This window comes from Nocardiopsis valliformis DSM 45023 (genome assembly GCF_000340985.1).
Lineage (GTDB): Bacteria > Actinomycetota > Actinomycetes > Streptosporangiales > Streptosporangiaceae > Nocardiopsis > Nocardiopsis exhalans.
The window spans coordinates 114622-171660 of record NZ_ANAZ01000015.1; the positions used below are offsets into that span (position 1 = coordinate 114622).

Below are 57039 nucleotides of genomic sequence, written 5' to 3' on the forward strand. Positions count from 1 at the left end.
TGACGATGAATCGCAGCACCTTCGCCGCCTTTCGCCAGTGGTGGGAACGATGGACGCGAAGCGTCCCCGCCGGGGTGTGGCGGGATGAACGGATGGTCCTTCGGGGGTTCCCCGAGGGGCGCGGCGGGGTTCCGTGGGGGGACGGGGCCGCCGTGGGGAGGGGAGTGACCGTGCGGGGCCGTCATACAGGGCCCGCCGTGCGAGGGCCCGACCGGTCAGGACCGGCCGGGCCCGGTGAACACAGCTCTCGGGTCAGGGAGAGGAGGTTCTGCCTGCTGCCCTACTTCCAGGAGGCCTCGGCGAAGTTCTCCTGGGTCAGCGGGCTGACGTTCGGCGGGTTGACGTCCCCGGAGAACGCGATGGAGGGCGGGGAGCTGGAGATGGGCAGCCCGGGCAGGACGTCCATCACCATCTCGTTGAGCTCCTGGTAACCGGCGACGCGCTCTTCCTCGTCGGGGTTACCGCTCACCTCTTCCATCTTGTCGAAGAGCTCCTGGTCGTCCAGGCCCCAGGCGCTGCTCGGCCCGGCGAACCAGGTGCCGATGAAGTTGTAGGCGTCGTTGTAGTCACCGGTCCAGCCGAGCAGGTAGAGCGGGCAGTTGCCGCTGTCGGTCTGGTTGATGTACTCGGCCCACTCATAGCTCGTGGCCTCAACGGTCACGCCGGCTTCCTGGAGGTCCTCGGTGATGACGTCGAAGATGTCCTTGGGAGCGGGCATGTACGGGCGGGTCACCTCGGTCGGGTAACAGAACTCGATCTCGAGGTCCTCGTAACCCGCGTCGGCGAGCTTCTCCTGGGCGAGCTCGGAGTCGTACTCGAACTCGCGCACATTGGGGGACCAGCCGTCGAGGGTGTCCGGGTGGAACTGCGTGGCGACCTCGCCGCCCTCGGGCAGGATGGTGTCCACGATGCGCTGGCGGTTGACCGCGTGTGCGAGGGCCTCACGGACCTCCAGGTCGGCCAGGGCCTCGTGGTCCTGCTGGTAGGCCAGGTAGAGGACGTTGAACACGTCGCGGGTGGGCACCTCGAAGCCCGCGTCCTGGAGCGGGGCGACGTCGGCGGGGGCGACCAGGTCGTACCCGTGGATGTCGTTGGCCTCCAGGGCCTGGCGGCGGGCGTTCTCGTCCGGGATGGCCCGGATGATCATCGTCTCGAAGCCCGCCGGGTCTCCCCAGTAACCGTCGAAGCGGTTGAAGGTGATCTCGCTCTGGTCCTGGTTCCATTCCTCCACCGTGAACGGACCGGTACCGGCGACCGTCCCCGGGACCTGGCTGTACTCGGGCAGGGTGGGGTTGCCCTCCTCACCGCCGATCTCCTGGCCCTCCATGGCCTCCAGGCTGCTGGGGCTCATGATGCCGAAGGCCGCGAGGCTGAAACCGCCCGGGTAGAGGGAGGAGTACTCGCTGACCTCGATGACGACGGTGAGTTCGTCCTCGGCGTCACAGGAGACGAAACGCGGCTCCGGCGGGGCGTGGTCCTCGTCGTTCTCCGCGAATCCGCCGAAGATCTTCTGCCAGTAATAGGAGTTGTTGGAGCTCTGGTAGGCACCGGTCAGATTGAACCAGCGGTCGAAATTGGCGCAGACCGCTTCGGCGTTCAGTTCGTCGCCGTCGTGGAACTCCACGCCGTCGCGGAGGCCGAAGGTCCAGACGGTACCGTCCTCGGACTGGTCCCAGGTCTCGGCCAGTCCGCCGATGATTTCGGAACCGCCGGATTCGTGCTCCAGAAGGGTTTCGAAAACCTGGCGGCTGTAACGGAAGGTCTCTCCGTCAGTCGCGAGGAAGGGGTCGAGCGATGCGATGTCACCGGCCGAGGCGAAGACGAACGGCTGCTCGTCGCCGCCGCCTGCGCCGCCTCGGTCGCTCTCCGCACAGGCTGTCGCCACCAGAGTGAGCGACGCCGCTACGGCCACGAGGCCGAGCGGCTTTCGGGAAGACTTCGTGAACATGGTCCACCTCAGTGATGGGGGACGGGGGGTTTGAGGCCCTGAACGATGCTCGGACCCTAAACCGGCCCGGGACCGCCTGGGAAGATAGACGGCTGGGTATTAATACAACCGTTTCAGATCTGTGCCGTGATCCATAGGCGTGTTTTTGGTCCGCATGTGTTTAACTGAGCACCACCTCCCCCTGAGTCACCCACGCCCCACTCCGGTGACATTGGGTATTCACACGAGCACAATTCCAAAGCCCATCGTCAGATCATGGGATGAATTAACGTATTGGCCATAATGTCCGCTTTCTGTTTCCCTCCGGAAAACGGGGCCCGGGCGCCGGCCGGGTCCCGTTCGTCCTATGATCTGCGGATGGACACTCCCCTTGACGACGCGGACCTCACCGCGTTCCTCGAAGGCCAGGACAGCACCTGGCTGGCCGAGCAGCTGATGCTCATCGCCGACGAGGACCCCATCACCCGCATCCGACTGAGCGCCGCGGCCGGAGCGGAGAGCGCAGTGGAGGAGGCCCGAGGTGCCGTACTGGCCCGGGTCACGGGCCACTCACCGCAGGAGGCAGCAGAGGACCCCGACGACGGGGATCCGCTGCACCGCGCGCTCGACCTGCTGGACGACCTCCTCGACTACGGCTTCGAGGACGAGGTCGGCGACATCGCCGACGAGGCGCGCGAGGTCTACACGGTCCGCCACGGCGAGGACGACAGCGAGCACCTGGCCCGCCTGCACGTCCTGGCCGACGGCGAGGAGGAGGACTGACCGGCGCCCCTGAGGCTTGAGAGACGAAAGGGCCCGGTGGCACCGAGGAGTTCCTCAGCGCCACCGGGCCCTCGGTTACCGACCCCAGAAGGCCTACAGTTCGCACCAGCGGCGCACGTTGGTGCTCCACAGCGCGATGTTGACGATGATGGCGAAGAACGACACGAACAGCCCGAACAGCAGCATCTGTGTGTCTGCCAGCCTGGCCGACATGTGCAGCGCGGACACGGCCGCACCGAGGGCGACCAGCGCCCCGAACTGGGCCGAGCGCCACAGCACGTGACCGGCGCGCCGCACCGGCAGCGCCAGCACGGCCATCCCGAAGGCGGTCAGCCCGGACACGACCAGCAGGATCCACAGGTCGGTCACGACCGGACTGGGCGCGCCCGCCTCCAGCATCGTCCAGGTCTGGTAGCCCAGCACGACGTACGCGACGGCGGTGACGAACATCAGTACACAGGTCTGCCGAACGTCCTGCGGGGGCCGCACGCCCGCACGGCGCGCGGCGAGAAGGCTCTGCCGAGGGGGCGGGACCACGTTGAAGGGCCGAACGGCGGAGGATATAGGGGACGTTTGGGAGTCTTGCATGACGAACAGGGTCGCGTGCCCGGGCGCACTACACAAGTGGAGCCCACACTCCCACACACACGGTCGCCAAACCATCACCAAAAGCCACGAAAACCCCGAATCGGGGCTGAGCGGCTCAGGTCTGGACCGCTCAGGTCTGGACCGCTCAGGTCTGGGCGGAGCTCAGCTGCCCGGACACGTACGCCAGCGCCTCGGCGTTGAGCGCGTCCAGGTCGCCGCGCACGTCGAGCTCCAGCCCCGCCTCGTCCGGGTCGAGCCGCTGGAGGGTCTCCAGCTGCGACCGCAGGAGCGCGGGTGGCATGAAGTGGTCCTCACGGGCGGCGATCCGCCCCCAGATCACCTCCGAGGGCCCGTGCATGTGCAGGAAGTGCACGTCGGGAGCCCCGGAGCGCAGCACGTCCCGGTAGGTGCGCTTGAGCGCCGAGCAGGCCATCACCGTCGACTCCCCCAGCGCCTCGTGGGCGCCGATCCAGTCGGCCAGTTCGCGCAGCCAGGGCCAGCGGTCCCCGTCGGTCAGCGGAACCCCGGCCGACATCTTCGTGATGTTGGCCTCGGGATGGAAGGCGTCAGCCTCCGCGAAGGGGAGCTCCAACCGGTCAGCGATGCGCTCGGCGACACTGGTCTTACCGCTGCCAGATACGCCCATGAAGACAAAGTGCATGGTCTCTCCGATATCTTGGCCCGCCGCCCGACCGCGACGCCGCCACCAATAGTGGTATCAATCAATCGGGCTAGGCTTCAGCCTGACCCCCGACCGGTTCCGGTCGTCATACGAGGAATCCTGGAAACTGCGAGGGACGAGATGGCCACCGAGCACCGAACGCTGCACAACCGGGTGCTGGCGGTACTCGGCCCGGCGATCGCCGCCGGGGACTACACCCCCGGCCACGCCTTCACGCTCCAGGGCCTGGAGCAGGACTTCGGCGTGTCCCGAACGGTCGCCCGCGAGGCGGTGCGCGTCCTGGAGTCGATGCGGCTGGTCGTGAGCCGTCCCAGGACCGGGATCCGGGTCCGGCCCCAGCGGGACTGGAGTGTGTTCGACCCCCAGCTCATCCGCTGGCGCCTGGCCGGTTCGGGCCGGATGGACCAGCTGCGCTCCCTCAACGAGCTCCGCGCCGCCGTGGAGCCGGGCGCCGCCGCTCTGGCGGCCGAGCGCGGCCCCGACGACGAGCGGGCCCAGCTGGTGGTGGTGGCCGAGCAGATGACCCTGACCGGCCAGGCCGGTGAGCTCACCACCTTCATGGAGCTCGACATCACCTTCCACCGCCGCATCCTGGAGCTGTCGGGCAACGAGATGCTGTCCGGCCTGGCCGAGGTGGTCACCGAGGTGCTGGTCGGCCGCACCTCCTACGACCTGATGCCGCACAACCCCCGTCCGGAGGCGCTGCGCCTGCACACGGCGGTGGCGCAGGCCATCCGGGACGGTCTGCCCGACGTGGCGGAGGCGGCGATGCGGTCCATCGTCACCGAGGTCGCGGACGCGCTCCGCAAAGACGGTACGGAGCCCGTCCGCTGACTCGGCTACCGGCGGCCCGCCCACCGGCCCGGCCGAACGCGTGCCCTACAGGACCAGGTAGAGGCCGAAGGCGAACCCGAAGCCGATGAAGCCGATGAGGGTCTCCATGACCGTCCAGGTCTTCAGCGTGGTCTTGACGTCCATCCCCAGGAAACGGCCGACCAGCCAGAACCCGGAGTCGTTGACGTGCGAGAGCGCGGTGGCGCCGGAGGCGATCGCGATCACGATCAGCGCGAGGTCGATGGAGCTGAGCCCGGAGGTGGCCTGCACCGCCGGGGCGATCAGGCCCGCCGCGGTAGTGATGGCGACCGTGGCCGACCCCTGGGCGACGCGCAGGGCCAGCGCGATGATGAACGCCGCGACGATGACCGGCATGCCCGTGCCCTCCAGGCTCCCGGCGAGGGCGTCGCCGATGCCGCTGGCCCGCAGGACGCCGCCGAACATACCGCCCGCGCCGGTGATCAGGATGATGCCGCAGACGGGGCCGAGCGCGCCGCCAACGATCTCCTCGACCCGCTGGCGGGTGAAGCGGCCGTTGCTGAGCACCACCATCGCGTAGAGCACGGTGATGAGCAGCGCGATGGGGGTGGCGCCGACGAGCTGGAGGGCCTGGACCCAGAACAGGTCCTCGGAAACGGTTCCGGTCGCGGTGAGGGTACCGGTTCCGGTGTTGGCGAAGATGAGCAGCATCGGCAGGAGCAGGATGCTGAGCACGGTGAGCAGGTGCGGCGGGTTCTCGTGCTTGACGTCGCCGTTGCCCATGATGTCGTCCGGGACGGGGAGCTCGAAGCGCTTGCCCGCCCACAGGCCGTAGAGGTAGCTGGCCAGGTACCAGGTGGGGATGGCCAGGACTGCGCCGACCAGCAGGGTCAGCCCCATGTCCGCGCCGATCTCCACGGCGGCGGTGACCGGTCCGGGGTGCGGCGGCACGAAGGCGTGCATGACCGCGAAGGCGCCGGCGGTGGGCAGCGCGTACGTGAGCACGGAACCGCCCACGCGGCGGGCGACGCTGAAGACGATCGGCAGCATCACGACGAGGCCAACGTCGAAGAAGATCGGGAAGCCGAAGAGCAGTGAGGCCACGCCGAGGGCCAGCGGGGCGCGCTTCTCACCGAACAGCTTGATCAGCGCACCGGCCAGGACGGCGGCACCGCCGGTGACCTCCAACATCCGGCCGATCATCACGCCCAGGCCCACCAGTAGGGCGACGTTGGCGAGGGTGCCGCCGAAGCCGTCCAGCAGGGTGGGCACGACCCCGTCCACCGGAATCCCCGCGGCCAGCGCGGTGAGCACGCTGACCAGGACCAGTGCGATGAACGCGTGCAACTTGAAGCGGATGATCAGGAACAGCAGGAGCGCGATGGCACCCGCCGCGATCCCGAGAAGGGGACCCGTGCCGTAGACGGGTTCGAAGTTCTCCACGACGGAGCCTTCCAGTGGACGGGACAGTGGTGCTTGGCCGTGGCTGAACACGCCCTTGACCTGCTCTTGAGCCAAGCTGAGTGAATGGTAATACCATTTGTGAGCCCGTGTGAACACGAGGTTTCGATTTTGTGAGAGAGACCCAGGTCACAGGCCTGAAATCCGTCGAAGTGCCCCCGGCTGCCACCCTCCGGTCAACCATCCGGGCAAGATGCCACCTGGCCGGACAGGCCGGTATTTTCACGGCACTCATGAATAAAACCGGAGGCTGATGGGGCCGCTGTGCAGAAGCCGGTGGCCGAAAATTGACACCCCGCCAGCCGAGACCCCAACCTCATGCCATGAGCGCTGATCCCGCCCCCTCCCTCCACCTCGCCGTCTACGACGGAATGGCCGACTGGCAGTACGGGCATGCGATCGCGCAGGTGAGATCTGGGCTAGGGCCGCACGGGGCGGGGAGCCTCGGGGTCGTCACCGTGGGGCTGACCGGTGCGCCGGTGACCACGATGGGCGGGGTGACGGTCCTGCCCGACCTCACGCTGCCCCAGCTCAAGCCCTCGGCCAGCGCGATGCTCGTCCTGCCCGGCTCCCCCGACTGGGACTGGGCGCCCGAGACGATGGCGCCGCTGGCCTCGGCGGCGGGCATCTTCCTCGACGCCGGGGTGCCGGTGGCCGCGATCTGCGGGGCCACCGCCGGGCTAGCCAGGGAAGGGCTGCTCGACCACCGGGACCACACCAGCTCCGCACCGGGCTACCTTCTGGGCACCGGGTACGCGGGCGGGCACCGGTACCGGTCCGAGTTGGCGGTCACCGACGACGACCTCATCACGGCCGGGGCCACCGCGCCGGTCGAGTTCGCCCGGGAGATCCTGGCCAAGCTCGACGTCCTCAGCCCGCGCGCCCTGCAGGCCTGGTATCGGCTGCACGCCCTGCACGACGAGGACGCCTACCTGATCCTCATGGAGGAGACCTGAGGGGAGGGCAGGGGAAGGAGACCTGCCCCGAGGCGGTCCGAACCACGCCGAGTATCGTCATGGCAGCGTTCCCAACGGAGGAGAAACCTTGATCGACCTGCGCTCGGACACCCTGACCCGCCCCACCCCCGACATGCGCCGGGCCATGGCCGAGGCCGAGGTCGGCGACGACGTGTTCGGCGAGGACCCGACCGTGCGGGCGCTGGAGGAGGAGACCGCGGCCCTGCTCGGGCGCGAGGCCGCGCTCTACGTCCCCTCCGGGCACATGGCCAACCAGCTCGGGCTGTACGTGTCCACGCGCAGCGGCGAGGAGGTGTGGGCGCACGAAAACCACCACCTCATCGGCGACGAGCAGGGCGCCGCGGTGGTGCTCTCCCGGGTACTGCCGCGGCTGTACTCGGGCGACCCCTTCCCCGCGCAGGAGCTTCTGGACACCTGGATCTCGGGGCTCGGCGACGTCCACCGCGCCGACCCGGCCCTGTTGTGGCTGGAGAACACCTTCAGCGGCCGGGTGGTCCCGCTGACTGAGCAGCGGCGGGTGACGGATTTCGCGCACACGCACGGGTTGAAGGCCCACCTGGACGGCGCCCGACTGTGGAACGCCGCCACCCACCTGGAGGTCTCCCCCGCCGCGGTGGCCGCGGGCTTCGACACGGTGTCGGTCTGCTTCTCCAAGGGCCTGGGCGCGCCGGTGGGTTCGGCGCTGGCCGGTGACACCGACACGATCCGGCGGGCCCGGCGCGGCCGCAAGCTGCTGGGCGCGGGCATGCGGCAGGCGGGGATCATCGCGGCGGGCGCCCTGCACGCGCTGCGCCACCACCGGGAGCGGGTCGTGGAGGACCACGAGCGCGCGGCCCGGTTGGCCGGACTACTGGAGGGCCTGCCGGGGCTGTCCGTGCGGGCGCAGACCAACATGGTGCTGATCCGGACCCCTGAGGGACGGGCCGCGGAGTACCTGGAGGCCTTCGCCGCCCAGGGCGTGCGGGCACTCGGCGGCGGTTCCCGGGTCCGGTTGGTGCTGCGCCTGGAAATCACCGACAGCGACGTCGAGGACGCCGCGAAGGCGATCACCCGGGCCGCGGCCGAACTCTGATCCGCCCATGACCTCGCCCGACCGCAGGTCAGCGCGGGTGCCCGTCAGTACACTTGGCCGATCTCGCGCAACGAAGGGGCACCGGCAGGTGTTGCGCATCACATCGCGTAGTAGCATCTGGCGTATGACATTGTCGTACTAGAGAGTGGTAGCACCGCAATGCCGGGAAGAATCCAGTCCATCGAACGCGCCGCCGCGATCCTCCGGCTCCTGGCCAGTGGCGCCCGCGGACTGAGCCTGGCGGAGGTCTCCCGCTCCCTGGAGCTGCCCAAGGGGACAGCCCTGGGCATCCTGCGCACGCTCCAGCACGTCGGTTTCGTGGAGCAGGACCCCGAGTCGGGCCGGTACCGCCTGGGCGGCGGGATGCTCAGTCTGGGCACCCGTTACCTGGACGGCAACGAGCTGCGCACCCGTGCGCTGAACTGGGCGGACACCCTCGCCTCACGCAGCGGGGAGAGCGTGCGCATCGGCACCCTGCACAAGCACCAGGTCCTGGTGGTACACCACGTCTTCCGCCCGGACTCCAGCCGGCAGACCCTGGACGTGGGCACCCTGCTGCCGCTGCACGCGACCGCCCTGGGCAAAGCCCTGATGGCCTTCGACCCGCTGGCCGTCCCTGAGGAGGTCGCCTCGGTGGAGACCGACTCCCCGGTGGAGCTCACCGCCTTCACCCGACACACCGTCACGTCCATGGCGGCGCTGGAGGGCCAGCTGACCGAGATCCGCGACAGCGGCTGGGGCTGGGAGGCGGAGGAGCTGGTCGAGGGCGAGGTGTCCATCGCCGCCCCCATCCGCGACCGGCGCAACGTCACCGTCGGCGCCATCGGAGTGCGCGGCGCCATCGAGCGCCTGCGCGGCGAGGACGGAAAGCCCGACATGGAACAGGTTTCCTACGTCCGCGACGCCGCCCGCGCGATCTCCCGGGAGCTGGGCGTCACGCCCTACTAGGGCCCTGCCAAAGCCGATCCGGGGTCACCACCGACAACCCTGCGGACCCCGTCCGGCACTCACATACCGTCACAGATCCCCGCCCCTTCCCCAAGGCGACGTCCACTTCGTACCACTTCGCTGCCATCAGCGGAGTGGTGCTTTCCGTGTCCGGGCCTGTCCTGGGACAGTGACCGCCCCAAGCTGGTGACCCACGCAACACGATTGCGTCACACGGCCTTGACATGGGAAGGAAAGACGGTTGAAACTATCGCCTAATCATACGTCAATGTCGTACGTCGTTCGGTGACTATCGCCGATCACACCGTTTCCCACCCCGTTCCGCACCCGTCCACCTTGAAGGCGAGCACCGATGAGTCAGCAGTACGTCGCCGCGATCGACCAGGGCACCACGTCGAGCCGCTGCATCCTCTTCGACCAGGACGGACGCATCGTCTCGGTCGACCAACGAGAGCACCGTCAGATCTTCCCGAAGCCGGGGTGGGTTGAGCACGACGCCCTGGAGATCTGGACCAACGTCGAGGCCGTGGTCCAGGAGTCCCTGCAGAAGAGCGACATCACGCCGGACCAGATCGCCGCCATCGGCATCACCAACCAGCGCGAGACCACCCTGCTCTGGGACAAGGAGACCGGCGAGCCGGTCTACAACGCCATCGTCTGGCAGGACACCCGCACCGACGACATCGTCCGCGAGCTCGGCACCCAGGAGGGCCAGGACAGGTTCCGACCCAAGTGCGGCCTGCCCCTGGCCACCTACTTCTCCGGTCCCAAGATCCGCTGGCTACTCGACAACGTCGAGGGCGTCCGCGAGCGCGCCGAGCGCGGCGAGCTGCTGTTCGGCACCATGGACACCTGGCTCATCTGGAAGCTGACCGGCCGACACGTCACGGACGTGACCAACGCCAGTCGCACCATGCTGATGAACCTGGCCACCCTGGACTGGGACACCGAGATCCTGGAGGCCATGCAGATCCCGGCCAGCCTGCTGCCGGAGATCCGCTCCTCCTCCGAGGTCTACGGCGAGTCCACCGGCTACCTGGCGGGCACCCCCGTGGCCGCCTCCCTGGGCGACCAGCACGCCGCCCTGTTCGGCCAGACCTGCTTCGACCCGGGCGACGTCAAGGGCACCTACGGCACCGGCACCTTCCTGGTGATGAACACCGGCACCGAGCCCGTGACCTCCAACAACGGCCTGCTCACCACGCTGGGCTACAAGATCGGCGACGCCCCCGCCGTATACGCGCTCGAAGGCTCCATCGCGGTCACCGGCTCCCTGGTCCAGTGGCTGCGCGACAACCTGGGCCTGATCTCCACCGCGCCCGAGATCGAGACGCTCGCGCGCACCGTGGACGACAACGGCGGCTGCTACATCGTCCCGGCCTTCTCCGGCCTGTTCGCCCCGCACTGGGACAGCGACGCCCGCGGCGTGATCGCCGGCCTGACCGGCTACGTCAACAAGGGCCACATCGCCCGCGCCGTCCTGGAGGCCTCGGCCTGGCAGACCCGCGAGGTCGTCGACGCTATGAACGCCGACTCCCAGATCGACCTCACCACCCTGAAGGTGGACGGCGGCATGACCGCGGACAACCTGCTCATGCAGATCCTGTCCGACGTGCTCGACGCCGAGGTCGTGCGACCGATGGTCGCCGAGACCACGTGCCTGGGCGCGGCCTACGCGGCGGGGCTCGCGGTGGGCTACTGGCCCGACATCGAGACCCTGCGCGCCAACTGGCACAAGGCCGCCGAGTGGAACCCGAAGATGGCCTCCGAGGTCCGCGAGCGCGAGTACCACAACTGGAACAAGGCCGTGCAGCGCACCCGCTCCTGGGTGGAGCACGAGGACAACAAGTAACGAGACGACCGCGCCCCGGGGGCACTAGTGCCACCTGGGACCCCCGGGGCGCGGATCCGGGGGCACCGAGCGGTGCCCCCGCCCATCCATCCTGTGACGGGTGCGTCCGATTATGCCCGCAACGGGCAAGGCGCCGCCCCGTGACCCGGCTGCCCCCCTCACGGGGCGGAGGTCCTCATGCAAGATTTCTCGGTGTACCTGGCGGAGTTCATCGGTACCGCCATCCTGATCCTCCTCGGCGGCGGTGTCGTCGCCGGCGTCGTACTCGCCAAGTCCAAGGCCCTCGCCGGGGGCTGGATCGTGGTGACGCTCGGCTGGGGTATGGCGGTCGCCATGGCCGTCTACGTCGTCGGCACCACCTCCGGCGCCCACATCAACCCGGCGGTCACGCTCGGCCTGGCCAGCATCGGCGAGTTCAGCTGGGCCCTGGTGCCCGGCTACATCGCCGCCCAGCTCCTCGGCGCCTTCACCGGTGCCTGCCTGGTCTTCCTGGCCTACTCCGCGCACTGGAAGCACACCGACGACGCGGACGCCAAGCTCGCCGTCTTCAGCACCTCACCGGCGGTGCGCAACCCGGTCGCCAACCTCACCACCGAGGTCATCGGCACCGCGATGCTGGTGCTGGGCATCCTCGGCATCGGCGCCAACTCCGGCCACGTCTCGATCGGTGACGCCGACCTGTCCGGCCTGTTCAGCACCGGTCTGGCCCCGCTGCTGGTCGGTCTCCTGGTGCTCGGCATCGGCCTGTCGCTCGGTGGTCCCACCGGGTACGCCATCAACCCGGCCCGTGACCTGGGCCCGCGCATCGCGCACGCGCTGCTGCCGATCCCGGGCAAGGGCTCCTCCGACTGGGGCTATGCGTGGATCCCGGTGGTCGGACCGATCGTGGGCGGCGTGATCGGCGCCTGGATCTGGAACCTGACCGGCTTCGGCGGCTAGCCGCGGCACCGCCGGTATTCGGTATTCGCTGAGGGCGCCCGGAACGGTCCGGGCGCCCTCCGGTGTTCCCGCCGTCCTGCACCGCGGCTCACTGCGACGTCACCGCGGCTCACCGGCCGAGGTGGATCTCCTCCAGGTAGTCGAGGGTCTCCCCCGGTCGCAGCGCCACCAGCCCCAGGTGGTTGAGCAGGTTCCGGTAGCGGGCCACGTCGTCCGGCTCCTCCAGGTAGATGCCGTCGGTGGCGGTCTCCAGGAAGACCACGGTCGGGTCGATGACATCGGGGAACTCCAGGATCACGCAGGAGCCGCCGCTGCCGGGGTTGACCCGATCCGCCCTGGTCATCTGCACGGTGACATTGGGGCGCTGGGCCATCTCCAGGAGGTGCTTGACCTGACTGCGCCGGACCTCGGGGTGGTCGTGCAGGCGCAGCAGGGAACCCTCGTCGAAGATCGCGTACAGCTCCGGCGGGTCCCGGTCCTCCAGGATGCGCTGTCTGGTCATCCGGGCGTCGACGGCCCGGCGGATCTCCTGCGGGCTGGCCAAGCAGGCCTGCGCGACGACCCGCATGTACTCGGGGATCTGGAGCAGCCCGGGCACCAGGAGGGGTTGCCAGGTCGTGATGGATCTGGCCTCGGCCTCGAAGCCGACGAACCGGGCCGCGAGGACGTCGCGGTAACGGGTCCACCAGCCGCGTTCGAGGGACTGGCGGCACAGGTCCAGGATCTCGTCGAACTCTCCGCCCGGGGGCACCCCACAGGCCTCCAGGATCGCCCGAACCTCCGGGAGGCTGGGGCGCTTCTTCACCCCGGACTCGATGTTCGAATACGTGGACTTGGACAGGCCCGCTTCCGCCGCGGCCTCTTCGCTGGTCTTACGGGCGGCGAGCCGGACCCGCCGGAGCTCGGCGGAGAGCCGGCGCCGCCGGATCGTGGGTGAGTACCTATTGGCCATGATGCGGTTCATCGTAGGACCGGCGGCGCCTCCCCAGTGGGACAACCGGAGAACCCGAAGTCCAGGCATTTCTCCTGTTCAGGGAAGCTGGAAGTCCACTTCAGGATCCCCGGATTCCAGCTTTTACCTTGCACACGAGGCTTCTGGCCACGCTCCCAAACAGTGCGACAATGCCGAACTTCAACCACATCAAGCGACATCGTGAACCCCCTGGGTCACATGAGAGCTCCCACGCGCCACCCAGGACCCACCTGGGTCAAGGGAACAGCGCCAATGCCGACTCCGATCTTCACCATCGTTCGGCATTGTCGTATTATGCGTACGACACCCACCTGAAACGTGGAGCCCGTTCAGGTACGTGCGGAATCACCCCCCTCTCCAACGGACGGAGCACCAGCCATGACCGCCAGCACCCACCGAAGCGACGCCCCCGCGGTGCGCGCGCACACGCGCGAAGAACTCGCCCGGGGCACCTTCGACCTCCTCGTCATCGGCGGCGGGATCCTCGGCACCTCCGTCGCCTGGACCGCGACCCAGGCCGGCCTGCGAGTGGCCATGGTCGACGCCGGCGACTTCGCCGGAGCCACCTCCAGTGCCTCCTCCAAGCTCGTGCACGGCGGTCTGCGCTACCTCCAGACCGGCAACGTGCGCTTGGTCGCGGAGAACCACAAGGAGCGGCGCTCGCTCGCCTCCGACGTGGCTCCGCACCTGGTCAACCACCGCCCCTTCCTGGTGCCGATCTACTCCGGGGGGCCGCACGGCGCCGCCAAGATGGGCGCGGGCGTCTTCCTCTACTCCGCGCTGTCCGCCTTCGGCGACGGCATGGGCCGCCTGCTCTCGCCGCTCCAGGCCAAGCGCCTGGCGCCCGGGCTGCGTACCGAGGGCCTGAAGTCCGTCGCCGCCTACAGCGACCACCAGATGAACGACAGCCGGATGGCGGTCATGACGGTGCGCGCCGCCGCGGACGCCGGGGCCGTGGTTCTCAACCACGCCGAGGTCCTGGGGCTGCGCACCACCCGGGGCAGGGTGACCGGTGCCGACCTGCGCGACCGCGTGAACGGTGAGGACTTCGGGATCGACGCGCGGCTGGTCCTCAACGCGACCGGCCCCTGGGTAGACCACCTGCGCCGCCTGGAGGACCCGGCCGCGGCGCCCAGCGTGCGCCTGTCCAAGGGCGCCCACCTGGTGCTGCGCACCCCGGACCCGTGGCGGGCCGCGCTCACCATCCCGGTGGACAAGTACCGGGTCTCCTTCGCCATCCCCTGGGAGGGGCACCTGCTCCTGGGCACCACGGACGAGGCCTTCGAGGGCGACCCCGCGGACGTGGGCGTGGTGCCCTCCGACGTCGACCAGATCCTGGGCGAGGCGGCGCTGGGCATCGACGCCCCCTACCTGGACCGCGACCGCATGACCTACTCGTTCGCGGGGCTGCGGGTGCTGCCGGGCGGCCCCGGGGACACCAGCTCGGCCAAGCGGGAGACCGTGGTCAGCCAGGGGCGCGGCGGAATGCTCTCGGTGGCCGGGGGCAAGTGGACGACCTACCGGCACATCGGCCGGGCCGTCCTGGAGGAGCTGCGCAAGGTGTCGGCGGTCCCGCTGTCGGAGGACATGGCCGACCCGTTGCGGACCGTGCCGCTGCCCGGTCTGGCCAGCCCGGACGCGGTCACCCAGCGCCTAATCATCGACCGCGAGCCGGGCACCCGCCTGGACCCGCTGGTCGCCCGGCACCTGGCCTCTCATTACGGCAGCCTGGCCATGGACCTCGCCGCGATGGTGCGCGCCGAGCCGGAGCTGGGCGAGCGCATCCACCCGGACGGCCCGGACATCTGGGCCCAGGTGGTCTTCGCCCGCGACCGCGAGTGGGCGGTGACCGTGGACGACGCACTGCGGCGCCGGACCACCGTCACCGTGCGCGGCCTGGACACCGCCGAGGTGCGTGAGCGCACCAAGGCCCTCCTGGAGGCCTGAGCCGCACACAAGGGAGCCCCGGGACCGTTGTTGACGGTCCCGGGGCTCCGGTGTTTCCAGGGCTCGGGCCCCGAGCCAGAGGCTCTCGGGCAGCGGCCCCGGACATGCGAACGCCCCCGGAGAGTCAGGCTCTCCGGGGGCGTTCCGCGACATTCACACCCCCGGAGGGGCGACATCGCAACGTCTGGCGGTCTTAGATCGCGACGACGTTCTCGGCCTGGGGGCCGCGGGTACCGGCGACGATCTCGAACTCCACGCGCTGGTTCTCTTCCAGGTTACGGAAGCCCGAACCCTGGATGGCGCTGTAGTGAACGAAGGCGTCGGGGCCACCGTCGTCGGGGGAGATGAAGCCGAAGCCCTTCTCGCCGTTGAACCACTTCACAGTTCCCTGAGCCATGTTTTCTCCTTCAGCTCGGTGTACACGGACGCATACTCACACGCCCGAAAATTGCCGCGAGCCGACTCCATGAGAAACCGCCCGCCGGTCACAAACTCCGCGGGCAAGACACCAACTGCGAAATTCAACGACTAACAATCTCTAATGAACGTACCACAGCCGAGCCAGCTGGTGATGGATTTCGGTGTGGCAACCCGCACGGCCCGCCGGGGAATACCGACGGGCCGGGCGGGGAACACGTGTGACGCGCGTGACAGCCACCGGAGTGTCACGGAACCGTCATCTCTAGTTTGCGAGGGAGTCGTTGACGCACTTCAGCACGGGTGGCGCCGTGACCGCCTCCGGGTCGAGCCCGGCACCGCCCGGCACCGTGAAGGTGTGGGACTCCCCCGGCAGCAGGGTCACCAGGGCGCTGTCCGCGCTCACCCCGGGGTCGAGCCGGTCCACGTTCAGGACCAGATCCCGCAAGAGCACACGCGCCCGGACGCTCACCCGCAAATCGGCACCGTCCACCCGCGTTTCCACGTCGAATTCGGGTTTTCGGTAGTCGAGTTCATGATCACGGGAGAAGAACCACCAGGCCCGCTCCCCCGCGCCGTCGGCGGTCAGCACCTCACGGGCGGGGTCCTGGGCCCGTGCGACCCCCTCGGGCACCGGGATCCGCAGTGCGCCGCGGGGCGCCACCCGGACCGGATGCGCCGAGGCCGCCAGGGCGCGGCCGGTGTCGAAGTCGCGGCGCACCACCGTCACCTCGGTGGACCACTCCTGATCGGTGTCGTTGCCCAGGACCACCGCCAGTCCACCACCGGAGACCGGCTGGACGGTAGCCACCCGGTCCGCGTACACGCGGCGCAGCGCGTACCACAGGGGCTTGCGCAGCCCTGCCCCGTCCACCGCAGCCCACGAGGTGACCGGCCAGCAGTCATTGATCTGCCACATGACCGTGCCGGTGCAGTACGGCCAGGTGGAGCGGAAGTGCTCGATACCCACGGTCAGGGCGCGCGCCTGGTTGACCTGGGTGAGGTAGTGCCAGTCGTCGTAGGACCAGTCGCGGTCGCCGAAGTGCGCGGCCAGTCCGCGGGCCAGCTTGCCGTTTCCGTCGATCGCCTTCTGGTGGTGCAGCACGCCGGGCGAGGTCGAGGTGAGCGGGGCGTCCGTCACCGAACCCCGCAGGGTGGAGTGAGCGGGCGGCGCCTGGTAGCCGAACTCGGCGGCGAACCGGGGCCGGTGGTCGCGGTAGACGGTGTAGTCGACCTCGTTCCACACGTCCCACAGGTGCATGGTGCCGTGGGTCGCCTCGTTGGGGTGGACGCCCTCCGCCTCGGAGTAGGGGCTGCCCGGCCAGTAGGGGCGGGTGGGGTCGAGTTCGGCGACCACGCGCGGCAGCACGTCCAGGTAGTACCCGGCGCCCCAGGCCCGGCCGTCGAGCTGTTCCTTCCAGCCCCAGTCCTCGTGCCCCCAGATGTTCTCGTTGTTGCCGCACCACACAGCGAGGCTGGGGTGCGGGGCCAGCCGCACGACCGCGTCGCGCGCCTCGGCCTCGACCTCGGTGGCCAGCGGCTCGTCCTCGGGGTAGGCGGCGCAGGCGAAGAGGAAGTCCTGCCAGACGAGCATCCCGCGTTCGGAGCAGAGTTCGTAGAAGTCCTCGGACTCGTAGATCCCGCCGCCCCAGACCCGCAGCAGGTTGATCCCGGCCTCGGCGGCCTGGTCGATCCGCTCCCGGTAGCGGCCGCGGCCGATCCTGCTGGGGAAGGTGTCGTCGGGGATCCAGTTAGCGCCCTTGACCAGGACGTCGCGGCCGTTGACGCGCAGGGCGAAGGCGGCCCCGTGCTGGTCGGGCGCGCTGTGCACGGCCACGTTCCGGAACCCGATCCGGCGCGTCCAGGTGTCGAGGGTGCTCTGATCCGCACCGGGTTCGGCGGCGGACAGCTCCACGGTGAGGTCGTGCAGCGGCTGGTCGCCGTGACCGCGCGGCCACCACAGCCCGGGGTCGGCGACCACCAGTTCCAGGGCGGCCTCCGTCTCGCCCGCGGGCACGGCGACGGTGGTGGTCTCCCCCGCCACCGTCGCGGTCAGGGTGAGGGGAACGTCCGTCCCGGGCCCGGTCCGCTCCACCGCCACCCGCACGCCGACCCGGCCCAGCGAGCCGTCCTCGGAGACCGACACCAGCGGCCGGACCGAGGCCAGCCGCGCCGTGGACCAGGCGTGCAGCCGGATCGGCCGCCAGATCCCGGAGGTCACCAGGGTCGGGCCCCAGTCCCAGCCGAAGTTGCAGGCCATCTTGCGGATGTACTGGTACGGCTCGTCGTAGGCGCCGGGGCGGACGCCCATCCGCTCCCGGTTGGCCTCCGCGTACCGGTACGGCGAGGCGAACTCCACCTCCAGGGCGGGGCCTGTGCCCTCAACCCCGGAGGTCTCGGCCAAGGCCTCGGTGATGTCGAACCGGTACGAGCGGTGCATGTTGGCCGTGCGGCCGACCTCCCGCCCGCCGACCCGGACGGCGGCCACCGTGTCCAGGCCGTCACAGACCAGGTCCACGCGTTCGGCGGTGCCGCCTGTCTCCTGCGACTCCTCGGCCAGGGAGCGCGTGTACTTCCAGTCCGTGCGTCCGATCCAGGCCAGCCGGTTCTCGTTGTCGTCGAGGTAGGGGTCCTCGACCAGTCCCCGGTCGAGCAGGTCCGTGTGGACGCAGCCCGGCACGGTGGCGGGGACCTCGCCGACCGCGGCGGCCGGATCCGACAGGGCGCCCCCATGGGGTACCGCCGTGAGGGTCCAGCCGTCGTGCAGATCGAGCCAGGAGGTCATGTGCGCTCCCTTTCTGATGCTTCTCATGGTGTTCGGGGCGGGTCCGGCCCCGGGTCAGCCCTGGTCGATGCCGACGAAGTGCCCCTCTTCGGCCTCGATGAGCGGAGCGGAGTCGTCGTCGCCGGTGACGGTGGGCAGCTCCACGTCCTCGGGCGGGTTGGCCGCGAGCTCCGCGTCCACCTCCGCCCAGGTGCGGTGCATCTGGGGCACGCACGAGAGCAGGTGGCGGCTGTAGGGGTGAAGAGGGTTGTCGAACACCGTGCGGGTGGGCCCCATCTCGGCGATGGCGCCCTTGCGCAGGATCACGGACCGGTCGCTCACGTAGTTGCCCAGGGAGAGGTCGTGGGTCACGAAGATGATGCCCAGGCCCCGTTCCTTGAGGTCGCCGAGCAGGTTGAGCACGTCGATGCGGGTGGAGGCGTCCAGCATGCTGATGATCTCGTCCGCCACCAGCAGCCTGATGTCGAGCAGCAGCGCACGTGCGATGAGCAATCGCTGGAGCTGCCCGCCGCTGAGCTGGTGGGGGTACTTGCCCAGCACGTTCTCCGGGTCCAGGCGGACCGTGCCGACCGCGTCCAGGACCTTGCGCTTCCAGTCCGCGTCGGACATCCCGGGAAAGTAGGAGGAGCGGATCATCTCGAAGACGCGGTCGGCCTTGAAGATCGGGTTGAAGGAGCTGAACGGGTCCTGGAAGACCCCCTGCACCTTGCGGTAGTACTCCTTCTTCGCCGAGAACCCGCGGATCCGCGAGACGTCCTCGCCCTCGAAACGGATGGTGCCCGAGCTGATCCTGGTCAGCCCCAGCACCATCTTCCCGATCGTGCTCTTGCCGCTGCCGCTCTCGCCGATCAGCGAGACCACCTCGCCGGGCTCGACGGTCAGACTGACGTCGCGCACGGCGCGAAGTTTCGCGCCGCCGAACGCGCCCACCCGGTACACCTTGTGCACGTGGCTCAGTTCCAGCACGGCGCTACCTCCCCGTCTTCCAGCAGGCGGCCCAGTGGCCGGGTTCGATCTCCACCAGCGGCGGCGTCTCGGAGCACTCCTCCGAGGCAATGGGGCAGCGGTCCTTGAACCGGCAGCCCGTGGGCGGTTTCAGCAGTCCCGGCGGGGTGCCCGGGATTCCCTCCAGGCGCGTGTCCGCCGTGGTCGTGCCGACCTCGGGCAGCGCCCCGATGAGCATCTTGGTGTAGGGGTGCTGCGGGTCGTTGATGATCGTGCTCGCCGGAGCCTTCTCGGCGATCCGGCCCGCGTACATCACCATGACCGTGTCGGCCATCTGGTAGACGAGCGAGATGTCGTGGGTCACGAAGATCATGCTCTTGACGTAGCCGCGGTCCCGGAACTCCACCATGGACTCGACCACCGAGCGCTGGGTCGACACGTCCAGGGCCGAGGTCGCCTCGTCCGCGATGAGCAGGGACGGGTTGAGCAGGGTCGCCATGACCATGACCACCCGCTGCTTCATCCCGCCGGAGAGCTCGATCGGGAACCGGTTGAGCACGTCGGGGTCGAGCCCGACCAGCTCCAGCCTGCGGTTGAGCTCCTCGGCGATCGTGTTCGGGCGCACTCCGCGCGCGCGCAGCAGCTCGTTGATCATCCGCCCGATCTTGCGGGTGGGGTTGAGCGCGCTCATCGCGTACTGAGGGATGAGCGAGATCTCGTGGTAGCGGAACGGGTTCATCGCGCGGTCGTCGGCGATGGGCACGTCCTTGCCGTCCAGCTCGATCGTGCCGTCCACGTGCCGCATACGGCCGTCCAGCCTGATCAGGCTCTTGCCGAGGGTGCTCTTACCGCAGCCGGACTCCCCGGCCAGGCCCATGATCTCCCCGTCGGCGAGGTCGAAGTTCACCCCGTCGAGGGCGTGGACGTCCCCGCGCAGGGTCTGGTAGTAGACCTTCAGGTCCTTGACGCGCAGGGTCATCACAGCTCCCGCAGCTTGGGGTTGAAGACCTCGTCCAACCCGACGTTGAGGATGTACATCGAACCCACCAGGAGGGTGATCCCGGCACCTGGCGGGATGAACCACCACCACATGCCGAGTTGCAGGGCGCTCCACTGGACGGCGCTCTCCAACATGAGGCCGAGGGAGACCCCGCTCACGGGACCGAGGCCGATGAAGTCGAGCCCGGCAGCGATGAGGATCGCCCCGCCGAAGAGCAGGATGAAGGACATCACCAGGTAGGAGCTCATGTTCGGAGCGATCTCGGTGGTGATGATCTTCGCGGTGCGGCGACCGCTCAGCCGGGCCAGGTCCACGTAGTCGCGGGTGGCCAGGGACAGCGCCTGGGAACGGACCGCGCGTGCGGCCCAGGGCCAGGAGGTCAGGCCGATGAACAGGGCCTGCACGAAGATGCCGCGCACGTCCAGGTAGGCGACGGCGACGATCAGCACGACCAGGGTGGGCAGGACGAGCACCACATTGGTGAACATGTTGAGGAGCTCGTCGACGAGGCCGCCCTTGTATCCGGCGAGGAACCCGACCGCCGTTCCCACCACGAAGGCGATGCCGCCGCCGAGCGCGCCGACCAGGAAGGTCGAACGCAGCCCGTAGACGAACTGTGCCCAGATGTCCTGTCCGAAGGAGGTGGTGCCCATCCAGTACTCGGAGTTGGGCGGCTGGCTCTTGGGGCCGACGTAGACATTCGGTCCGTGGTCGATGAACAGCGGCCCGATCAGGCCGGTGAGCAGGAGCGCGAGCACGATGCCCGTACCGATGAGGAGCTTGGGGTTGCGCCGGGCGAAGTGCAGGGTCTCGGAGACCCTGCGCTCGGCGACCGGCTCGGGGGCGGCTCCGGAATCAGCCGCTCCCGGGGCTCCGGGAACATTGGTCATGACGCGCCTCCCGTCATCTGCACACGCGTGCGCGGGTCGACCAGGACGTAGATGATGTCGATGATGAAGTTGGCGATCAGCACTCCGACCACCACGAACAGGAAGATGCCCTGCAGCAGGAAGAAGTCGTTGTTCCTCAGGGCGTTGAGGATCAGGGTCCCCAGGCCGGGGTAGTTGAAGACGATCTCGGTGAGGAGCGCTCCGGCGATGATGGTGCCCAGCTGCACGGCCAGGCCGGTGATCTGCGGCAGCATCGCGTTGCGGAAGGCGTAGCGGCGGATCAGCCGGCGCGGGGCGCCGAGGGCCTGGAGGTAGTTCGAGTAGTCCGCTTCCAGCTCGTAGATGATCATGTTGCGCATCCCGATCGCCCAACCGCCCAGGGCGACCAGGAACAGGGAGAGGAACGGGAGGAACCAGTGGGTGAGCAGGTTCGAGACGAACACCCACGACCATGACGGCGTGAGCGCGAAACTGTAGCCTCCGGCCGTCGGGAAGAAGCCGCCCACCACACCGAACGCCCAGGCCAGCAGCAGGGCGATCCACATGTAGGGGGTCGCGGTCAGGATGTAGCCGAGCGGCAGCACGGTGTTGTCGAGGACCTTGCTGCGTGCCGCGAAGGCGCCGAAGCGGTTGCCGATGATCCAGCTCAGGATGATGGCGGGCAGCAGCAGCCCCAGGGTGAACGGGAGGCTGCGGAGGATGATGTCGGTCACCGGCTCCGGGTAGAGCCAGACGCTGATGCCGAGGTCACCGCGGAACAGGCCCGCCCAGAAGGCGAAGTACTGCTGGTGGAGCGGGGTGTCGAGGCCGAAGACCTCGTTGTAGTAGGTGGTCATGCGTTCCAGGGCTTCGGGGTCGGAGACCGAGGCCCTGTTGAGCATGCTGCGAACGGGGTCGCCGGGCATGAACCGCGGGATCATCCAGTTGATGGTGACCGCGACCACGAAGGTGATGCCGTAGATCCCGAGTTTGCGGCCCATGTAACGCCACATGGGGTTCCTCCAGATGTGGGGCGCGAGGTGGAGCGCTCCCATGCCGGGAGCGCTCCACGGGTGCGCGTTATTCGGCCAGTTCGATCTCGGCGAGAGTGCGGATGGCTCCGAGCTCGAACCATCCGTCCCACATCGTGGCGTAACCGGCGGTGCCCTGTTCGCTGGGCCAGTTCGTCCAGGTGGAGTTGGTCTGCTGCGACCAGAGGCCGTTGTACCAGAGCGGGATGGCGGGAAGCTCGGCCAGCTGGATCTCCTGGATCTGCGAGGTGACCTCCGCCGCGGCCGCCACGTCATCGGCCGGGACGGCGGCGAGCTCCTCGACCAGGGCCCAGGCCTCCTCGTTCTCGTAGCGGCCGAAGTTGACCGTGGTCTGCTGGTCGCGGAGCGGCAGCTGGAACAGGTAGTCGTAGTACGTCCACGGGGTGTTGCTCAGCTGGCGCTCGTTGTTGACGAGCATGTCGAAGTCGCCGTCGTTGCGGTTGTTGACCAGCAGGTCGAAGTCGGGGAAGTCCGCCTCGACGTTGATCCCGACCTCCTGGGCGTTCTCCGCGATGACCCGGGCGGCCTCCATCCAGTCGGTCCAGCCGGAGGGCACCTGGAGGGTCAGCGAGATCGGCTCGCCGTCCGGGGTGTCGACGAAGCCGTCCCCGTCCTGGTCGGTGTAGCCCGCTTCCTCCAGCAGGGCGACCGCTTCGTCCGGGTTGTAGGAGTAACCGTTCTCGGAGACCAGCTCGTGGTCGATGTAGTCGTCCCACTGGGGGAGCAGGCCGGTGGGGTTGGCGCCCTCGACCAGGTTGGAGTAGGGGCCGTCGATAATCGTCTCCATGTCGATGGAGTGCGCGAGCGCCTTGCGGAACTCGGCGTCGCCCATCGGCTCCTGCTCGTGGTTGAGCACCAGCCAGGCGGTGTTGGCGGACTGCATGTAGGGCGGTTCGTCGTAGAAGCTGGTGATGGCCTGCCCGTCGATCATCTGGTCGATGCCGGGCAGGAAGTTGTTCGAGAGGTCGACCTCGTTGTTGCTGATCATGTTCATCGTCACCTCGTTGGAGGCGTTGACGATGTCGACGATGTAGGTGGGCTGCATCTCCAGCCCCAGGGCCTCGGTGCCCCACCAGTCGTCGTTGCGCTTCCAGACCATGCGGTCGTCGGCGTGCGTCTCATAGAGGTAGGGACCGCTGCCGACCGGGTCGCTGTTGGGGTCGTCGCTGAGGCCTGCCTGGTCCTTGTCGGCCCAGATGTGGTCCGGAACGATCGGGGTGCTGTAGGCCCAGTTCATCCACTCCTGGGGACGGCTGTCCGAGAAGTTCACCGTGACCTCCAGGTCACCGGTGGCCTCGACGCTCTCGATGAAGTTCCAGATGTTGCTGTAGGAGATGTCCATCTGGCCGAGCTCAATGGTGGTCACCACGTCCTGGGCGACGATCGGTTCACCGTCGGTCCAGCTCATCCCGTCGCGCAGGGTGATGACGTGGGTGTCCTCGTCGGGCCACTCGTCGCCCTCGGCGAGCCAGGGAACGTACTCGTTCGCCTCGGGGTCGTAGTGGAAGAGCGGCTCGTAGGCCAGCCCGAAGGTCCCCACGGCGTACTGGCCGCGCATGACCGGGTTCCAGTTGACCGGCGGGCCCCAAGCGGTGCCCGTGGTGTACAGCGTCTCGGCCCGGGGGTAACCCTCGGAACCGCCGCCCTCTCCGCCCTCGCCCGAGCAGGCACTGGCCACCATCACCAGTGCTGCCAGAGCAGCGGGAAGCCTCAGAGATCTCATCTCGACTCCTCCTTTCACCCGGTCGGCCCCTCATATGGGGGAAGCCGATCCTGTCGCGGAAGGCTGGGAGCGCTCCCAATCGGGGGGAGCGAAGGGCCGTTGCTGAACCGGGTAAGTGAGGTACACAACAACACGGACCGACGAACCACGTCAATCCCCGACACTTCGCTGTTATCCCCTTGTAACAGCCACGATGGCCTGGTGTCGCCCGAAAGCCCGTTGGTGAACCGGTTCTGTACCGGCGTGCGGACCCAGAGTGCTCAGACCGTCAGGGGGCCGGTACTCCCCCGGGGCCGCAGCTCCCCCGCCAAGGTCTCCTCGCTCTCGACCTGCTGCCCCGCGAGGACCGCGTTCAGCATCGACGCCACCCGGCGCCCGTGGGACACCACGTCACGGCTGACCGCGGTGAGCGAGGGGCGCACCATCTGGCAGAGCGCGGAGTCGTCCCATGCCACGATGGACAGCTGGGAGGGCACCTCGATACCCATCTCCGCCGCGACTCCGAGTCCGGCCAGCGCCATCAGGTCGTTGTCGTAGACCAGAGCCGTGGGAGGCTCGGCCTCGGCGAGCAGACGCCTGGTCGTCCGGCTCCCCGCCTCCCCCGTGTAGTCGGCGTGGACCGTGCGCGCCTGGAGCAGCCCGGACCGTTCGGCCGCCTGGCGGAAGGCCTCCGTACGGCTGTGGGTGTGCACGAAGTCCTCGGGTCCGGCCACCCGCACGATCCGCCGGTGCCCCATCGCGGCGAGGTAGTGCACCACTTCGCGCATCGGCACCCCGTCGTCCGTGTACAGGCACGGAAGTCCGCCAGCGCCCTCCGGCCCGCCCAGGAGCACGGCGGGCAGCGGCAGGACCCCCATCGCTTCGGGGCGGGGGTCGGATACCCGCAGGTCCACCATGACCACCCCGTCCACCCGGCGCTCGGCGGCCCAGCGGCGGTAGACCGCCAGCTCCGCCTCGACGTCCTCGGCGACCTGGAGCATCAGGTCGACCCCCTGGGCGGACAGCTCGGTCTCGACCCCCGAGACCAGCTGCATGAAGAACGGTTCGATCCCCAGCGAGCGCGCCGGGCGGTCGACGACCATGCCGATCGCGCCCACCCGACCGCCGGGGGCGAGTGCGCGGGCGGGGTTGCTCGGCGCCCAGCCCAGGTCGTTCGCGATGGTCAGGATGCGCTCGCGAGTGGACTCCGAGACGCCGGGGCGGCCGTTGAGAGCGTAGGAAACCGCCCCCTTGGACACCCCGGCCGCCTTGGCGATGTCCATGATCGTCGGGCGCCGCATCAAAGACCCCAAGCCGTCTCCCAGTAATTAAAGACTGAACCGGTTCAGTCATCGGGAGTGGATTGTAACCCACCGGCTTTGGCCCGAGCTCACGGCTTTCGCCGGGCACGGCAAACGAGGCGGATACGTCCAACCCCGGCGCCCGGGTTCAGCGTGTCGGGCGCTGGCAGCCGGGGCACCAGTACAGGGTGCGCCCGGACAGCTCCGCAGCCGAGATCGGCGAGGAGCACACCCGGCAGGGATCGCCGGTGCGGTAGCAGACGTAGAGGGTGTCCGGCCGGGGCACCGGACGGGCTTCGGGGTCGGGGCGGTCCTCGGGGCGGGTGGTGATGATGTAGCCGTCCCGCACCCCGTCCTGAAGCAGCCCGGTGAGGTCGGCCCACAGGGCGTCCCACCGCTCCCGGGTGAGTTCGCGGCCCGGGGTCATCGGGTCGAGACCGGCCCGAAAGAGGGATTCGGCGCGGTAGATGTTGCCAATGCCCGCGATCACGTCCTGGCGCATCAGGAGCACCGCGAGGCTGCTGCGCGAGCGGCTCACCGTCCGCCAGGCCCGCTCCGGATCGGCGTCGGGACGCAGCGGGTCCGGGCCCAGCCGGTCCTGGACGGCGCGTTTGTCCTCCTCGGTGATGACCTCGCAGGCGGAGGCACCGCGCAGGTCGGCCCAGCCCGAGGAGTTGACCAGGCGCACGCGGACGGCCCCCACCGGGTCGGGCGGCAGGACGAAACCGTCGGGGTCGCGCCGCAGGTCGAGGCGGTCGGCGCCCTCGGTGCGGGGCGCGCCCAGGTGGCGTTCGCCGTCGGCGTCCCCGAAGGACCAGGCCCCGTACAGACCCAGGTGGACGCGGAGCCACTCGCCGGAGTCGAAGCCGAGGAACAGGTGCTTGCCGTGGGCCTCGCTCTCGGCCAGGACCCGCCCGTCGATCCGGGCCGCGCCCTCGGCGAAGCGCCCCTGGGGGCTCCAGGCCCGTACGGCGCCGCCCCCGAAAGTCTTGTCGAAGTGCGCCGCCAACCGGTGCAGTGTGTGGCCCTCAGGCACCCGTGTCCCCTTCTGTGGGCATGTGTCCTCAGCGCATCCAGGATAGGGCGCGCCCGGGACCCGACCGGCTGGGTTTCGAGGACCGGGCTCCGGTGACGGTTCGGCCCGGGGCGGGCTCAGCAGGCGGAGAGGATCTCCTCCACGAGCGCCTTGGGGTCGGCCAGGCAACGCCAGGCGGGGACCACCACCACGAGGTCCTCGGTGGCCTGGTTGAGGGCATCGCCCCTGGTCAGCAGGCGGCGCAGAGCGGGGCCGTCCGGTTCGCGGTCGAGCAGCAGCACCACGCGCCGGGCGCCGTAGCTGACCAACAGGTCCGCGGTCCACCCGTTGATCCGCCGCCCCGCGTCCACGTTGGTCCCGGCCTCGCGCAGGGCCTCCGCCAGGGCGACGCTCGCCGGGTCCGTCCCGGCGCGGGTGCGCGCGGCGAGCAGGTCGCCGAGCGGGTCGTCCCCGCCGGACCAGTGGGCCCGGTCCCCCACCACCACGAGGCGCCCACGGGTCCGGGTGAGGATCGCGGACCACAGGTGGCTCATCCGGCGTACCCGCCGTTCCGCGATGGCCGGGGCCCCGGCGGCGAGCATCGCGGAGAGCACGGTGACGTCGGCGGCGTCGGTGTCGGAGGCCAGTATCTCCGGGCCGCCGATCCGGACCCGGCGGCGCAGGTGGCGCTGGCGCAGCAGTCGGCGCAACAGGGCCACCTGGGGCTGCATCGGGGCGATGATCGCGAGCTCGTGGCCCGCGGGCAGTTCCTGGTCGAGTTCACCCACGACCACCGCCACCCGGTAGGCCTCGTCGCGGTTGATGTAGGAGGAACCGGGCGCGGCCTCGCACTCCCCGCCGACGTCGCGCCATTCGAAGGCGGGCGGGTCGGTGGGCTCGGGCCGGGTCAGCACCCCGAGCCGGCCGCCGTAGCAGTGCCGGGAGGCGGTCTCGGCCAGGTCCTCGGGCGCGCCGTCGTGCTCGTCCAGCCAGAGCATGGGCGGGGCGGCCGCCTGCGCCGCCCGCAGCGCCGAACCCGAGCCGTGCCGCAGCGCGCGGGTGTCCAGATGTTCCGCGGCCAGTCCGGCGGTGGCCAGGGCCCGGCGCTCTTCCTCGGGTTCCAGGACGGTGCCCGGCCCGGGGTGGGCGGGGTCGCCCGCCACCACCGCGCGACCGGCCCGGTAGAGCACCGGCAGTAGTTCACTGACCCGCGTCTGCTCGGCGCCCACCACGATGACCAGGTCGTACAGACCGGCCTGCGGCGGCAGAGCGCGGGCCTGGTCGGTACGGCACGCCCACACGGGCAGGGTGTCCAGGAGGCCCGCCAGCCCGGGCCAGCCCCCGCCGTGGTGCCAGTTGAGCGTCTCGACCCGGTTCTCGATGGCGGCGCGGCCGCGCCACAGACGGGGTTCGGTGACCGCGGTCAGGCAGGCGGCGCTGGCTCTGCGGTGGGCGGCCAGGGCGTCGGCGAGCTCGGTGGTGAGTTCGTTGAGCGGGGCGCACCGGGTGCGTCGGTCCACTCCCTCGCGCCAGTCGCTCTCCAGCCGGGCGACGGAGCAGAGCTGCTTCAGCCCTTCGGGGTCGGTGGCCACCCCCAGTTCGCGGCGGATCGCGGCCCGGTGCTGGAAGCCGCCGAGCCCGCCCGCGGCGGCGCGTTCGGCACGGTGCAGCCAGTACTCGGGGCCGCCCTGTTCGGGGGTGAAGAGGCTGTCGGGCGCCCAACCGCGGGCGATGCTGCGACCGCGTTCTTCAGCCAGGTGGGCTAGGACGTGGCCGCCCGAGGCCATCGTGTCCATGGCGGACCAGACCTGGCGGACCCGGTTCCAGGCCGCGATCAGCTCGGTGCGATGGCAGGTTCCCCCCTCACTGGCAGGTGAGGAGCTCCCGGCGGGCAGGGCGCCGCCCGGCTGGGCCAGGAGCCGGGTGAGCAGGCGCAGTTCGGCGGCACGCTGGCCGGGTCCGCCCGCCCGGACGACGGGGTGCCCCGGGGCGATGTCGGCTCTGGCCAAGACGGTGTCCAGGTCGGCCTCGGTACGGCCGCACACCAGGATCCGCTGGCCGCTGGCCACAGCGGTGCGGATGAGGGCGTCGACGAGGTCGTGGATGCCGCTGCCGGGAGGCGTGGCGACCACGGTGAGCTGTTCGCGCATGGCGGCGTACAGGACCTCGTACTGGGCCTGGCTGAGGGCGGTGGTCGAGACGGGCACCGGCGCGGGGTTGGGGTCCGGGGTCAGGGCCGTGCGCCGCTGGGCCCGGGCGCTGCGGCGCATGATGCCACGGCCGGTCTGGGGTTCGGCGGGTCCGGCGCCCGTGCCGCCCGGGGTGGCGCGGTGGGCGGCGTTGCCGAGCAGGGCCTCCAGGGCGGTGCCCGGGATGGCGTCGGGGTCGAGGCCGTCGCGGTCCGTGGGGTCGAGGTCGGCCAGGATCCCCTCGATGCTGCCGGGGTCGGGTTCCTCGGCGCCGCCGGTGTTTCCGAAACCACCGAGGTCGCCCGGGCCGCCGGGGCCGGCCCGGAAGAGCACGGCGGTGTTGTGCGCCCCGGTGGTGACCAGGTGGGGCTGGCCGCGGGTACCGAGCGGAGCGATGTCGTCGACCCGTTCGATTTCCAGCCGGGTGAGCAGGGTGCGTACTTTGGCAGCGAGGTCGGCGATGGCGGCGGGCCGGTGGATGGTGTCGGGGGCGCCGGTGCGCAGGCGGGTACGCAGCTCGAAGAGGTCTTCAGGGTCGGTGATGCCGAGCCGGGCCAGCAGCGCGGTGTTGACGTCGGGTTGGCCCACGGCACGGACCAGCGGGGTGTCACCGCCGGGGCGGCCGTCACCGCCCGCGGCCTCGGCGGGCGACCCCGTGTCGTCCACGACGTGCACGTCCACGGTGAGCAGCGGTAGGGCCACCCGGTCTTCGCCCTCGCCGAGGATCACCAGGGGGTAGCCGTAGCGCAGCGCCTGGCCGTGGCGTCCGGCCAGGCGCAGCACCCGGGCGGTCTCCGGGTGCAGGGGGAGGGTGTCCCGGGCCCCGCTGAACAGCAGTTCGGGGCCGGCCGGCAGGCAGGCACAGGTGTCGGAGCCCAGGTGCTCGGCGCGCACCACGTGGGTGTGCACGGCCTCGCGGCGCAGACAGGCCCGCAGGTAGGCCAGGAAGGAGCGGACCTCGCCCCGGTCCACCGGGGGCTTCCAGCGCAGGGAGGCGGCGGCGAACCCGGCCGCCAGCCCCGACCGCTCTGCCACCAGACCGACCGGGGACGGATAGGGCCCGGTGCCACCGATCTCCTCGCCGTCCTGTAATGACCTCACGACGCCCCCTGACCACCTGATCTTTTGTGATCAGACGATTACTCCCTGCTATCAAGGTCCATTGTGGTGCATTTTTCACCCGCCCGCCCTGGGAACGCCGAAACCCGTCGCCACTTTCACGATGTGTGACGACGGGCCGGGGCTGAGCGGACAGGGGATGGGGGACCGGGGTCAGTCCTTGCGTCCGCCGACCACCCCGCGCAGCCACACGGCGATCAGCTCCACCACCATGACCACCCCGAAGACCATCAGGGTGATGAGGGTGACCACCCCGAACTCCAGGACCCGGGCGGCGTTGAGCAGCTCGTAGCCGATGCCGCCCGCGCCCACGATGCCGAGGATGGTCGCCGAGCGGATGTTGACGTCCAGCTGGTACATGCTGTGACCGACGAAGGAGGGCAGCGCCTGCGGCAGCGTCGCACCGAAGAACACCTGGACCCGGCTGGCGCCGGTGGCCTGGAGCGCTCGTTCGGGGCCGGGGTCGACCTCCTCCACCGAGTCGGCGACCAGCTTTCCGAGCAGGCCGACGACACCGATGGCCAGGGCGAGGGTGCCCGCCACCGGGCCGAGCCCGATCATCACCACGAAGATGATCGCCAGGATGAGTTCGGGGATGCTGCGGACGAACACGATGAACATCCGGCAGAGCTGGCCGACCCGGTGGTGGGGGGCCACGTTGCGCGCGGCGAGCACGCCCACCGGCAGCGCCAGCACCATACCGAGCAGGGTGGCGGCGAAAGCGATCTGCACGGTGACGATCAGGCCCGCGACGAGCCGTTCGCCGATCCCGCCGGTCTCCGGCGGCCAGAACATCGCCAGGACGCCCAGCGGGCCGCGGTTGGAGTCGATGAAGCCGTTGAAGTCCAGCACCGCGTAGCCGACCGAACCTCCCAGCACCGCGAGGGTGACCAGTACGTAGAAGGTCCGGCGGATCCGCTCCGCGGTCCAGGGCGGGCTGATCCGGCCGGTGGCCAGCGCGGCGGCCGAGGCGGCGCGCGGGTCTACCGAGGTGCGCCGGGCGGCGGCCGCCTTCGCACCGGAGCCGTCACCGGAGCCGGCGCTGGAAGCGGTGCTGGCGCGTGCACGCATCCGCGCCACCAGACCGCTGAGCCCACTCACCCGCTGCTCGGTGTGCGGCAGCAGGGCGCGGCGCACCGCGACGGACAGCAGCTCGATCCCCACGCACAGCAGCAGCACGATGAGCGCCAGGGCCATGCCCCGCTGGTAGTCGAGGCGGCCCAGGGCGTGCGCCAGGTCCTGCCCGATCCCGGCCACGCCGACGAACCCGAGGATCACCGAGATCCGCAGGTTGATGTCGAGCCGGTGCATGGCGGTGGCCACGAAGGCGGGCAGCACCTGGGGCAGCACCCCGCCGGTGAGCTCCTGGAGGCGGCCGGCGCCCGCGGCCCGCAGCGCCTGGCGCGGGCCCTCGTCGATCTGCTCGATGGCGTCGGCGTAGAGCTTGCCGACCATGCCGACCGAGTGCAGGCCCATGGCCAGGACACCGGTGACGGCGCCGAAGCCGAAGAGCCGGAAGAACAAGATGGCCAGCACGACGTCGGGGATGGCGCGGGCGACCACGATCAGGGACCGGGAGATCAGCCGCGCGGGCCTTCCAGGGGTGGTGTTGCCCGCCGCCCAGATCGCCAGCGGGATGCTCAGCGCCACGGACAGCAGGGTCGCGGCGATGACGATGGCCAAAGTGGTGGCCAGCGGCCCGGCCAGTTCACCGAAGCCGGGGAAGTCCAGTGGCAGGGTCCGGGAGAGGAAGTCGGCGGCGTTGTCCACGCTGGAGACCAGGGTGGCGACGTTGATCCGCAGGTCGATGATCGACCACACGCCCACCCCGATCAGGGCGAGCACGGTGATCAGGGCGGCGACCCCGCTCGGCCGGGGCAGCGGGAGCGTGCGCGGCCGTTCGGCGGGGGCGACCGGGCTCCCGGGTCCGGCGGTGCCCGCGGGCGGCGGGGGGTCGGCGGGGGCGGGTGGTGTGGCGGCAGGGGACGCGGCGGTGGGTTCGGTCATCATGTGTGTTTCCCCGTCAACCGACCGTCACGGGGTCGGCGGAACCAACCCGGGCGTAGATGGCCATCGCCTCGTCGCGATCCAGCTCAGTGACCGGGCTGTCCATGACCACCTGTCCGGTGCGCAGGCCGACGATCCGGTCGCCCCAGGACAGCGCCAGGTCCACCTGGTGCAGGCTGCACAGCACGGTGAGCTTCTCCTCGGCGGCGACCTCGCGGATCAGCTCCATGACCTGGTGCGCCGATTCAGGGTCCAGGGAGGCGACCGGCTCGTCGGCCAGGAGGACCTCGGGGCGCTGGAGCATGGCCCGGGCGATGGCGACCCGCTGCTGCTGACCGCCGGAGAGGGTGTCCGCCCGCTGGAAGGCGCGGTCGGCCAGGCCGACCCGGTCGAGTTGGGCCAGGGCCTCCTCGCGGATCGCCCGCGGGTACGTGGGCAGCCCCAGGCGCGGCCCGCGCACGCGGCCCAGCGCTCCGGTGCACACGTTCTCCAGCACGGTCAGCGAGCCCACCAGGTGGAACTGCTGGAAGACGAAGCCGATCCGGCGGCGCAGCGCGCGCAGCTCGCCACCACGGGCGGAGGGCACGTCCACGCCCAGGACCTCGACCCCGCCGCTGGTCGGCATCTGGAGGCCGTCGACGTGGCGGAGCAGAGTGGACTTGCCCGATCCGGACAGGCCCAGCAGGACGAGCACTTCGCCGGTGTGGGCGGTCACCGACACCTCGTCCAGGGCGACAGTGTCACCGAAGCGTTTGGTCACGTTCTCGAAACGGACGGCGGGCACGGGCCCGGACCGGGAAGGGGATGCGGCGTCCACGCGGCTCCTCGAGGTGGGATCGGACAGTTCGGGGCGGAGGGCGGGGCGGGGGGCGAAGGGGTGGGGGCGCCCAGGCCGGTGGGCGCCCCCGGAGACTGCTGAGAGTGGTCAGCTGTCGGAGCATTGCGCGGCCTGGGTGGCCTCGCAGACGATGTCGAGCGCGTCGTAGAAGTCGTCCGGAACTGCTTCCCAACCCCAGATCCGCTCATCGGTGAGGTCGCAGTCGCCCTCTTCGCAGTAGCCGTTGGCGACGAGGTAGTCCTGGTTGCCCTTCTCCTGCAAGGCCGTCATCACCGTGTCGAAGAGCTCCTGGTCGAGACCGTCGTAGACGGTGATCGGGGAGCTGGTGATGGTCTCGGACTCCCAGACCACGCGCAGGTCGCCCTCCTCGATGGAGCCGTTGTCGACGAGGGTCTCGTCCACCATCGAGTCGAAGGCGAAGCCCGCCTCGCACTCGCCCGCGGCGGTCGCGATGGCCGAGGCATCGTGGCCGCCCGCGAAGGTCTCGTCCCAGTCACCCTCCTCGATCCCGGCCTCCAGGAGCCCGGCCAGCGGGTACAGGTAGCCGGAGGCGGAGTTCGGGTCGACGAAGCACAGGTGCTTGCCGGCGAAGTCCTCGATGCTCTCGATGTCGGAGTCGGCCGGGACGACGCCGTAGGAGACGTAACCCGGGGGCTCGTCCTTCTCCTGCACCATGGCACCGGCGACGGTGATCTCCGAGCCGGTGTTCTTGGCGATGTAGTAGGAGAAGGGCCCGTACTGGGCGATGTGGATCTGACCGCTGCGCTGGCCCTCGATGACGGCCGCGTAGTCGGTGGCGGTCTGGAACTCCACGTCCAGGCCGGTCTCGTCCTTGAGCATCTCGATGACCGGCTCGTAGCTGTTCTCCAGCCCGGTGGCCTCCTCGGCGGGGACCGCGCCGATGATCAGGGTGTCGGGGGTGATCCCCTCCCCGCCGGCCGAGGCGTCGGCCTCGGCGGTCTCGTCGGCACTGGGCCCGCAGGCGGCCAGGAGGGCGAGTGCTGAGGCCGCGGCGGCGAAGGCGCCCGCGCGACGGCCGAATCTGGTCTGCATGGTTCGGGGGACTCCTCAACATCATCCGCCCAAGGCGGACGTCTCAGTCATCGGGACGTCTCCCACTGTGCAGACCCGCGGCTGTCGGGAACCTACGGCAAGGTGACCAGGCACCGAACAGAGAACGGCGGCTTGGTGCGCGCTCCACTGGGAGCGTGACCGGGAAGTCATCGAGGAGTCACCACACCGTGACTCACTGTGCCTCATGGGCACTGTGTGCCCCACGAGAACTGTGTGACAGGAGTGCCTTGTGACCAGAAACGGCTCTGTTGTCAGGATCGGCCCTCGCGAACGCGCAGCGCGATCCACAGTTCGGTGCGGTGGTCGGGGTCGTCCAGGTCCCCGGGCAGTAGTTCGCGGATCCGCCGCATCCGGTAGCGCAGGGTGTGCCGGTGCACGCCCAGTTGCTCGGCGGCGGCGTCCCAGCGGCCCGACGCAGCGAGGTAGGCGCGCAGCGAGGCGAGGAGTTCGGGAGCGGCGCGCTGTTCGTCGATCGGGGCGAGCAGGTCGTCGGCCAACCGCGCCCCGGCGGGGTTGTCCAGGAGGCCGAGCAGCCCGCCCGGCAGCTGGTCGAAGCGCTGGAGCGCCTCGTCGTGCTCCGCGGCGGCCGCCATGGCGCGTTCGGCCTGGGAGCGGGCCGCAGCCAGGTCCGGGTAGCCGCCCGGGGAGCTCAGGCCGACGGGACCGAGCAACACCTCGCCGAACACGCTCTCCTCGGTGCCCGCCGCGGCGAGCAGCACCGTGCGCCCCTCGTGCCGGGCCACCAGGACCCCCTCGGGCAGGGGCGTGTCCGGGTCCGCCCGCTCAGCCACGGCCACCACCACGGGCTCGGCGGGCAGAACCGCCCGCAGGTCGGCCGCACCCGGGTGCAGGGGATCGAGAGCGCCGTCGAGCAGGGCCGAGAGCACCCCCGAGCGGAATTTGGAGCCGCGGCCCGGGGCGGAGCGTTCGAGTTCGAGGGAGAGCAGGGAGACCGCGGCGTTGACCAGGGTGCGGTCGTCGGAACCGGAGACCCGCACCCCGCCCACGGCCAGGTAGCCGCGGGCCCGGCCGCCCGTGGTCAACGGCTGGACCGAGACCCGGTCTCCGGCGGAGGCGACCGAGACACTGGCTCGCGGGCCCGCACCGCGCAGCCGGGCGAGTTCGGCGGCCAGCCGGGGTGCGCGGGCCGCGGCGCCCGCGGGGGCAGCGTGCCAGGGCGTGCCGTCCGGGGACAGCAGCAGGACCCACCCGCCGAGTTCGCGGGCGAGCCGGTCCACCACCGCGGAAGCGCCGGTGAGCGCGGCGCGGGTGAGCTCGCGCTGGGCGGTGAAGGCGCGGGTCAGCCCCTCGTACTCCTCCTTAGCGAGCAGCCGGGAGACCTCCTTGCCCACCGCCATGAACGGCGTCTGGCGACCGACCTCGACCAGCGCGACGCCGAACTCCTCGGCGGCCGCACGCAGCTCCTCAGGGGTGTCGTCGAAGTTGACCGCGACGCCGAAGCCGATCCCGGCGACGTCGCGTTCGGCCAGGCGGCGCACGTAGGCGCGCAGGTCGGGGAGGCGGTCCACCCACCGGACCCCGGTGGTGAGCACCAGCTCTCCCCCGGCCAGATAAGGGGTGGGGTCGCCGAGTTCGCTGACCGCGACCCACTCCACCGGCCGGTGAGTGCGGTCCTGACCGGTGAGCAGCCGCAGGCGCAGGCTCGGCGTGCGCAGCAGGGCCCCCAGTGTCGGTGGCATCGGCGTTCCCCCGTAGTCCCCTGTAGCTTTCCCCGCCCTCTCCGCGCCCTGACGCAATGGCACAGGACACTCACTTGATTATCCACTGTGTCCATGGGTGTCCGGTTCGGCGCGGCTTAGTGTCTTGCGAGTCCGCACACCGCACCACCACGCCCACAAGGAGGCAGCCGCATGGCCGCGACCGAGGTCGTCCAGTCCCGCCGGATCGTCACCGAGATCCCCGGCCCCAAGTCCAGCGCGATCCAGAAGCGCCGTTCCTCCGCCGTCGCCCAGGGCGTGGGCAGTGTGCTGCCCGTGTACGTAGAGCGCGCGGGCGGCGGCATCGTCGAGGACATCGACGGCAACTCCCTGATCGACTTCGGTTCCGGCATCGCCGTGACCAACGTCGGCAACGCCGACCCCCGCGTGGTCGAACGCGCCGCCGAGCAGCTGGCCCGCTTCACCCACACCTGCTTCATGGTCAACCCGTACGAGGCGTACGTGGACGTGTGCGAGGCGCTCAACCGCGTCACCCCGGGCGACCACGAGAAGCGCTCCATCCTGCTGAACTCAGGTGCGGAGGCGGTCGAGAACGCCGTCAAGATCGCCCGCAGCGCCACCGGGCGCCAGGCCGTCGTGGTGTTCGACCACGCCTACCACGGCCGCACCAACCTCACCATGGGCCTGACCGCGAAGAACATGCCCTACAAGCACGGTTTCGGACCGTTCGCGGGCGAGATCCACCGCATGCCGATGGCCTACGCCTACCGCTGGCCGACCGGCCCGGACAACTGCGGCCCCGAGGCGGCGGCCGCGGCGATCGACCAGATCGTCAAGCAGGTCGGCACCGAGAACGTGGCCGCCATGGTCATCGAGCCCATCCAGGGCGAGGGCGGCTTCATCGAGCCCGCCCCCGGCTTCCTGCCCGCGCTGGTGGAGTTCTGCCGCGCCAACGGGATCGTGTTCGTCGCCGACGAGGTGCAGACCGGCTTCGCGCGCACCGGTGACATGTTCGCCTGTGACCACGAGGGCATCGTGCCGGACCTGATCACCACCGCCAAGGGCATCGCGGGCGGTCTGCCGCTGGCCGCGGTGACCGGCCGCGCCGAGCTCATGGACGCCGTGCACGGTGGCGGTCTGGGCGGCACCTACGGCGGCAACCCGGCCGCCTGCGCCGCCGCGCTGGCCGCGCTGGAGGTGATCGAGTCCGACGACCTGACCGGCCGCGCCCGCGAGATCGGCGAGCTCATGCTGGGCCGCCTGAACGCCTTCGCCGACAAGTTCGATGTGGTCGGCGACGTGCGCGGCCGCGGCGCGATGGTCGCGATCGAGCTGGTCAAGGACGGCAAGGAGCCCAACCCGGAGGCCGTGGCCCAGGTGCTGAAGCACTGCCACGCGCGCGGCCTGATCCTGCTGAGCGCGGGCACCTACGGCAACGTGATCCGGATGCTCCCGCCGCTGGTCATCGGTGACGACCTGCTCCGTGAGGGACTGGACATCCTCGAGGAGGCCCTGGCCGGGCTGTAGTCCCCCGGTCGGGAGTAGCCGCCGGTCGGCACCTGGTTCCCCGGCGGCGTCCTAGCCCACAGGACGCCGCCGGGTTTTCTCGTTCGTGACCCGCTAGCGGGTTCCCCAGGCGTAGGTCTGTTTGCGAAGCTTGAGGTAGAGGAAGGTCTCGGTGCTCTCCACGGTGTCCACCGCCCGGATCGCGGCGAGGATGTCCAGCAGGCGGGCGTCGTCCTCGGCCACTACCTCGACCATGAGGTCGAAGGAGCCCGCGGTGATCACCACGTACTCCACCCCGTCGAGTTCGGAGACGGCGTCGGCGGCGGCGTTGAGATCGCCGTTGGTGCGCACGCCGATCATCGCCTGCCGATTGAAGCCCAGGGTCATGGGATCGGTGACGCCCACCACCTGGACCAGTCCTGACTCCAGCAGGCGCTGGACGCGCTGGCGCACGGCGGCTTCGGACAGGCCGACGATCTTTCCGATGGCCGCGTAGGACAGGCGCCCGTCCTCCTGGAGGACCTCGATAATGCGCTTGGCCGTGTCGTCCAGCACCACCCCGTTGACCCTCCTGGTGGGCCCGGGGTCGAGCGGTTCGGTCACAGGGTCCTCCACCCGTATGAATCAGGAATCCATTGTCGCGCCCATTTTTTACAACGGATTCCAAAGTAACGTACCGGCGTGACAACCAGGTATCGAACAGGAAAGGCTTATTGCTGATCCCGGACCGAGTCTAGTGACAGCAGGGCCACGTGCAGTGACAGACACGTCTCCACCGACTCCAGGTCGGCGTCGAGCACGTTGGAGATCCGGCGCAGGCGCTCGTAGAAGGCGGGCCTGGACAGGTGCGCCCGACTCGCGGCCAGCGCCTTGTTGCGCCCCGCGCCGAGGTAGTGGCGCAGCATGTCGGCCAGGTCCCCGCCGTGCCGGGCGTCGTGGTCCAGCAGCGGGCCCAGCTCGCGCTCCACGTAGGTCTGCAGGCGCTCGTCGTCGCGGAACAGGTGCAGCAGCCCGCGCAGGTGCAGGTCGGGCAGCCGGTAGAAGGGGCGCCGGTCGCTCTGCTTGATCGCCACGTCACCCACCTGGCGGGCCTCGAGGAAGGAACGGCGCACCTCGCGCACGCCCTCGGCAGCCGAACCCACCGCCAGCACGGCCGCGTCCCCGACGGCGCCCCGCACCCGGTCCGCGAGCAGGTGCAGCGTGGCGTCCAGGCGCTTGCGGTCCGGCAGGGCCAGCAGGATGCCCACCCGCAGGTCGTCCAGGGACCCCACCAGGGCGGGCAGGCGCAGCTCCCGACAGGCCCGGGCGGCGCCCTCGGCGGTGTCGGAGAGCCGCGCTTGGGCGGCCAGCCCGGTCCCACTCTCGCGCAGCCTCAGGACCAGCCCGACCAGTTCGCGCCCGTTCAGGGGCACCCCGACCGCGCGCGCCCGGACCAGCGCCTCCTCGGGATCGGAGTAGGCGCGGTCGATGATGCCCGCGATGATCGTGCGGTGAGTCTGGCGCTCCAGGCTCTCCTGGTGACGCTCCAGCAGGCGGCCCAGGGCCAGGGTGGTGGCGGCGCGCTCGATGAGCATGGTCTGGCGGGCACTGGGAGTGGCCCCGGTGATGAGGATCAGCCGCCCCCAGTCCTGGCCCCGGGCGCCGACCGTGGTGACCAGCCAGCCGGTGGCGGGCGCGTGCACGGTCCGGGTGCCGGTGCGGATCGACCGTGAGCGGCTCTCCCAGGAGGTCAGCAGGGTGCCGGGGTCCTCGCCGTTGAGGTCGCAGGCCAGGACCTGGTGGGTGAGGTTCTCCAGGACGACCGGGCAGCCGGAGAGTTGGGCGACCTCGTGCAGGATCTGCCCGGCGTCGGCCCCCTCCACGGACAGCTGGGTGAAGACCGAGTGGAGTTTCTCGGAGTCGCGCAGCTCCTCCAGCTGCTCGTTGACCACTCGGATGTGCACGGCCTCGGTGATCTCCACGAAGCGCGCCTCGCGGTCGAGCAGGATGACCGGGATCTTCGCGTCGCGGGCAGCGTCGAGGAAGGCCTTGGGGAGTTCGGCGTGGTACTTGCGGCCGAGCTCGACCGCGATCCCGCTGACCCCGGCATCGGCGATGTCGTCGATGTAGCGGCGTAGGGCCTCGGGGTCGTCGGGCATGGCGATACCGGTGCTGAGCACGAGTTCACCGCCGCGCAGCAGGTGGGCGAGGTCGGTGACCTCGGCGATGTGCACCCAGCGCACAGCCACGTCAAGGTACTCGGAACCGGCCACCACGCGGGGCCGGGCCTTCTGGAGGGCGGGGAGCTGGAGGACCTCGGCAAGGGTGGGAAGCACAACCGCCAGTCTAGGACGTTCTGTCAGGTAGAGGGGCATTTTTCTTTACAGAGTGCGCGTACAGCCGAGCCTCTGAACAGTGGTTCCCCGACTCGACGCATGCTTTACATGTTGTAAATCCACCCAGCATGTTGTCAACATGGTGATCCTGGCCAAGCCCGCGGGCGCTGGGGAGACTGGGGGCATGTCGGAACTTCTCGCCCGCCACCGCGCGGTCATGCCCTCCTGGTTGCCCCTGTACTACGAGTCCCCGCTGGAGATCGTCAGCGGTAAGGGCGCCCGTGTCACGGACGCCGACGGCAACACCTACCTGGACTTCTTCACCGGCATCGTGACCAACATGCTCGGCTACGACGTCGCCGAGGTGCGCGAGGCGGTGGAGCGCCAGATCGCCAAGGGGGTCGTGCACACCTCCACGCTGTACCTCATCCGCTGCCAGGTGGAGCTGGCCGAGAAGATCGCGCGGCTGTCCGGCATCCCCGACGCCAAGGTGTTCTTCACCAACTCCGGCACCGAGGCCAACGAGACCGCCCTGCTGCTGGCCACCTACGCCCGCGGCAGCGACGAGGTGCTGGCCGTGCGCGGCAGCTACCACGGCCGCTCCTTCGGCACTGTCGCGGTGACCGGCAACAAGGCGTGGAAGAACTCCTCGCTCTCCCCACTCAACGTGCACTACCTGCACGGCACCGACCACGCCTCCCCCGCGTTCCGCAGCCTGACCGAGCAGGAGTACATCGACGTCTGCGTCGCCGACCTGCGCGAGGTCCTGGACACCACAGCGCCCAACGTGGCCTGCCTGATCGCCGAACCGGTCCAGGGCGTGGGCGGGTTCGCGATGCCGCCGGACGGGCTGTACGCCGCCTACAAGGAGGTCCTCGACGAGCACGGCATCTTGTTCGTCTCCGACGAGGTGCAGACCGGCTGGGGCCGGACCGGGACCAGCTTCTTCGGGATCGGCAACCACGGGGTCACCCCGGACGCCATGACCTTCGCCAAAGGGCTGGGCAACGGCTTCGCGGTGGGTGGCGTGGTGGCCCGCGGCGACCTGATGGACGGCCTCAAGGCGCTGGGCGTGGCCACCTTCGGCGGCAACCCGGTGTCCATGGCCGCGGCCGGGGCCACCCTCGACTACGTGCTGGAGCACGACCTCCAGGGCAACGCGCTGCGCCAGGGCGCCACCGTCACCGAGGGCCTGCGGGCACTGCGCGAACTGGACTGCGTGAAGGACGTGCGCGGCAAGGGCCTGATGTTCGCGATCGAGATGGTCGACCCGGCCACGGGAGAGCCGTCGTCACCGCTGGCCGGGAAGGTGCTGGAGGCCACCCGCGAGCGCGGGCTGCTGGTGGGCAAGGGCGGCGTGCACGGCAATGTGCTGCGCATGGCCCCGCCCCTGACCCTGTCCTCGGAGGAGGCCGCCGAGGGCCGCGACATCCTGCTGGACGCCGTGCGCGCCGTCGCCGACCAGGCCTGAGGATCACCCGGGGGAAGGCGGGCAGCACGAAACCGCCTGCTGCTGAGGTCCCCCCGATTTCCATTCAAGCCCCTGTGCCGGCGGCCCGCCAGTGCCGGTCCGTCGCCTGTGGACAACCCAGCCTGTGGACAACCCCGGCACGAAGAAGAGGAAGCACAAGCATGAACAAGCACGTCACCCACTGGGTCGGCGGCGGCGCCTACGAAGGGCCAGCCGAGCGGACCGGGGACATCTACAACCCGGCCTCCGGGCAGGTCACCGGGACGGTGGACTTCGCTGGCCCGAACGAGGTCGATGCCGCGGTGGCCGCCGCCAAGGAGGCCTTCCCCGGCTGGCGGGACACCTCGCTGTCCAGGCGCGTACAGACGCTGTTCCGGTTCCGTGAGCTGCTGCGCGCCAACAGCGACCGGCTGGCCGCAATCGTCAGCTCCGAGCACGGCAAGGTCTTCTCCGACGCCCAGGGCGAGGTGGCCCGCGGCCTGGAGGTCGTGGACTTCGCCTGCGGCATCCCCCACCTGCTCAAGGGCGGCTACTCCGAGAACGTGTCCACCGGCGTGGACTCCTACTCGATCCTGCAGCCGATCGGTGTGGTCAGTGGCATCACGCCGTTCAACTTCCCGGCGATGGTCCCGATGTGGATGTTCCCGGTGGCGATCGCCTGCGGGAACACGTTCGTGCTCAAGCCCAGCGAGAAGGACCCGTCCGCGGCGGTGCTCCTGGCCGAACTGTGGGCCGAGGCCGGGCTGCCCGACGGGGTGTTCAACGTGGTGCACGGGGACAAGGCCGCGGTGGACGCGATCCTGGAGCACCCGGACGTGGCCGCGGTGAGCTTCGTGGGCTCCACGCCGATCGCCCAGTACATCTACCGGACCGCCGCCGAGCACGGCAAGCGCGTGCAGGCCCTGGGCGGCGCCAAGAACCACATGGTGGTCTTGCCCGACGCGGACCTGGACCTGGCGGCGGACTCCGCGGTCTCGGCCGGGTTCGGCTCGGCGGGTGAGCGCTGCATGGCCATCTCCGTGGTGGCGGTGGTGGACTCGGTCGCCGACGACCTGCTGGAGCGGATCCGCGAGCGCGTCTCGCGGCTGCGGGTGGGCCCCGGGGACGACGACCGCAGCGAGATGGGTCCGCTGGTTACCCGCGAGCACCGTGACAAGGTCGCCTCATACCTGGAGTCGGGGGTGCGCGAAGGGGCGACCCTGGCGATCGACGGCCGGGTGCACCCGGTGCTCGGCGGCGCCTCGGACGGCTTCTGGCTGGGCCCCTCGGTCCTGGACCACGTGGGCCCGCAGATGTCCTGCTACCGGGAGGAGATCTTCGGTCCGGTGCTGAGCGTGGTCCGCGTGGGCGACTACGACGAGGCCGTCAAGCTCATCAACGACAACCCGTACGGCAACGGGACGGCGATCTTCACCAACGACGGCGGCGCGGCCCGGCGCTTCCAGAACGAAATCGAGGTGGGCATGGTGGGCATCAACGTTCCCATCCCGGTACCGATGGCCTACTACTCCTTCGGCGGATGGAAGCAGTCACTGTTCGGTGACTCGCACGCGCACGGCACGGAGGGTGTGCACTTCTACACCCGCACGAAGGCGGTCACCGCCCGCTGGACCGACCCGGGCAAACGGCCCGAAGGCGGCGTGGACCTGGGCTTCCCCACCAACGGCTAGCCGGAGTTCACCGAAATAACCGACGGATGTCTCTCACTGACGGTCTACGGCGGGCAACACGGAGTATCGTTGTTGCACGAAGCCCCTGACCGAGTGTGGCCGAGGGCCACGTGTGTCACGAGAGACCATCTTGGATAGACGCGCTCATTTCCCCTCCTCCCCATGGAAGCGGGCGCGTCAACGGAAGCGCTCCGGGTCCGAATGACTCCCCCTGGACCCGGAGCGCGACCGTCTCCGGCGGCCTCCACGGCCGCACGGGATCAGCTGCATCAGCTGGCTCGGCTAACGTGCCGCGATCAGCGGCCCACTCGCGGAGACTGGCTGGTGGCCGATGATCCCCGCGCACTCGTCACATCCGTACGCGTGACTGCCGTCCGGAAGCTCGCCCAGAACCCGGCGGGGCCGGGGCCACTTGGCGTGGCAGACGACGCAGGCATCCCCCATGCACTGCGCCCCGCTCAGCCGGCTCGGGTCGTAGACGTAGTTCTCGGATGTGGCGTCAGGCTTCGTGTCTGGTTCGCACATCGTGCTCGTTCCGCGCAATGTCCTTGCTCCCCCCGTGGTTTAGGACAGTCTGGCGGGCCGATAGTTACCGGCTCTTTATTGAATCAGAAGCTCTCGGCGCCTGGAAGGGTCCGGACCAATCTAAATCACTCCGTGCAGGGAAATCATAACCCTAAGTAACGAACCCTGGGAAGACCCCAGCTCAGGGTTGGTTTTTCATACGAAGCGCCGGATATGTACAGACCCTCCAGGCGCCGGACTTTAGCCCTCCGAGCGCGGGGAGACCTCGAAACGGCGCAGCGACAGAGCAGGGTTGGTGACACGCACCGCGTCCACACGCGCGGCCGAAACCTCCGCGGCGGCGACCTCGAAGGTCTGCTCCCCCAGGGACGCGAGGGCGGTGCCCATCGGGTCGACGATCATGCTGTTACCCGCACCCGTGGGCGCCGACTGCCCCGAAGCGGCCACGTAGACCGTGTTCTCGATGGCGCGCGCCCGGGCCAGCGTGCGCCAGTGGTCCTCCTTCAGCGGGCCGGGCACCCATTGGGCGGCCAGCAGCACCACGTGCGCCCCGGCCCTGGCGATCCGCCGGGTCACCTCCGGGAAGCGCAGGTCGTAACAGGTCTGGAGGCCGAAGACCACGTCGTCGACGGTGAAGGTCTCCGGGGCGTCGATCGGCCCGGGCGCGACCACGTCCGACTCCTTGACCCCGAAAGCGTCGTAGAGGTGGATCTTGCGGTAGAGCGCGAGGCGCTTTCCTTCGGGGGAGAGCGCGACCAGAGTGTTGGTGAAGTGGGTGGCGCCCTCGCCCTCGGACTCGTTGACCCCCAGCACCAGGTACACACCCTCGCGGCGGGCGGTGTCCGCGGCGTCGGTCAGGAAGGGGCCATCCAGGGGCTCGGCGGCCGCCACGTAGCGCTGATCGGTGCGCGACGCGGTGAACATCGTGTACTCGGGCAGCAGGACGACCTTCGCTCCCAGGGCGGCAGCCCGGGCGGTCAGCTCCGCCACCGAACGCTGGTTCTCGGCCTTGTCCTGACCCGGCGCGAACTGGGCGACCGCGACCTGCACCATCGAAATTTCCCCCTCATGGCCTGAGGGCCGGCCCGGCGGGCAGCCCCGAACGTGCCCCGAGTGTACGCCCGGGGCACAGCGACCCCTTGCCAGAGGACTAAACAAGTGTTTAACGTATTGAACATGAGTTCAAGGAAGAAGGTTCCTCCCGACGAGGACCTCACCGCGCGCGCCCGCATCCGGGACGCCGCCGTCGAGTGCTTCGGCGAGAAGGGGTTCGGAGTCACGGTGCGCGCGATCGCGGACCGGGCCTCGGTCTCCCCGGGGCTGGTCATCCACCACTTCGGCAGCAAGGCCAAGCTCAGGGAGACCTGCGACGAGTACGTCAGGCAGGTCATCTACGAGGCCAAGAAGGAGTCGCTGAGCCACCCCGGCGCCGACGGGATGGTCCGCTCCCTCAGGGCGGCCGACCAGTACTCCGGTCTCCTGGCCTACCTCTTCCGGGCCATGCAGGAAGGCGGGGAACTCAGCCGGCACCTGTACGAGGCGATGGTCGCCGACGTGCAGAGCTACCTGGACATCGGCGTACGCGAGGGCACCATCCGCCCCAGCCGCGACCCGGCCAAGCGGGCACGCTGGCTGGCCGCCAACGGATTCGGGTCGCTCCTGGTCCTCGTCACGATGCAGCGGGACCAGGAGAACCCCGACTTCGGCCAGGTGCTGCACGAGTGGGAGCAGGAGTACATACTCCCGGCCCTGGAGGTGTACACCGAGGGGCTGCTCGCGGACCGCACCATGCTTGACGCCTACCTGGTCTACGTCAGCGATCCGCCCGAGGAGGAGCGCTGATCCCCGCGAAGAGCAGTAGATCCCCACCAGAGCAGGAGTTACCCATCCATGTCCACCCACGCCATCGAAGTCCGCGGACTCGACAAGTACTTCGGCGCCTTCAAGGCCCTCGACGGCCTCGACCTCACCGTGGAAACCGGCCAGGTAGCCGGTTTCCTGGGCCCCAACGGGTCCGGAAAGTCCACCACCATCCGGGTCCTGCTCGGCCTGCTCAAGGCCGACGGGGGTACCGCGCGCGTACTCGGCGGCGACCCCTGGAAGGACGCCGTCGCCCTGCACCGTCGCCTGGCCTACGTACCCGGTGACGTCGCCCTGTGGCCCAACCTGACCGGTGGCCAGGCCATCGACCTGCTCGGACGCCTCCACGGCACAGTCAACCCCAGCCGCAGGAAGGAATTGCTGAACCGGTTCGAACTCGACCCCAGCAAGAAGGCGCGCACCTACTCCAAGGGCAACCGGCAGAAGGTCGCACTCGTCGCCGCGCTGGCCTCCGACGCCGAGCTGCTCATCCTCGACGAGCCGACCTCCGGCCTCGACCCGCTGATGGAGTCGGTCTTCACCGAGTGCGTCCAGGAGGTCAAGGAGCAGGGGCGCTCCGTGCTGCTGTCCAGCCACATCCTCGCGGAGGTGGAAAAGCTCTGCGACACGGTGACCATCATCCGCAAGGGGGTGACCGTGGAGTCGGGGACGCTGGACGAGATGCGGCACCTGACGCGTTCCACCGTCCGCGCCACCGTCGGCGGCGACGCGACCGTACTCGCCGGACAGACGGGGGTGCACGGCCTCGCGGTGGACGGTGGCACCGTCACCTTCGAGGTCGACGACATCCACCTGGACCAGGCCATGAGAACACTCTCCGGGCTCGGCCTGCGCTCACTCGTGAGCAACCCTCCCTCCTTGGAGGATCTGTTCATGCGGCACTACGGTGACGAGCTCGCCTCCCTCAACGGTGACCGGGACGGTGCGGCATGAGGAAGTTCACCGGAACCTGGGCCCTGATCCGGTTCATCCTGCGCCGTGACCGCATCCGGATGACGGTCTGGACGGTCGCACTGGGCGCGAGCATGTTCGCGATGATCCCGGCCATGGCCGACATGTTCCAGACCCCGGAACAGCTCCAGGCCCGGGCCATGGTCATGGAGACCCCGACGGGGATCGTCTTCGGAGGCCCCGGCTACGGCCTGGACGACTACACGCTCGGCGTCATGCTCGCCACCGAACTTCCGATGACCCTGCTGATCGCGCTCGCGGTCATGAGCATCCTGCACGTGGTACGACACACCCGGGCGGAGGAGGAGAGCGGTCGCGCGGAACTGCTGCGCGCGAACGTGTTGGGCTCCAGCGCCCAGATGACGGCGGCACTGACCACCAACGCCCTCGCCAACACCGTGATCGGCGCGTTGATGGCCCTGTCCCTGATCGCCAACGACCTGGCCGCGGCCGACTCGGTCGCCTTCGGCGCGGGTATGGCGCTGGCCGGAATCACGTTCGGCGCGATCACGGCGGTGTGCGCCCAGGTCTCGGAGCACTCCCGGGGTGCGAGCGGGCTGGCGTTCATGGCCGTGGGCGTGCTCTTCATGTTCCGGGTGGTCGGTGACATGGCCGAGCGCGGCGGTAGCGCACCGTCATGGTTCTCTCCGTGGGCATGGGCCCAGCAGACTCGGATGTTCGACGATCTGCGCTGGTGGCCGCTGGCCCTGTACCCGCTGGTCATCGCCGTACTGTTCGCAGTGGCGTTCGCCCTGGCCGGGCGCCGGGACCTCGGTGCCGGGCTGGTCGCCTCCCGCCCGGGGCCATCCGAGGCGGGCCCCCTGCTCAACAGCGTGTTCGCGCTCAACCTGCGCCTGCAGCGAACCTCGATCATCGTGTGGACGGCGGCGATCTTCCTGTTCGCGCTGTCCTTCGGCACACTCATCTCCGAGATCGACGTGATGGTGGAGCAGAACCCCGAACTGATCGCGCGGATGGGTCTGGGGGCGCAGGACCTGTCGCACGGGTTCCTCGGCATGCTGGTGCTCTACGTCGTCATGACGGCCACCGCCTTCGCCGTGCTGTCCGTGCTGCGGGCCAGGGCCGAGGAGAGCTCCGGCCGGGCCGAACTGACCATGTCCGCGGCCGTGGGCCGGATCCGCTGGCTGGGAGCGGCGGTTCTGGTCAGCGCCCTGGCGGCGAGCACGATGACGGTCCTGGGCGGTTTGGCCATGGGCCTGGGGGCCGGGATCGCCACCGAGGACTACGGATGGGTGGGGACGGTGACCGGGGCCGCGGCCGCGCAGCTGCCGCTGGTCCTGCTGTTCATCGGCCTGACCGTGCTGTTCCTCGGGGTCGCGCCGCGACTGGTCGGCCTGGTCTGGGCCTGGTTCGGCTACGGCTTGGCGGTGACGGTGCTCGGCGTGATCGTGGGGATGCCCGACTGGATGCTCGACGTCAGCCCGTTCTCGCTCCTGCCCCAACTTCCGGTGGACGAATTCGGCCCGGTGCCCTTCCTGGCCGTCCTGGGCGCGGCGGCGGTCGCGGCCGCCGTCGGCCTGGTCGGGTTCCGCAACCGGGACCTGGCCACGGTCTGAAGCACCGCGGCGGTGCCCGCGGGCGGGTGCGAGCCGCACCGGCCCGCGGGCACCGCTCCGCCCCCCGCGTTCACCTCGAGGGGGAACCCCGTTCACCCTTCCCGGAGCTAGCCTGGGTCAGGATGCTTCGCCCGCCGGAACCTCCTGGCTCCCCTCCCCGTGCTCCTCCGAGGCGGTGCAGGCGAGCCACTCCGGCCTCGCCCGAAAGGCCTTCTCCCCATGACCGTCCTCGAGTCGGCGATCCTCGGTGTCATCCAGGGTCTGTTCATGTTCATCCCGGTCAGTTCCAGCAGTCATCTGGCGCTGGCCCAGCACTGGCTCATCCAGAACGGTTCCGCGCTGCCGCCCCCGGAGTCACCGGAGATGGTGTTCTTCAACATCGTGGTGCACGTGGGGACCGTGGTCTCGATCCTCATCGTCTACCGGCGGGCGCTGACCGACCTGGTCGCCCGTTCGGTGGCCGACCTGCGGGGGCTGGTGGGAGCAGGCCCCCGGACCGAGGGCCTCTACCTCAAGCTGATGATGATGGGCCTGTTCGCGGTGGCGGTCACCGGCGTCCTGGGCCTGACCATCCGCAAGCCGCTGGAGAGCGTCTTCGCGAACCCGGCACTGATCGCCCTGATGCTCTGCGTGACGGGCGCCCTGCTGCTGTGGACCGACCTGTTGAGCCCCCGTACCAAGGGCCTGCGCGACTTCACCTGGATGATGGCCCTGTTCATCGGTCTCGCCCAGGCCATGGCCTTCGCGCCCGGTCTGTCCAGGAGCGGCACCACCATCGCCATCGCCCTGCTGCTCGGGCTGCGGCGACGCTGGGCCGCGGAGTTCAGCTTCTTCATCGCCATCCCGACGATCATCGCCGGCAACGTCCTGCTGCCGATCCTCGAACCCGAGATCCTCTCGGCCTTCGACCCGCTCCCCCTGCTGACCGGGTTCGTGGTCGCGGCGATCGTTGGCACGTTCTCCCTGCTGCTGGTCCTGAAGCTGCTGTACAAGGCCCGGCTGCGCTACTTCTCCTACTACGTGTGGGCCCTGGCGGCGCTGATCCTGGCCGACGCCTACGGCCTGGTCGACATCGGCCTCACCGGCGCGGTCATGGGACACCCCTGATGACGGGGTGAGCCCCGCAGGGGCGGGGCTCACTCCTGTGGGGGCTCCTGCGCACCGTCCCACCCGGCGGCCGCCTCACGCAGCCGGACCAGCCGGTCCCAGTGCTCGGCCACCCTCTTGCGCCCGGCGCCGGTGAGCCGGACGACGGTACGGGGGCGGCGCTCCCGGCTCTTCTCGATCTCGACCACGCCGCCCCGTTCCAGCTTGGACAGGTGGCTGGACAGGTTGCCCTTGGAGAGTCCGGTGAGCCGCTGGAGGAAGAGGAAGTCCGCGCTCTCGCAGGAGAGCAGGGCGCTGGTGACCGCCAACCGCGAGGGGTCGTGCACCAGGCGGTCGATCTCCGCCATGTCCTCGAAGGGCGTGCCCATGGTCAGTCCGTTCCGTTCTCTGTCACCGCGTCCGTCACCGGCGGGAGGGTACGCGCCAACGTACGGTGGTCGAGCAGTCCCCCGACGCACAGTACGGCAGCGAGCGTGACCAGGAGCGTGTCGGTGGCGGCGTAGCTGAGCGGATGGACGCCCGAGGGAAGCAGCATCCCCAGCGGCAGCAGGCTCGCCAGGCCGACGGCGGCCGCGGCCACCAGGTAGTGCGCCCGCATCCGCCAGTGGGGATAGGCGAGCAGGACGAAGAGCAGCGCGAACACGAGTCCTCCGACCCCCAGGGGCCCGTAGCTCCAGCCCATCTGGGCGGTCAGGACTCCTCCGGCCATGGAGAGCATGACAAGGCCGAAGGGCAGGAGCGCGTACGCGGAGATCCGACTCGGAGGGAAGAGCGCCCGGACGTGCCCGAAGCGCCTCCGGTAGTACCAGCGGACCAGGAAGCCCAGGGCGGCCAGTAAGGGCAGGCCGATGATCAGCGGCTCCAGACTCCCACCGCGCAGGAGTACCAGGTTCAGCGCGAAGAGCGCCACTACAAGCATGTAGAACCCCTGATAGTCGACGTAGTTGGCGGTGACGTGGCGGACCCGTTCGAGCCGGTCGAAGTCGTGCGGGACGGTCATTAGAACCTCCGGTTCGTAACGCGAACCCAGAATGCGAGGGAAGGGTGTGCCCGTGTTCAGGCCTTCGCGCTCTCCGCCACAGGCCGAAGCGTGCGCACCAGGGTGCGGTGGTCGAGCAGCCCGTTCACCACGAAGACGCCCCCACCGACCACCGCCACCATCACGGGGTACTCCCAGTCGACCGGATGCGTCCCCGAGGGGAAGAGCGGGCCCAGCGGCAGCACCGTGAACGCGAGGACCAGGACCGCTCCGACCAGGTAGTGCCGACGGTTCCGCAGGTCGGAGCAGCCCACCCCGAACAGGGCGACCGCGAGGAACACTCCGAAGACCCAACCGCCCTGGGCCTCGAGGAGGTTGGTCGTGATCATCAGCGCCATGTAGGCAAAGACCAGAGCGATCGGCAGCAGCACCACCCACAGGAGCCGTCGCGTGGTCCACCGCGGCCGCACCTGCCCGAACCTGCGCCGGTAGTACATCTGGACGGCGACGAAGAGGGCGGCGATCAGGAGCATCCCGACCGGGAACAGGTCGGCCAGCGGCCCCTCCCCGGTGAGCGGGGCCAGGCCCACACAGATCGCGAACACACCCAGCAGGGAGGTGTACAGGCCCTGGTAGCCACTGAAGTCGGACGTGACCTCGCGGATCCGCTGAAGGCGGTCGAGGTCGTGGGGGGTCGTCATGCACACCTCCGGTTTGTAACGCAAACCTTTCTTCCACCGTAGGCGAGGGCGCCTTGGTTTGCAATACAAACCTCAGGGATGCTCCGGGCGGAAACGGGTAGCCCACAGGGCAAGGACAGCGACCCTCCCGGAAGGAGCCGTAGTGAAACGCGCCCTGATCGTGGCAGCGGTGGTGGCGCTTGTACTGGTGGTGCTGGTGGGACTCATCTGGGCCTTGCAGAGATCGCTCGTCTTCGTCCCCATGGGCGGGGAGCCGCCGCCCGCCGCCGAGGTGATCGAGGGTGCCGAGGACGTCCGCCTACACACCGAGGACGGCCTCGAACTCGGTGCCTGGTTCGTCCCCCCACAGGACACCGACCGTGCCACCGACCGGGAGACCGCGGTCCTGGTGACCAACGGCAACGCGGGCAACCGGGAGAGCCGCGCTCCGCTGGCCCGCTCCCTGGCGGCCGAAGGGTTCTCCGTGCTGCTGTTCGACTACCGCGGCTACGGCGGCAACCCCGGCAGCCCCAGCGAGGCGGGGCTGGCCATGGACGCACGCGCCGCAGCCGACGCCCTGGCCGAACGCGGCTTCGACGCCGAGCACACCGTGTACTTCGGAGAGAGCATCGGCGCCGCCGTGGCCGCCAACCTGGCCGTCGAGCGCCCGCCCGCCGCGCTGTTCCTGCGCTCACCCTTCACTTCCCTGGCCGACATGGGCAACCACCACTACCCGTTGGTCCCCGTGCGACTGCTGCTCAGGGACGAGTTCCCGGTGGCCGAACGGGTCGCGGAACTCGATATGCCCACCACCGTGGTCGTCGCCGACGCCGACACCATCGTTCCCCCGGAGCAGAGCCACGAGGTGGCCGGGGCCAGCCCGAACCTTCACGAAGAGGTCGTGCTGGCCGGCACGGGCCACAACGACCCCGCGACGGTCCACGGCCCCGAGGTGGTCGCGGCGGTGGCCCGACTCGCTGACCACGCCCTCTGACCGAGCCCGAACCCCGCCGCGTGTTTCGTCACGGGCGGTTGCCAGCATGGGCAGGTCGGTTACCCCCCCCACACGAGCCTCGGGACGGCCAATGGACGCAGCGGACAGCACGGCGGGCAACTCAGCGGACGACGACAGCGCGGAGCGGAATTCGGGGAAACCCGGGAAGAAGAGCACCCGGCGGCGCTTCCTGCGCGGGGCCGCGGTGGTGGGCGGTCTGGGCCTGCTCGCCGGAGGCGGGTTGGTGGGCCACTACGTCGCCACCCTGTACAGCCCTCGGGCGGAACCGCACCGGGGCCGCCTTGCCCTCACCGGGGCAACGGTCCTGGTCGGCGAGGACCTGGAACCGCGCACGGACACGACGGTCCTGGTCACCGACGGGGTCATCACCGAGATCTCCGACGACGGCGACTTCACCCCTTCCGCGGACACCGAGACCGTGGACCTGAGCGGACACACGCTCATGCCCGGACTGATCGACCTGCACGTGCACCTGGGGTTCCCGCAACAGGAACCCGGGGATGAGCTGGGCGCGACCGACATGCCCGGGGTGGTCTACGAGATGGCGCGCTACGTGCCCTCCGCCCGCCGCGCGCTACTCGAACACGGTGTGACGACGGTGCGCGGGCTGGGCGACGACCACACCTGGATCATCGAGATGCGCCGGATGCTCCGTGACGGAGACCTGGAGGGACCGCGCCTGTACACGTCGGGTCCGCTGTTCACCACGCCCGCGGGTCACCCCGTGGCCACCTTCGGGGTGGAACCCGACTCCGGCACCGTCCGGCTGCCGTCCACTCCCGAGGAGGCCCGCGAGGCGGTACGCGAACTCGCCAGCGGCGACGACCCGGTGGACCTCGTCAAGGTGGTGCAGGAGCGGGGTGACACCGAAAGCATGGAGCTGGACCCGATCCCGACCGAGATCCTCGAGGCCATCGTGGCCGAAGCGCACGAGCACGGGCTCACCGTGACCGCGCACTGGGGTTCCGAGCCGGACCTGACCGACGCCCTGGCTGCCGGGGTGGACGGGCTCGAACACCTGGAGAGCCGCGGGGTCCTCGACGGCTGGCCCGAGGAGCTGCTGGCCGAGTTGGTCGAGCGGGACATCCCCGTCACCCCGACCCTGGCCGTCACCGAGGTGGCCGTCTCCGCGGAAGAGCACCGGGTGATCAGGGACCGGCTGGCGGAGCTGTACGAGGCGGGCGGCCGGATTGTGGCCGGAAGCGACGCCGCCGTGCCCGGGGTGCGCTTCGGCGACGGCCTGCACCGGGAACTGGAGCTGCTGGCCGACAGCGGGCTGGGCCCACACGCAGCGCTGCGGGCCGCGACCAGCGAGGCCGCCCGGGTGCTCGGCACCGACCACATCGGCGCGATCGAGGTGGGCCGCGCCGCCGACCTTCTCGCCCTCACCGGCGACCCGCTGGCCGACATCAGCCGGATCCGCGAGGTGGCCTCGGTCTACCGGGACGGCCGTCAGGTGGTGTGACCGCGGCGGACCGCCTCGCCGACCACGTCCTCCGGCCGGGGCGTCCGCTGGGCGGATACCACATTCCCACCCCGCGCGGCAGTCCCCGGGAATCAGCGGACTGCGACGGAAAACCGGCACCGGTGACTGTTAATGACGTTTCCCGAGGCCCGGGTAAAAAGGATCTTGAACCACGAAAATGATCTTTCCCGAAGCTGTCCCATTTCGGCCACTTCTCTCTTTTTTCTGCGGAATTGCCGTTAAATCTTGGCGTGGGCGGCGAACCATGGAACCCGTTCCCCCTGCGCCACATTCGTTTCCCTTTCTGGAGACTCCATGAGGGCATCCCTCGCCGAGACCCCCTCCGCCCCCAGCCACGGACCCCTGACTCGGGTCCTGACCGTCTGCATCGCCGTGATCCTCACGATCGGCCTCTGCTCGGTCCCCGCGCACGCCGACTACTACTCCGGTGGAGTGGGCAGTCCCCGCTTCAGCGTCCGGTACACCGGTGTCAACGACACCTACGTGAACCGTTTCAACACCTCTCGCGGGAACTGGAACCGGACCACGAACACGAACGTGTCGATCACCCGCTCCACCAGCTCCTCGGTCAACCGCACCATGACCGCCGCACGCTACAACGACAGCTGGTACGGCCTGTACACGCCCTCGGGCACGAGGAACAACCGTCGTTTCGTCATCAGGGTCAACGCCCGCACCCTGGCAAGAGACTCCGGAAGCAACATGACGGCCTGGATCCTCAGCACAACGGTGCACGAACTGGGGCATGCGCTCTCCCTGGCGGACAACCCCAGAACGTCCAGCCTGTCGATCATGAAGCACAACCGGAACAGGACGCGCACCACACCGTACGCGTACGACGTCTCGGAAGTCCGCCGCATCTACTGAGGAGAGAAGCCATGAGAGGAAACACCGCCACCGCGGCGGCAAGCCTGACAGGCCTGATCCTGGCGCTCTCCGCGTGCACCGCGCAGAGTGGCGAGAATGCCGACGAAGGCTCCCCCGTCGTCTACTACACCGACTATCCGGTCTTCGACACACCGGCGGACCTCTCTTCCGCCTCCGATCTGGTCGTCGAAGGCATCATCACGGGTTCGGAGGTCCAGGAGCTGGACATCCTGGCCCCGCCGGAGGAAGGGCTCAGCGCCGAGGAGGACCCGGGGCTCGGCGCGCCGGACGCCCCCGACGAGGTCCTGCTCGTCTACACCGTTCACCGGGTCGAAGTGACGTCAGTCCTGGCAGGAGAAGCCGAGGTCGGCCAGAGCATCGAGGTCAAGACACTTGGCGGCACCCTGGACGGAGTGGTCTACGCGGAGGACGACCCCGCCGAACTGGACCGGGGCGCGCCCCAGGTGCTGTTCCTCAGCGGGGAGGCCGACGGAGGGACTCCCTTCTCACTCGTCAGCTCCACCCAGGGCGCCTACACCCTCGAATCCGACGGGAGCCTCGAACCGGTGAGTGTGCAGAATCCGGTCGTGATCAGCGAGGACGAGGCGGCGGAGATCTTCGACCTCGAATAACGGCCCCCGGGAAACCGGCTTCCATTCATCACCCCGCCCTCGGAGACGAAAAAACCCGGGGAGCGGGGAACCCTTTTTCTGAAAATTGGGTCCTATACCAGCGCGGTCTCATTCGAGACTCCCACCGAAGGGTCATCAGCATGGGAAAGATCATTTCCGCCGCGGCGACGTGCGGCGTACTGTTCGCCGCCCTGGCGCTCGGAGGCACAGCATGCTCCTCAGACGGAGGGGGAGACCGGTCCGAGGCAACCAGCGACTATCCCTCGTACTCCTCGGCCGGGGAACTCCTCGGCGCCGCAGACCTGGTCGTCGAGGCCGCCCTGGAGGGGACACGGACCGAGGATATCGACGTCTCCGAGGAGGGCGGTCAGGAGCCGGTCGAGTACACCGTGCACACGTTCACCGTGTCCGAAGTGCACAAGGGAGAGCTGTCCGACAGGCGGGTCGAGGTCAAGCGGGCCGTCGACACCTCCGGGCCGGAGCTGGTCGAGGGCTCCGCCTACGTGCTCTTCCTGGAGACCTACGGGGACGACGTGCCGCCCTCGCTGGTCAACCCGGATCAGGGCGCCCACCTGGTCGGTGACGACGGGGAGTTGGAGCCGGTGGGCGGATCACTGGAGGTGGACCGCGACGACCTCAGCTGACGGGACTCCTTCTACACCGGCAGGACGTCCATCGCCCAGGCCGGGGCCAGCACGAGGATCAAAAAGCGCGCGGTGCGGGTGACGAAGGTGATCACGCAGAACAGCACGAGGTTCATCCGCAGGACCCCGGCCAGGACGGAGACCACCATGAACGGCGGCACGCTGGCGAAGGAGCTGAGGGCGAGCAGGCCCGCACCCCAGGCGGGGCGTGCCTCGGCCTTGGCCCGCCAGCGGTTCACCCGCTCCGACCACTTGCCGGGGGTGGCCGCCTGGCGCTTGAGCCAGGGCGCCGAGATCGTCCCGTACCCCACGTAGTAGTAGGGGATCTTGCCGAGGGTCTGGCCCACGGCGGCGGCCACCGCCATCGCGACGAGGGCGCCGTCGTCCAGAACGGCGACGGCGCCCAGCAGGTACAGCTCGATGTTGATGAGCGGGACCAGCCCCGCCGCGGTGGCCACCACGAAGGCCAGGGCGGTCTCGACCACGTCGGCCCGCTTCCCGTTACTTCTCGGCGGCGGCGAGCTGCCCGCAGGCGCCGTCGATCTCCTGGCCGCGGGTGTCGCGGACGGTCACCGAGACCCCGTGGGACTGGAGCCGCCGGACGAACTCGCGCTCGTCCTCGGGGCGCGAGGCCGTCCACTTCGACCCCGGGGTGGGGTTGAGCGGGATGAGGTTGACGTGCACCAGGTGGCCCTTGAGGAGCTTGCCGAGCAGGTCGGCCCGCCAGGCCTGGTCGTTGATGTCCTTGATCAGCGCGTACTCGATGGACACGCGGCGGCCGGTGGTCCCGGCGTAGCGCCAGGCGGCGTCCAGGACCTCCTCGACCTTCCACCGGGTGTTGATCGGGACCAGCTCGTCGCGCAGCTCGTCGTCCGGGGCGTGCAGCGAGATCGCCAGGCGGACCTGCATCTTCTCGTCGATGAGCTTATTGATCGCCGGGACCAGGCCGACCGTGGAGACGGTCACGCCGCGCTGGGAGATGCCCAGGCCGTTCGGGACCGGGTCGGTGATCTGACGGCAGGTCTGGAGCACCCGCTTGTAGTTGGCCATCGGCTCGCCCATGCCCATGAACACGATGTTGCTGATCCGCCCCGGGCCTCCGGCGACCTCGCCGCGGGCCAGGTCGCGGGCGCTGGCGACCACCTGGTCGACGATCTCGCCGGTGGACAGGTTGCGGGTCAGCCCCGCCTGGCCGGTGGCGCAGAACGGACAGTTCATCCCGCAACCGGCCTGGGAGGAGATGCACAGGGTGACGCGGTCCGGGTAGCGCATCAGCACCGACTCGAACATCACCCCGTCGAAGGCCTTCCACAGGGTCTTGCGGGTCATCCCGTTGTCACAGGTGATGTGCCGGACCGGGGTGAGCAGCGTGGGCAGCAGCGCCTCGCCGAGCTTCTCCCGGGAGGACTCCGGGAGGTCGGTCATCTTCGCGGTGTCCGACTCCAGCCCGCCGTAGTAGTGCTTGGCGATCTGTTTGGCCCGGAAGGGCTTCTCGCCCAGCTCCTTGACGACCTCCTGCCGCTCTTCGGGGCTGAGGTCGGCCAGGTGCCGGGGCGGCTTGGCACGGCGGGGTGCGACGAATGTGAGCTCGGCGGGCATAAGGATCCGTAAGGAGTGGAGTCGGTGGACTGCGCCCGGTGCGGGAGGGATGTGGCGGCACGGGTCGTTATACGACCTATACGCGACTGCTGTGCTGCTCCGCCTGTCAGGGCACTACCGTCGATTCTACTTACCCTGTGGACAGCCCGGGCGGATCCGTCCCGACCGGTCTTTCACTGGCAGCATGACACTGACAACACGACACCCCGTCGGCGCGTGGGAGGGCCGGTGACCGAGATCGACGTCCTGCTCGACGAGATCAGCCCCTACCAGAGCCGTCGCGTCGTCGTCGAGTGCGACTCCCACACCACGGCCGCCTACCTGTTGGACGCCCGTGAGCGGATCCGGGTGCCGGTGTGGCTGGCCAACCACGAGGCCGCACCCCGCGACAGCGAGTCGAGCGGCCTCTACCGGGGGCAGGCCCCGCTGATGCCGGAGGCCTACACCAAGCACCCCCAGGGGCGCCCCCGCTTCGACCCGGCCACGCTGCGCGCGGTGTGGTTCGAGGAGGGCGACGGGGTGGCGCTGGTGGACGAGGAGGGCCTGCTCGCGGTGATACCGGGCTGGGCCGAGGCCGACAGCGGTCTGCCGGGGTACGCCCGTGAGGCGATCGGGCGCAGCGCCTACGCCTGGGAACTGGACTCGGTCAAGAACCAGCTGTGGCCGCGGGTGGTGCACGCCGAGGCCTACTGGGACTGGCGGCGCGCCTCAGGCGCCTGGCGCAGTGTGCAGCGGACCGTCCTGAGCCACCTGAACCGCCGGATCGGCGAGCCCGGCCACTACTGGGACGTCTCTGACGGGCACCCGCCGCTGCTTCGGGTCTCGGAACGGCCCCCCTCGGAGGAGCGCCCCTACACCGTGCTCTCCACCGTGGGTATGTGCGGCCAGCGGATGCCGACCCTGGACCGGTACATGGCCGACACCTCCCACCACGCCCGGGTGGAACTGGCCCTGGCCACGACTCTGCCCGCGCACCACGCGGCGCGGATCTTCCGGTGGATCGGCGCATTCCCTTGGCGGGCGGTCACGTGGTTCGGCACCGGGCACACAGTCAAGTGGCTGGACAACCCCGAGGACCGCTCCATGCGCGGCGGCGCGGGCGCGGTCCTGCTGCTGGAGGACCCGAGCCCCCTGGTCACCGACCCGGCCCACCTGCCGCCGGACACCTCCGGACTGACCT

Annotated in this window: 50 protein-coding genes (2 of these 50 cut by a window edge); 21 read left to right on the plus strand and 29 right to left on the minus strand. The window is 69.7% G+C overall.

The window, feature by feature from the left end; genetic code table 11:
• Positions 1-19, minus strand: partial view of an ABC transporter permease gene (locus D457_RS0116810; RefSeq protein WP_017581840.1) — the beginning only. Its footprint begins 986 nt before the window's first position; 19 of the gene's 1005 nt are visible here — the first part of the coding sequence; it begins with the start codon at positions 17-19; its stop codon lies off the left edge, out of view.
• Positions 20-280: 261 nt separating this feature from the next.
• Positions 281-1948, minus strand: a complete 1668-nt coding sequence (locus D457_RS0116815; RefSeq protein ID WP_017581841.1) for an ABC transporter substrate-binding protein — start codon at positions 1946-1948, stop codon at positions 281-283.
• Positions 1949-2305: 357 nt separating this feature from the next.
• Here D457_RS0116815 and D457_RS0116820 point away from each other — a divergent pair, with 357 nt between their 5' ends.
• Positions 2306-2710: a hypothetical protein gene (locus D457_RS0116820; RefSeq protein WP_017581842.1), complete on the plus strand. Its 405-nt coding sequence runs from the start codon at positions 2306-2308 to the stop codon at positions 2708-2710.
• A gap of 93 nt (positions 2711-2803) precedes the next feature.
• On the opposite strand, the gene D457_RS0116825 is transcribed toward D457_RS0116820, so the two are convergent.
• Positions 2804-3298 (minus strand): hypothetical protein, encoded by a 495-nt coding sequence (locus D457_RS0116825; protein ID WP_239646125.1) that lies wholly within the window; start codon positions 3296-3298, stop codon positions 2804-2806.
• A gap of 145 nt (positions 3299-3443) precedes the next feature.
• Complete coding sequence (locus D457_RS0116830; RefSeq protein WP_017581844.1) at positions 3444-3959, minus strand: gluconokinase; 516 nt, start codon at positions 3957-3959, stop codon at positions 3444-3446.
• 141 nt (positions 3960-4100) lie between these two features.
• On the opposite strand from D457_RS0116830, the gene D457_RS0116835 reads away from it, so the two are divergent.
• Positions 4101-4814, plus strand: a complete 714-nt coding sequence (locus tag D457_RS0116835; protein ID WP_017581845.1) for a FadR/GntR family transcriptional regulator — start codon at positions 4101-4103, stop codon at positions 4812-4814.
• 45 nt (positions 4815-4859) lie between these two features.
• Here D457_RS0116835 and D457_RS0116840 read toward each other — a convergent pair whose 3' ends face one another.
• On the minus strand, positions 4860-6236 hold the full coding sequence (locus tag D457_RS0116840; protein ID WP_017581846.1) for a GntP family permease: 1377 nt from the start codon (positions 6234-6236) through the stop codon (positions 4860-4862).
• A 341-nt stretch (positions 6237-6577) separates the two neighbouring features.
• Between D457_RS0116840 and D457_RS0116845 the strand changes: the two genes are divergently transcribed.
• From D457_RS0116845 to D457_RS0116865, 5 genes are all read left to right on the plus strand, one after another.
• Positions 6578-7210, plus strand: coding sequence for a DJ-1/PfpI family protein (locus tag D457_RS0116845; RefSeq protein WP_017581847.1), 633 nt, complete (start codon positions 6578-6580; stop codon positions 7208-7210).
• Positions 7211-7298: 88 nt separating this feature from the next.
• The gene (locus D457_RS0116850) at positions 7299-8303 is read left to right on the plus strand and encodes a threonine aldolase family protein (RefSeq protein ID WP_017581848.1); all 1005 of its coding nucleotides are present in this window, start codon (positions 7299-7301) and stop codon (positions 8301-8303) included.
• A gap of 159 nt (positions 8304-8462) precedes the next feature.
• On the plus strand, positions 8463-9251 hold the full coding sequence (locus D457_RS0116855) for an IclR family transcriptional regulator (RefSeq protein ID WP_017581849.1): 789 nt from the start codon (positions 8463-8465) through the stop codon (positions 9249-9251).
• Between the two features lie 352 nt (positions 9252-9603).
• A complete protein-coding gene (gene glpK / locus D457_RS0116860; protein WP_017581850.1) occupies positions 9604-11103 on the plus strand; it encodes a glycerol kinase GlpK in 1500 nt (499 codons plus the stop codon).
• A 177-nt stretch (positions 11104-11280) separates the two neighbouring features.
• Positions 11281-12042 (plus strand): MIP/aquaporin family protein, encoded by a 762-nt coding sequence (locus D457_RS0116865; protein WP_017581851.1) that lies wholly within the window; start codon positions 11281-11283, stop codon positions 12040-12042.
• Between the two features lie 109 nt (positions 12043-12151).
• Here D457_RS0116865 and D457_RS0116870 read toward each other — a convergent pair whose 3' ends face one another.
• Positions 12152-13006: a helix-turn-helix domain-containing protein gene (locus D457_RS0116870; RefSeq protein WP_017581852.1), complete on the minus strand. Its 855-nt coding sequence runs from the start codon at positions 13004-13006 to the stop codon at positions 12152-12154.
• 387 nt (positions 13007-13393) lie between these two features.
• Between D457_RS0116870 and D457_RS0116875 the strand changes: the two genes are divergently transcribed.
• Positions 13394-14962, plus strand: a complete 1569-nt coding sequence (locus tag D457_RS0116875; protein ID WP_017581853.1) for a glycerol-3-phosphate dehydrogenase/oxidase — start codon at positions 13394-13396, stop codon at positions 14960-14962.
• Positions 14963-15155: 193 nt separating this feature from the next.
• On the opposite strand, the gene D457_RS0116880 is transcribed toward D457_RS0116875, so the two are convergent.
• The 14 genes from D457_RS0116880 to D457_RS0116945 all read right to left on the minus strand — a co-directional run bounded on the left by D457_RS0116880 (position 15156) and on the right by D457_RS0116945 (position 34975).
• Positions 15156-15359, minus strand: a complete 204-nt coding sequence (locus tag D457_RS0116880; protein WP_017581854.1) for a cold-shock protein — start codon at positions 15357-15359, stop codon at positions 15156-15158.
• 285 nt (positions 15360-15644) lie between these two features.
• Positions 15645-18164 carry a glycoside hydrolase family 2 protein gene (locus tag D457_RS0116885; RefSeq protein ID WP_017581855.1) on the minus strand — a complete coding sequence of 840 codons (2520 nt, stop codon included), beginning with the start codon at positions 18162-18164 and terminating at the stop codon, positions 15645-15647.
• A 54-nt stretch (positions 18165-18218) separates the two neighbouring features.
• Positions 18219-19130, minus strand: a complete 912-nt coding sequence (locus D457_RS0116890) for an ATP-binding cassette domain-containing protein (protein WP_017581856.1) — start codon at positions 19128-19130, stop codon at positions 18219-18221.
• A gap of 4 nt (positions 19131-19134) precedes the next feature.
• Positions 19135-20088: an ABC transporter ATP-binding protein gene (locus D457_RS0116895; RefSeq protein WP_017581857.1), complete on the minus strand. Its 954-nt coding sequence runs from the start codon at positions 20086-20088 to the stop codon at positions 19135-19137.
• Entirely contained in the window at positions 20088-20999 is a 912-nt protein-coding gene (locus D457_RS0116900; RefSeq protein ID WP_017581858.1) for an ABC transporter permease, read from the minus strand. The genes D457_RS0116895 and D457_RS0116900 overlap by 1 nt, the downstream gene beginning before the upstream one ends.
• On the minus strand, positions 20996-21991 hold the full coding sequence (locus tag D457_RS0116905; RefSeq protein ID WP_017581859.1) for an ABC transporter permease: 996 nt from the start codon (positions 21989-21991) through the stop codon (positions 20996-20998). Before D457_RS0116905 ends, D457_RS0116900 begins: the two co-directional genes overlap by 4 nt.
• Positions 21992-22058: 67 nt before the next feature.
• On the minus strand, positions 22059-23753 hold the full coding sequence (locus D457_RS0116910; RefSeq protein WP_026116730.1) for an ABC transporter substrate-binding protein: 1695 nt from the start codon (positions 23751-23753) through the stop codon (positions 22059-22061).
• A gap of 260 nt (positions 23754-24013) precedes the next feature.
• Positions 24014-25033, minus strand: coding sequence for a LacI family DNA-binding transcriptional regulator (locus D457_RS0116915; protein ID WP_017581861.1), 1020 nt, complete (start codon positions 25031-25033; stop codon positions 24014-24016).
• 148 nt (positions 25034-25181) lie between these two features.
• Complete coding sequence (locus tag D457_RS0116920; RefSeq protein WP_017581862.1) at positions 25182-26069, minus strand: Fpg/Nei family DNA glycosylase; 888 nt, start codon at positions 26067-26069, stop codon at positions 25182-25184.
• Between the two features lie 116 nt (positions 26070-26185).
• Positions 26186-29338 carry a hypothetical protein gene (locus D457_RS0116925; RefSeq protein ID WP_017581863.1) on the minus strand — a complete coding sequence of 1051 codons (3153 nt, stop codon included), beginning with the start codon at positions 29336-29338 and terminating at the stop codon, positions 26186-26188.
• Between the two features lie 171 nt (positions 29339-29509).
• Positions 29510-31363, minus strand: coding sequence for a phosphonate ABC transporter, permease protein PhnE (phnE, locus tag D457_RS0116930; RefSeq protein WP_275041012.1), 1854 nt, complete (start codon positions 31361-31363; stop codon positions 29510-29512).
• Between the two features lie 16 nt (positions 31364-31379).
• The gene (gene phnC / locus D457_RS0116935; protein ID WP_017581865.1) at positions 31380-32180 is read right to left on the minus strand and encodes a phosphonate ABC transporter ATP-binding protein; all 801 of its coding nucleotides are present in this window, start codon (positions 32178-32180) and stop codon (positions 31380-31382) included.
• Between the two features lie 108 nt (positions 32181-32288).
• Positions 32289-33254, minus strand: coding sequence for a phosphate/phosphite/phosphonate ABC transporter substrate-binding protein (locus tag D457_RS0116940; protein WP_017581866.1), 966 nt, complete (start codon positions 33252-33254; stop codon positions 32289-32291).
• Positions 33255-33526: 272 nt separating this feature from the next.
• Positions 33527-34975, minus strand: coding sequence for a PucR family transcriptional regulator (locus tag D457_RS0116945; RefSeq protein WP_017581867.1), 1449 nt, complete (start codon positions 34973-34975; stop codon positions 33527-33529).
• Between the two features lie 171 nt (positions 34976-35146).
• Here D457_RS0116945 and gabT point away from each other — a divergent pair, with 171 nt between their 5' ends.
• Positions 35147-36481, plus strand: a complete 1335-nt coding sequence (gene gabT / locus D457_RS0116950) for a 4-aminobutyrate--2-oxoglutarate transaminase (RefSeq protein WP_017581868.1) — start codon at positions 35147-35149, stop codon at positions 36479-36481.
• Positions 36482-36574: 93 nt separating this feature from the next.
• On the opposite strand, the gene D457_RS0116955 is transcribed toward gabT, so the two are convergent.
• Entirely contained in the window at positions 36575-37063 is a 489-nt protein-coding gene (locus tag D457_RS0116955) for an Lrp/AsnC family transcriptional regulator (RefSeq protein ID WP_017581869.1), read from the minus strand.
• A 107-nt stretch (positions 37064-37170) separates the two neighbouring features.
• On the minus strand, positions 37171-38775 hold the full coding sequence (locus tag D457_RS0116960) for a PucR family transcriptional regulator (RefSeq protein ID WP_017581870.1): 1605 nt from the start codon (positions 38773-38775) through the stop codon (positions 37171-37173).
• A 184-nt stretch (positions 38776-38959) separates the two neighbouring features.
• Between D457_RS0116960 and D457_RS0116965 the strand changes: the two genes are divergently transcribed.
• Together D457_RS0116965 and D457_RS0116970 are read left to right on the plus strand one after the other, a co-directional pair.
• Positions 38960-40246: an aspartate aminotransferase family protein gene (locus D457_RS0116965; protein ID WP_017581871.1), complete on the plus strand. Its 1287-nt coding sequence runs from the start codon at positions 38960-38962 to the stop codon at positions 40244-40246.
• Positions 40247-40407: 161 nt separating this feature from the next.
• The gene (locus D457_RS0116970; RefSeq protein WP_017581872.1) at positions 40408-41916 is read left to right on the plus strand and encodes a CoA-acylating methylmalonate-semialdehyde dehydrogenase; all 1509 of its coding nucleotides are present in this window, start codon (positions 40408-40410) and stop codon (positions 41914-41916) included.
• A gap of 282 nt (positions 41917-42198) precedes the next feature.
• Here the strand turns inward: D457_RS0116970 and D457_RS37065 are convergent, their stop codons facing one another.
• Positions 42199-42441, minus strand: a complete 243-nt coding sequence (locus D457_RS37065; RefSeq protein ID WP_017581873.1) for a hypothetical protein — start codon at positions 42439-42441, stop codon at positions 42199-42201.
• A 240-nt stretch (positions 42442-42681) separates the two neighbouring features.
• Positions 42682-43494, minus strand: a complete 813-nt coding sequence (locus D457_RS0116980; protein WP_017581874.1) for a carbon-nitrogen hydrolase family protein — start codon at positions 43492-43494, stop codon at positions 42682-42684.
• Between the two features lie 123 nt (positions 43495-43617).
• Here D457_RS0116980 and D457_RS0116985 point away from each other — a divergent pair, with 123 nt between their 5' ends.
• The 4 genes from D457_RS0116985 to D457_RS0117000 all read left to right on the plus strand — a co-directional run bounded on the left by D457_RS0116985 (position 43618) and on the right by D457_RS0117000 (position 47957).
• Complete coding sequence (locus D457_RS0116985) at positions 43618-44283, plus strand: TetR/AcrR family transcriptional regulator (protein WP_017581875.1); 666 nt, start codon at positions 43618-43620, stop codon at positions 44281-44283.
• A gap of 48 nt (positions 44284-44331) precedes the next feature.
• Positions 44332-45255: an ABC transporter ATP-binding protein gene (locus D457_RS0116990; protein WP_017581876.1), complete on the plus strand. Its 924-nt coding sequence runs from the start codon at positions 44332-44334 to the stop codon at positions 45253-45255.
• A complete protein-coding gene (locus D457_RS0116995) occupies positions 45252-46850 on the plus strand; it encodes an ABC transporter permease (protein WP_017581877.1) in 1599 nt (532 codons plus the stop codon). The genes D457_RS0116990 and D457_RS0116995 overlap by 4 nt, the downstream gene beginning before the upstream one ends.
• A 219-nt stretch (positions 46851-47069) precedes the next feature.
• Positions 47070-47957, plus strand: a complete 888-nt coding sequence (locus D457_RS0117000; RefSeq protein WP_017581878.1) for an undecaprenyl-diphosphate phosphatase — start codon at positions 47070-47072, stop codon at positions 47955-47957.
• A gap of 29 nt (positions 47958-47986) precedes the next feature.
• Here D457_RS0117000 and D457_RS0117005 read toward each other — a convergent pair whose 3' ends face one another.
• The 3 genes from D457_RS0117005 to D457_RS0117015 are packed head-to-tail and all read right to left on the minus strand — an operon-like array spanning position 47987 to position 49637.
• The gene (locus tag D457_RS0117005; protein WP_017581879.1) at positions 47987-48325 is read right to left on the minus strand and encodes a transcriptional regulator; all 339 of its coding nucleotides are present in this window, start codon (positions 48323-48325) and stop codon (positions 47987-47989) included.
• A 2-nt stretch (positions 48326-48327) separates the two neighbouring features.
• The gene (locus D457_RS0117010; protein WP_017581880.1) at positions 48328-48957 is read right to left on the minus strand and encodes a hypothetical protein; all 630 of its coding nucleotides are present in this window, start codon (positions 48955-48957) and stop codon (positions 48328-48330) included.
• A gap of 56 nt (positions 48958-49013) precedes the next feature.
• Positions 49014-49637 (minus strand): hypothetical protein, encoded by a 624-nt coding sequence (locus D457_RS0117015; protein WP_017581881.1) that lies wholly within the window; start codon positions 49635-49637, stop codon positions 49014-49016.
• Positions 49638-49779: 142 nt separating this feature from the next.
• Between D457_RS0117015 and D457_RS0117020 the strand changes: the two genes are divergently transcribed.
• From D457_RS0117020 to D457_RS0117040, 5 genes are all read left to right on the plus strand, one after another.
• Positions 49780-50610, plus strand: a complete 831-nt coding sequence (locus tag D457_RS0117020) for an alpha/beta hydrolase (RefSeq protein WP_017581882.1) — start codon at positions 49780-49782, stop codon at positions 50608-50610.
• A 91-nt stretch (positions 50611-50701) separates the two neighbouring features.
• Positions 50702-52096, plus strand: a complete 1395-nt coding sequence (locus D457_RS0117025; protein ID WP_017581883.1) for an amidohydrolase family protein — start codon at positions 50702-50704, stop codon at positions 52094-52096.
• 315 nt (positions 52097-52411) lie between these two features.
• The gene (locus D457_RS0117030) at positions 52412-52984 is read left to right on the plus strand and encodes a zinc metalloprotease (protein ID WP_017581884.1); all 573 of its coding nucleotides are present in this window, start codon (positions 52412-52414) and stop codon (positions 52982-52984) included.
• A gap of 11 nt (positions 52985-52995) precedes the next feature.
• On the plus strand, positions 52996-53616 hold the full coding sequence (locus D457_RS0117035) for a hypothetical protein (protein WP_017581885.1): 621 nt from the start codon (positions 52996-52998) through the stop codon (positions 53614-53616).
• A gap of 140 nt (positions 53617-53756) precedes the next feature.
• Positions 53757-54260, plus strand: a complete 504-nt coding sequence (locus D457_RS0117040) for a hypothetical protein (RefSeq protein WP_017581886.1) — start codon at positions 53757-53759, stop codon at positions 54258-54260.
• Between the two features lie 11 nt (positions 54261-54271).
• Here D457_RS0117040 and D457_RS0117045 read toward each other — a convergent pair whose 3' ends face one another.
• Positions 54272-54745: a YqaA family protein gene (locus tag D457_RS0117045; protein ID WP_017581887.1), complete on the minus strand. Its 474-nt coding sequence runs from the start codon at positions 54743-54745 to the stop codon at positions 54272-54274.
• A 16-nt stretch (positions 54746-54761) separates the two neighbouring features.
• On the minus strand, positions 54762-55859 hold the full coding sequence (gene rlmN / locus D457_RS0117050) for a 23S rRNA (adenine(2503)-C(2))-methyltransferase RlmN (RefSeq protein ID WP_017581888.1): 1098 nt from the start codon (positions 55857-55859) through the stop codon (positions 54762-54764).
• Between the two features lie 228 nt (positions 55860-56087).
• Between rlmN and D457_RS0117055 the strand changes: the two genes are divergently transcribed.
• Positions 56088-57039: the 5' portion of a suppressor of fused domain protein gene (locus D457_RS0117055; RefSeq protein WP_017581889.1), read on the plus strand. Its footprint extends 137 nt past the window's final position; the window shows 952 of its 1089 coding nt (coding positions 1-952); it begins with the start codon at positions 56088-56090; the stop codon falls past the right edge of the window.

What these genes read in the sequence shown, in the direction of transcription:
- D457_RS0117000 (WP_017581878.1), top strand. Translation starts at nt 47,070, where the DNA reads ATGACCGTCCTCGAGTCGGCGATCCTCGGTGTCATCCAGGGTCTGTTC.
- D457_RS0117025 (WP_017581883.1), top strand. Translation starts at nt 50,702, where the DNA reads ATGGACGCAGCGGACAGCACGGCGGGCAACTCAGCGGACGACGACAGC.
- D457_RS0116910 (WP_026116730.1), bottom strand. Translation starts at nt 23,753, where the DNA reads ATGAGATCTCTGAGGCTTCCCGCTGCTCTGGCAGCACTGGTGATGGTG.
- D457_RS0116915 (WP_017581861.1), bottom strand. Translation starts at nt 25,033, where the DNA reads ATGCGGCGCCCGACGATCATGGACATCGCCAAGGCGGCCGGGGTGTCC.
- D457_RS0116835 (WP_017581845.1), top strand. Translation starts at nt 4,101, where the DNA reads ATGGCCACCGAGCACCGAACGCTGCACAACCGGGTGCTGGCGGTACTC.
- D457_RS0116945 (WP_017581867.1), bottom strand. Translation starts at nt 34,975, where the DNA reads ATGCCACCGACACTGGGGGCCCTGCTGCGCACGCCGAGCCTGCGCCTG.
- rlmN (WP_017581888.1), bottom strand. Translation starts at nt 55,859, where the DNA reads ATGCCCGCCGAGCTCACATTCGTCGCACCCCGCCGTGCCAAGCCGCCC.
- D457_RS0116820 (WP_017581842.1), top strand. Translation starts at nt 2,306, where the DNA reads ATGGACACTCCCCTTGACGACGCGGACCTCACCGCGTTCCTCGAAGGC.
- D457_RS0117010 (WP_017581880.1), bottom strand. Translation starts at nt 48,957, where the DNA reads ATGACCGTCCCGCACGACTTCGACCGGCTCGAACGGGTCCGCCACGTC.
- D457_RS0116985 (WP_017581875.1), top strand. Translation starts at nt 43,618, where the DNA reads ATGAGTTCAAGGAAGAAGGTTCCTCCCGACGAGGACCTCACCGCGCGC.
- phnE (WP_275041012.1), bottom strand. Translation starts at nt 31,363, where the DNA reads ATGACCGAACCCACCGCCGCGTCCCCTGCCGCCACACCACCCGCCCCC.
- D457_RS0117015 (WP_017581881.1), bottom strand. Translation starts at nt 49,637, where the DNA reads ATGACGACCCCCCACGACCTCGACCGCCTTCAGCGGATCCGCGAGGTC.
- D457_RS0116970 (WP_017581872.1), top strand. Translation starts at nt 40,408, where the DNA reads ATGAACAAGCACGTCACCCACTGGGTCGGCGGCGGCGCCTACGAAGGG.
- D457_RS0116995 (WP_017581877.1), top strand. Translation starts at nt 45,252, where the DNA reads ATGAGGAAGTTCACCGGAACCTGGGCCCTGATCCGGTTCATCCTGCGC.
- D457_RS0116990 (WP_017581876.1), top strand. Translation starts at nt 44,332, where the DNA reads ATGTCCACCCACGCCATCGAAGTCCGCGGACTCGACAAGTACTTCGGC.
- D457_RS0116845 (WP_017581847.1), top strand. Translation starts at nt 6,578, where the DNA reads ATGAGCGCTGATCCCGCCCCCTCCCTCCACCTCGCCGTCTACGACGGA.
- D457_RS0116825 (WP_239646125.1), bottom strand. Translation starts at nt 3,298, where the DNA reads ATGCAAGACTCCCAAACGTCCCCTATATCCTCCGCCGTTCGGCCCTTC.
- D457_RS0116905 (WP_017581859.1), bottom strand. Translation starts at nt 21,991, where the DNA reads ATGTGGCGTTACATGGGCCGCAAACTCGGGATCTACGGCATCACCTTC.
- D457_RS0116830 (WP_017581844.1), bottom strand. Translation starts at nt 3,959, where the DNA reads ATGCACTTTGTCTTCATGGGCGTATCTGGCAGCGGTAAGACCAGTGTC.
- D457_RS0116870 (WP_017581852.1), bottom strand. Translation starts at nt 13,006, where the DNA reads ATGAACCGCATCATGGCCAATAGGTACTCACCCACGATCCGGCGGCGC.
- D457_RS0116875 (WP_017581853.1), top strand. Translation starts at nt 13,394, where the DNA reads ATGACCGCCAGCACCCACCGAAGCGACGCCCCCGCGGTGCGCGCGCAC.
- D457_RS0116880 (WP_017581854.1), bottom strand. Translation starts at nt 15,359, where the DNA reads ATGGCTCAGGGAACTGTGAAGTGGTTCAACGGCGAGAAGGGCTTCGGC.
- D457_RS0116895 (WP_017581857.1), bottom strand. Translation starts at nt 20,088, where the DNA reads ATGACCCTGCGCGTCAAGGACCTGAAGGTCTACTACCAGACCCTGCGC.
- D457_RS0116865 (WP_017581851.1), top strand. Translation starts at nt 11,281, where the DNA reads ATGCAAGATTTCTCGGTGTACCTGGCGGAGTTCATCGGTACCGCCATC.
- D457_RS37065 (WP_017581873.1), bottom strand. Translation starts at nt 42,441, where the DNA reads ATGTGCGAACCAGACACGAAGCCTGACGCCACATCCGAGAACTACGTC.
- gabT (WP_017581868.1), top strand. Translation starts at nt 35,147, where the DNA reads ATGGCCGCGACCGAGGTCGTCCAGTCCCGCCGGATCGTCACCGAGATC.
- glpK (WP_017581850.1), top strand. Translation starts at nt 9,604, where the DNA reads ATGAGTCAGCAGTACGTCGCCGCGATCGACCAGGGCACCACGTCGAGC.
- D457_RS0117035 (WP_017581885.1), top strand. Translation starts at nt 52,996, where the DNA reads ATGAGAGGAAACACCGCCACCGCGGCGGCAAGCCTGACAGGCCTGATC.
- D457_RS0117005 (WP_017581879.1), bottom strand. Translation starts at nt 48,325, where the DNA reads ATGGGCACGCCCTTCGAGGACATGGCGGAGATCGACCGCCTGGTGCAC.
- D457_RS0116980 (WP_017581874.1), bottom strand. Translation starts at nt 43,494, where the DNA reads ATGGTGCAGGTCGCGGTCGCCCAGTTCGCGCCGGGTCAGGACAAGGCC.
- D457_RS0116855 (WP_017581849.1), top strand. Translation starts at nt 8,463, where the DNA reads ATGCCGGGAAGAATCCAGTCCATCGAACGCGCCGCCGCGATCCTCCGG.
- D457_RS0117040 (WP_017581886.1), top strand. Translation starts at nt 53,757, where the DNA reads ATGGGAAAGATCATTTCCGCCGCGGCGACGTGCGGCGTACTGTTCGCC.
- D457_RS0116815 (WP_017581841.1), bottom strand. Translation starts at nt 1,948, where the DNA reads ATGTTCACGAAGTCTTCCCGAAAGCCGCTCGGCCTCGTGGCCGTAGCG.
- D457_RS0116940 (WP_017581866.1), bottom strand. Translation starts at nt 33,254, where the DNA reads ATGCAGACCAGATTCGGCCGTCGCGCGGGCGCCTTCGCCGCCGCGGCC.
- D457_RS0116900 (WP_017581858.1), bottom strand. Translation starts at nt 20,999, where the DNA reads ATGACCAATGTTCCCGGAGCCCCGGGAGCGGCTGATTCCGGAGCCGCC.
- D457_RS0116885 (WP_017581855.1), bottom strand. Translation starts at nt 18,164, where the DNA reads ATGACCTCCTGGCTCGATCTGCACGACGGCTGGACCCTCACGGCGGTA.
- D457_RS0116965 (WP_017581871.1), top strand. Translation starts at nt 38,960, where the DNA reads ATGTCGGAACTTCTCGCCCGCCACCGCGCGGTCATGCCCTCCTGGTTG.
- D457_RS0117030 (WP_017581884.1), top strand. Translation starts at nt 52,412, where the DNA reads ATGAGGGCATCCCTCGCCGAGACCCCCTCCGCCCCCAGCCACGGACCC.